The organism is Caulobacter sp., assembly GCF_965279145.1.
Classification (GTDB): domain Bacteria; phylum Pseudomonadota; class Alphaproteobacteria; order Caulobacterales; family Caulobacteraceae; genus Caulobacter.
Genome location: NZ_OZ257139.1, coordinates 2,555,653 through 2,613,323 on the forward strand (window position 1 = coordinate 2,555,653; position 57,671 = coordinate 2,613,323).

At 67.8% G+C, this 57,671-nt stretch carries 46 protein-coding genes and 3 pseudogenes (1 of these 49 running past the window's edge); 15 read left to right on the forward strand and 34 right to left on the reverse strand.

Annotated elements, in window-relative coordinates; translation table 11 throughout:
* Nucleotides 1–941 carry the 5' portion of a tryptophan halogenase family protein gene (locus ACQY9P_RS12040; RefSeq protein WP_421739023.1) on the reverse strand. It extends 601 nt beyond the left edge of the window, so only the first 941 of its 1,542 coding nucleotides appear in the window; it begins with the start codon at nt 939–941; its stop codon lies beyond the left edge, outside the window.
* A gap of 422 nt (nt 942–1,363) precedes the next feature.
* Between ACQY9P_RS12040 and ACQY9P_RS12045 the strand changes: the two genes are divergently transcribed.
* From ACQY9P_RS12045 to ACQY9P_RS12055, 3 genes are all read left to right on the forward strand, one after another.
* Nucleotides 1,364–4,540, forward strand: a complete 3,177-nt coding sequence (locus ACQY9P_RS12045; RefSeq protein ID WP_428150106.1) for a TonB-dependent receptor — start codon at nt 1,364–1,366, stop codon at nt 4,538–4,540.
* Nucleotides 4,541–4,682: 142 nt separating this feature from the next.
* Nucleotides 4,683–5,837 carry an endo-1,4-beta-xylanase gene (locus ACQY9P_RS12050; RefSeq protein ID WP_421739021.1) on the forward strand — a complete coding sequence of 385 codons (1,155 nt, stop codon included), beginning with the start codon at nt 4,683–4,685 and terminating at the stop codon, nt 5,835–5,837.
* A gap of 109 nt (nt 5,838–5,946) precedes the next feature.
* A complete protein-coding gene (locus ACQY9P_RS12055; RefSeq protein WP_421739020.1) occupies nt 5,947–7,623 on the forward strand; it encodes a glycoside hydrolase family 43 protein in 1,677 nt (558 codons plus the stop codon).
* Nucleotides 7,624–7,656: 33 nt separating this feature from the next.
* Here ACQY9P_RS12055 and ACQY9P_RS12060 read toward each other — a convergent pair whose 3' ends face one another.
* On the reverse strand, nt 7,657–9,228 hold the full coding sequence (locus tag ACQY9P_RS12060; RefSeq protein WP_421739019.1) for a DUF5597 domain-containing protein: 1,572 nt from the start codon (nt 9,226–9,228) through the stop codon (nt 7,657–7,659).
* Nucleotides 9,229–9,353: 125 nt separating this feature from the next.
* On the opposite strand from ACQY9P_RS12060, the gene ACQY9P_RS12065 reads away from it, so the two are divergent.
* Nucleotides 9,354–10,370 (forward strand): cupin-like domain-containing protein, encoded by a 1,017-nt coding sequence (locus ACQY9P_RS12065; protein ID WP_421739018.1) that lies wholly within the window; start codon nt 9,354–9,356, stop codon nt 10,368–10,370.
* Between the two features lie 33 nt (nt 10,371–10,403).
* On the opposite strand, the gene ACQY9P_RS12070 is transcribed toward ACQY9P_RS12065, so the two are convergent.
* From ACQY9P_RS12070 to trxB, 3 genes are all read right to left on the reverse strand, one after another.
* Nucleotides 10,404–13,016, reverse strand: a complete 2,613-nt coding sequence (locus ACQY9P_RS12070; RefSeq protein ID WP_421739017.1) for a TonB-dependent receptor — start codon at nt 13,014–13,016, stop codon at nt 10,404–10,406.
* A gap of 138 nt (nt 13,017–13,154) precedes the next feature.
* Nucleotides 13,155–13,886 carry a DUF1353 domain-containing protein gene (locus ACQY9P_RS12075; protein ID WP_421739016.1) on the reverse strand — a complete coding sequence of 244 codons (732 nt, stop codon included), beginning with the start codon at nt 13,884–13,886 and terminating at the stop codon, nt 13,155–13,157.
* Nucleotides 13,887–14,049: 163 nt separating this feature from the next.
* The gene (gene trxB / locus ACQY9P_RS12080) at nt 14,050–15,060 is read right to left on the reverse strand and encodes a thioredoxin-disulfide reductase (protein ID WP_421739015.1); all 1,011 of its coding nucleotides are present in this window, start codon (nt 15,058–15,060) and stop codon (nt 14,050–14,052) included.
* 58 nt (nt 15,061–15,118) lie between these two features.
* Between trxB and ACQY9P_RS12085 the strand changes: the two genes are divergently transcribed.
* The 3 genes from ACQY9P_RS12085 (at nt 15,119) to pseI (ending at nt 16,804) form a co-directional block, all read left to right on the forward strand.
* Entirely contained in the window at nt 15,119–15,394 is a 276-nt protein-coding gene (locus ACQY9P_RS12085; RefSeq protein ID WP_421739014.1) for a hypothetical protein, read from the forward strand.
* Between the two features lie 99 nt (nt 15,395–15,493).
* Nucleotides 15,494–15,709 (forward strand): hypothetical protein, encoded by a 216-nt coding sequence (locus tag ACQY9P_RS12090; protein WP_421739013.1) that lies wholly within the window; start codon nt 15,494–15,496, stop codon nt 15,707–15,709.
* Nucleotides 15,710–15,748: 39 nt separating this feature from the next.
* Nucleotides 15,749–16,804: a pseudaminic acid synthase gene (gene pseI, locus ACQY9P_RS12095; RefSeq protein WP_421739012.1), complete on the forward strand. Its 1,056-nt coding sequence runs from the start codon at nt 15,749–15,751 to the stop codon at nt 16,802–16,804.
* Nucleotides 16,805–16,843: 39 nt separating this feature from the next.
* Here the strand turns inward: pseI and ACQY9P_RS12100 are convergent, their stop codons facing one another.
* The 13 genes and pseudogenes from ACQY9P_RS12100 to ACQY9P_RS12160 form a co-directional block, all read right to left on the reverse strand.
* Nucleotides 16,844–17,818: a beta-1,6-N-acetylglucosaminyltransferase gene (locus tag ACQY9P_RS12100; protein WP_421740109.1), complete on the reverse strand. Its 975-nt coding sequence runs from the start codon at nt 17,816–17,818 to the stop codon at nt 16,844–16,846.
* Nucleotides 17,819–17,823: 5 nt separating this feature from the next.
* Nucleotides 17,824–17,949 (reverse strand): hypothetical protein, encoded by a 126-nt coding sequence (locus ACQY9P_RS12105; RefSeq protein WP_421739011.1) that lies wholly within the window; start codon nt 17,947–17,949, stop codon nt 17,824–17,826.
* 434 nt (nt 17,950–18,383) lie between these two features.
* Nucleotides 18,384–19,238 (reverse strand): SDR family oxidoreductase, encoded by an 855-nt coding sequence (locus tag ACQY9P_RS12110; protein WP_421739010.1) that lies wholly within the window; start codon nt 19,236–19,238, stop codon nt 18,384–18,386.
* Nucleotides 19,239–19,298: 60 nt separating this feature from the next.
* Nucleotides 19,299–19,796: pseudogene (locus ACQY9P_RS12115) on the reverse strand (WbqC family protein); the annotation flags it as partial.
* A gap of 4 nt (nt 19,797–19,800) precedes the next feature.
* Nucleotides 19,801–19,899: pseudogene (locus ACQY9P_RS12120) on the reverse strand (class I SAM-dependent methyltransferase); the annotation flags it as partial.
* A 62-nt stretch (nt 19,900–19,961) separates the two neighbouring features.
* A complete protein-coding gene (gene pseG, locus ACQY9P_RS12125) occupies nt 19,962–21,011 on the reverse strand; it encodes a UDP-2,4-diacetamido-2,4,6-trideoxy-beta-L-altropyranose hydrolase (protein WP_421739009.1) in 1,050 nt (349 codons plus the stop codon).
* A complete protein-coding gene (locus ACQY9P_RS12130; RefSeq protein WP_421739008.1) occupies nt 21,008–21,724 on the reverse strand; it encodes a cytidylyltransferase domain-containing protein in 717 nt (238 codons plus the stop codon). Before ACQY9P_RS12130 ends, pseG begins: the two co-directional genes overlap by 4 nt.
* 44 nt (nt 21,725–21,768) lie before the next feature.
* Nucleotides 21,769–23,019, reverse strand: a complete 1,251-nt coding sequence (locus ACQY9P_RS12135) for a mitochondrial fission ELM1 family protein (protein ID WP_421739007.1) — start codon at nt 23,017–23,019, stop codon at nt 21,769–21,771.
* Nucleotides 23,020–23,196: 177 nt separating this feature from the next.
* Nucleotides 23,197–23,670 (reverse strand): transcription elongation factor GreA, encoded by a 474-nt coding sequence (greA, locus tag ACQY9P_RS12140; protein ID WP_419320175.1) that lies wholly within the window; start codon nt 23,668–23,670, stop codon nt 23,197–23,199.
* Between the two features lie 175 nt (nt 23,671–23,845).
* Nucleotides 23,846–25,528, reverse strand: coding sequence for a methyl-accepting chemotaxis protein (locus ACQY9P_RS12145; protein WP_421739006.1), 1,683 nt, complete (start codon nt 25,526–25,528; stop codon nt 23,846–23,848).
* Entirely contained in the window at nt 25,525–25,872 is a 348-nt protein-coding gene (locus ACQY9P_RS12150) for a hypothetical protein (RefSeq protein WP_421739005.1), read from the reverse strand. Before ACQY9P_RS12150 ends, ACQY9P_RS12145 begins: the two co-directional genes overlap by 4 nt.
* Before the next feature lie 124 nt (nt 25,873–25,996).
* Nucleotides 25,997–26,662 (reverse strand): glutathione S-transferase family protein, encoded by a 666-nt coding sequence (locus tag ACQY9P_RS12155; protein ID WP_421739004.1) that lies wholly within the window; start codon nt 26,660–26,662, stop codon nt 25,997–25,999.
* Nucleotides 26,663–26,735: 73 nt separating this feature from the next.
* Nucleotides 26,736–27,830 carry an HPP family protein gene (locus tag ACQY9P_RS12160; protein ID WP_421739003.1) on the reverse strand — a complete coding sequence of 365 codons (1,095 nt, stop codon included), beginning with the start codon at nt 27,828–27,830 and terminating at the stop codon, nt 26,736–26,738.
* A 252-nt stretch (nt 27,831–28,082) separates the two neighbouring features.
* On the opposite strand from ACQY9P_RS12160, the gene ACQY9P_RS12165 reads away from it, so the two are divergent.
* Nucleotides 28,083–29,087 (forward strand): aldo/keto reductase, encoded by a 1,005-nt coding sequence (locus ACQY9P_RS12165; RefSeq protein WP_421739002.1) that lies wholly within the window; start codon nt 28,083–28,085, stop codon nt 29,085–29,087.
* 76 nt (nt 29,088–29,163) lie between these two features.
* Entirely contained in the window at nt 29,164–29,970 is an 807-nt protein-coding gene (locus tag ACQY9P_RS12170) for a DUF1295 domain-containing protein (protein WP_421739001.1), read from the forward strand.
* Nucleotides 29,971–29,975: 5 nt separating this feature from the next.
* Here the strand turns inward: ACQY9P_RS12170 and ACQY9P_RS12175 are convergent, their stop codons facing one another.
* From ACQY9P_RS12175 to ACQY9P_RS12185, 3 genes are all read right to left on the reverse strand, one after another.
* On the reverse strand, nt 29,976–31,301 hold the full coding sequence (locus ACQY9P_RS12175) for a PQQ-dependent sugar dehydrogenase (RefSeq protein WP_421739000.1): 1,326 nt from the start codon (nt 31,299–31,301) through the stop codon (nt 29,976–29,978).
* Nucleotides 31,302–31,415: 114 nt separating this feature from the next.
* Entirely contained in the window at nt 31,416–33,926 is a 2,511-nt protein-coding gene (locus ACQY9P_RS12180) for an ABC transporter permease (protein ID WP_421738999.1), read from the reverse strand.
* On the reverse strand, nt 33,923–34,615 hold the full coding sequence (locus ACQY9P_RS12185) for an ABC transporter ATP-binding protein (RefSeq protein WP_421738998.1): 693 nt from the start codon (nt 34,613–34,615) through the stop codon (nt 33,923–33,925). Before ACQY9P_RS12185 ends, ACQY9P_RS12180 begins: the two co-directional genes overlap by 4 nt.
* A gap of 57 nt (nt 34,616–34,672) precedes the next feature.
* Here ACQY9P_RS12185 and ACQY9P_RS12190 point away from each other — a divergent pair, with 57 nt between their 5' ends.
* Entirely contained in the window at nt 34,673–35,326 is a 654-nt protein-coding gene (locus ACQY9P_RS12190; protein ID WP_421738997.1) for an arylesterase, read from the forward strand.
* Nucleotides 35,327–35,432: 106 nt separating this feature from the next.
* Here the strand turns inward: ACQY9P_RS12190 and ACQY9P_RS12195 are convergent, their stop codons facing one another.
* The 13 genes and pseudogenes from ACQY9P_RS12195 to ACQY9P_RS12255 form a co-directional block, all read right to left on the reverse strand.
* Nucleotides 35,433–38,525: an efflux RND transporter permease subunit gene (locus ACQY9P_RS12195; RefSeq protein ID WP_421738996.1), complete on the reverse strand. Its 3,093-nt coding sequence runs from the start codon at nt 38,523–38,525 to the stop codon at nt 35,433–35,435.
* Nucleotides 38,526–38,537: 12 nt separating this feature from the next.
* Nucleotides 38,538–39,659, reverse strand: a complete 1,122-nt coding sequence (locus tag ACQY9P_RS12200) for an efflux RND transporter periplasmic adaptor subunit (RefSeq protein ID WP_421738995.1) — start codon at nt 39,657–39,659, stop codon at nt 38,538–38,540.
* A gap of 124 nt (nt 39,660–39,783) precedes the next feature.
* The gene (locus ACQY9P_RS12205; protein WP_421738994.1) at nt 39,784–40,416 is read right to left on the reverse strand and encodes a glutathione S-transferase family protein; all 633 of its coding nucleotides are present in this window, start codon (nt 40,414–40,416) and stop codon (nt 39,784–39,786) included.
* Nucleotides 40,413–41,585, reverse strand: a complete 1,173-nt coding sequence (locus tag ACQY9P_RS12210; protein WP_421738993.1) for an acetyl-CoA C-acetyltransferase — start codon at nt 41,583–41,585, stop codon at nt 40,413–40,415. Before ACQY9P_RS12210 ends, ACQY9P_RS12205 begins: the two co-directional genes overlap by 4 nt.
* A gap of 65 nt (nt 41,586–41,650) precedes the next feature.
* Nucleotides 41,651–42,115: a hypothetical protein gene (locus ACQY9P_RS12215; protein WP_421738992.1), complete on the reverse strand. Its 465-nt coding sequence runs from the start codon at nt 42,113–42,115 to the stop codon at nt 41,651–41,653.
* 64 nt (nt 42,116–42,179) lie between these two features.
* Nucleotides 42,180–42,536, reverse strand: coding sequence for a hypothetical protein (locus ACQY9P_RS12220; RefSeq protein ID WP_421738991.1), 357 nt, complete (start codon nt 42,534–42,536; stop codon nt 42,180–42,182).
* A gap of 185 nt (nt 42,537–42,721) precedes the next feature.
* Nucleotides 42,722–43,075 (reverse strand): hypothetical protein, encoded by a 354-nt coding sequence (locus tag ACQY9P_RS12225; RefSeq protein ID WP_421738990.1) that lies wholly within the window; start codon nt 43,073–43,075, stop codon nt 42,722–42,724.
* Between the two features lie 184 nt (nt 43,076–43,259).
* Nucleotides 43,260–43,415 (reverse strand): annotated as a pseudogene (locus ACQY9P_RS12230) (helix-turn-helix domain-containing protein); the annotation flags it as partial.
* 56 nt (nt 43,416–43,471) lie between these two features.
* A complete protein-coding gene (gene mgrA, locus ACQY9P_RS12235; protein ID WP_421738989.1) occupies nt 43,472–44,530 on the reverse strand; it encodes an L-glyceraldehyde 3-phosphate reductase in 1,059 nt (352 codons plus the stop codon).
* Nucleotides 44,531–44,672: 142 nt separating this feature from the next.
* Complete coding sequence (locus ACQY9P_RS12240; protein WP_421738988.1) at nt 44,673–45,401, reverse strand: FadR/GntR family transcriptional regulator; 729 nt, start codon at nt 45,399–45,401, stop codon at nt 44,673–44,675.
* 175 nt (nt 45,402–45,576) lie between these two features.
* Nucleotides 45,577–46,233: a 2-dehydro-3-deoxy-6-phosphogalactonate aldolase gene (locus ACQY9P_RS12245; protein WP_421738987.1), complete on the reverse strand. Its 657-nt coding sequence runs from the start codon at nt 46,231–46,233 to the stop codon at nt 45,577–45,579.
* Nucleotides 46,220–47,152, reverse strand: coding sequence for a 2-dehydro-3-deoxygalactonokinase (locus ACQY9P_RS12250; protein ID WP_421738986.1), 933 nt, complete (start codon nt 47,150–47,152; stop codon nt 46,220–46,222). Before ACQY9P_RS12250 ends, ACQY9P_RS12245 begins: the two co-directional genes overlap by 14 nt.
* The gene (locus ACQY9P_RS12255) at nt 47,152–47,274 is read right to left on the reverse strand and encodes a hypothetical protein (protein ID WP_421738985.1); all 123 of its coding nucleotides are present in this window, start codon (nt 47,272–47,274) and stop codon (nt 47,152–47,154) included. Before ACQY9P_RS12255 ends, ACQY9P_RS12250 begins: the two co-directional genes overlap by 1 nt.
* A 394-nt stretch (nt 47,275–47,668) precedes the next feature.
* Between ACQY9P_RS12255 and ACQY9P_RS12260 the strand changes: the two genes are divergently transcribed.
* The 5 genes from ACQY9P_RS12260 to ACQY9P_RS12280 all read left to right on the forward strand — a co-directional run bounded on the left by ACQY9P_RS12260 (nt 47,669) and on the right by ACQY9P_RS12280 (nt 57,480).
* Complete coding sequence (locus tag ACQY9P_RS12260; RefSeq protein ID WP_421738984.1) at nt 47,669–50,617, forward strand: TonB-dependent receptor; 2,949 nt, start codon at nt 47,669–47,671, stop codon at nt 50,615–50,617.
* A 94-nt stretch (nt 50,618–50,711) separates the two neighbouring features.
* Nucleotides 50,712–52,235, forward strand: a complete 1,524-nt coding sequence (locus ACQY9P_RS12265; protein WP_421738983.1) for a tryptophan halogenase family protein — start codon at nt 50,712–50,714, stop codon at nt 52,233–52,235.
* Between the two features lie 389 nt (nt 52,236–52,624).
* A complete protein-coding gene (locus tag ACQY9P_RS12270; protein ID WP_421738982.1) occupies nt 52,625–54,262 on the forward strand; it encodes a DUF5597 domain-containing protein in 1,638 nt (545 codons plus the stop codon).
* Between the two features lie 44 nt (nt 54,263–54,306).
* Nucleotides 54,307–57,150 carry a TIM-barrel domain-containing protein gene (locus ACQY9P_RS12275; RefSeq protein WP_421738981.1) on the forward strand — a complete coding sequence of 948 codons (2,844 nt, stop codon included), beginning with the start codon at nt 54,307–54,309 and terminating at the stop codon, nt 57,148–57,150.
* Between the two features lie 93 nt (nt 57,151–57,243).
* On the forward strand, nt 57,244–57,480 hold the full coding sequence (locus tag ACQY9P_RS12280; protein ID WP_428151654.1) for a tryptophan 7-halogenase: 237 nt from the start codon (nt 57,244–57,246) through the stop codon (nt 57,478–57,480).
* Nucleotides 57,481–57,671: the final 191 nt, after the last annotated feature.

Here is a 57,671-nt window from a genome sequence, read left to right on the forward strand (position 1 = left end):
TCCAGCTTGTCGACCAGGGTGCGCGCGGCCTCGTCGTCGCTGACATAGCTGCTGCAATAGACATAGCCGTTGCCGACCCGGTGCTGCAGCGGAATGCGCCAGCGCCAGCCGGCGTCATCGGCGGTGGCGCGGGTATAGGGCGTGGGCGGCCCGACCGACTCGCACGGCACGGCCGCGGCGCGGTCGCAGGGCAGCCAGTGCGTCCAGTCCTCATATCCGGTTTTCATCGCCTGCTCGATCAGCAGGCCCCGGAAGCCGGAGCAGTCGATGAACAGGTCGCCCTCGATCCGCTGGCCGCTTTCCAGGGTCACGGCCTCCACGAAGCCGTCCTCGCCGCGCAAGGACACGTCCAGGATCTTGCCCTCGGTGCGCGCGACCCCGCGCGTCTCCGAATAGGCGCGCAGGTACTGGGCGTAGAGGGCCGCGTCGAACTGATAGGCGTAGGAAAAGGTCGAGCCCAGAGAGCGCGGGTCCGTCGACGGCGGGGCGAACCGGTTCAGCCGCGCGGCGACGATCGGCAGGCTGTAGGCCTCGACGCCGTCGGCCTCGCCGCCCATTCTTTCCGCGAGTTGGCGCGCCCGCAGCCAATGCTGGTGAAAGGCCACCCCGCCGATCGGCTGACCAAAGGCGCCGAAGGGGTGGATGTAGCTTTCGCCCTTGCGTCCCCAGTCGCGAAACTCGATGCCCAGCTTGTAGGTCGCCTGGGTCTTGCGCATGAAATCGGCCTCGTCGAGGCCCAGCCTGGCGTTGAAATTCCGGATGTGCGGAACGGTCGCCTCGCCGACCCCCACGATGCCGATCTCGGCCGATTCCACCAGCGCGATGGTCACCCTTGAATCGGCCAGGACGGCGCTCAGCCCCGCAGCCGTCATCCAGCCGGCGGTTCCGCCGCCGACGATGACGATCTTCCTGATTTCCCTCGAGTCCGCCGGGTTTTCCATCACGTCGCTTCCTCCGATCCCCATTTGTCGCGTGACCGTTTTTGGATGAATGGCCTTGGCGACAAACTGTAAATTGACAACGCTGTCTCACGTTGTCATCGTCACGTCATCCGGACGTCAAGATCCGGCCTCGTGGTTTGACCACGAAGGGGGAGGCAAGCGGCGGGAAAAGACTCCAGCGCGGCTCGGGCAGGACCGAGTAGCGCCGAAAACTCTCATTCCGATCGATCCCCCTTCATGGCTACGTGAGCCGGACCCGCGTGGCAACGCTTGACGAGCCGGTGCAGATCATATGATCTGACCAATAATGGTCGCGGTAACATGACCAATGGTAGCGCTACCGGCGCTAACCAAAAATGGGGAGGTGAAAAATCATGGGCTCAGTTCCAGGGGCATACGCATCGCGTGGCCGAAATTCCTTTATGTCTGGCTTGAAACACGGCGCGTCGGCCGTGGCGCTTGGCGCCGCGATCTTCGCGGTCCCGGCTTTCGCCCAGGCGCAGACGGCCAAGAAGGCCGATGACGCGCAGACGGTGGACGAGGTTATCGTCACCAGCATCCGCCAGAGCCTGAAAAGCTCGCAACAGCTGAAGCAATCGTCGGAAATCATCGGCGACTCGATCACCGCCGAAGACATCGGCGCCTTGCCGGACCGCTCGGTGACCGAGGCCCTGTCGCGCGTACCCGGCGTGTCGATCAACCGCTTCGCCGCGGGCGTCGACCCCGACCACTTCTCGGTCGAAGGTTCGGGCGTGGTCGTGCGCGGTCTGAACTTCGTGCGTTCGGAGCTGAATGGCCGCGACACCTTCTCGGCCAATAACGGCCGGGCCCTGAGCTTCGCCGACGTTCCGTCCGAACTGATGGGCGGCGTCGACGTGTTCAAAAGCCCCTCGGCCGACCAGATCGAAGGCGGCATCTCGGGCACCGTCAACCTGCGCACCCGCCTGCCCTTCGACAGCAACAAGCGCCTGCTGTCGATGTCGGTCGAAAGCAGCTGGGGCGACCTGTCCAAGGACTCGCAGCCGACCTATTCGTTCCTCTACAGCGACCGCTTCGACACCGCCGCCGGCGAGTTCGGCCTGCTGCTGAGCTATGTCGACTCCAAGCTGACCACCCGCGGCGACGCCATCCAGGTGTCGAACTTCGGCTGCCGCACCAATCTGGGCGTGGCGACCGCGGACTGCGGCAATGGGACGAAGGGCGTGTGGTTCCCGCGCGGCGCGGCGTTCCGCTCCACCACCACCCAGCGCGAACGCGAAGGCCAGGCGGTCGCCGTGCAGTGGAAGAGCAATGACGGCACCATGCAGGCCGCGCTGCAATATCTGCGCTCGGACTCGCGCCAGCAGTGGACCGAGCACGCGATGGAAATCGCCACGGACAACGTCGCCGGCAACGGTGACTCGCGTCCGATCGACGGCACCAGCTTCACCTATGACAGCAATGGCGTCTTCACCAACGGCATCATCACCGGCGTTACCGGATGGCGCGCCGACCAGAACGGCGCCGATCCGCGCACGCCGACCTATGGTCTGCAGTCCAACAACGTCCGCCGCGACGTCGATCAGACCTACACCACCAGCGACTTCGGCTTTAACTTCAAGTGGACGCCGAACGCCCACTGGGGCGTGCTGTTCGACGCCCAGCACGTGGACTCCAAGGTCCGCAACGTCGATGTGGGTCTGTGGGGTTCGACCTTCCAGAACGCCGCGATCAAGCTGAACGGCAACGGCCTGCCTTCGGTCAGCTTCATCGCACCGGCCACCGGCGCGGCGATCTCGAACTGCCTGCCCTACGACGCCAACTGCAGCTCGTATGATCGCGGGACGCACAACAACCTGAGCGACCCGTACAACTCGTTCTGGCGCTCGGCGATGGACCACATCGAGCTGTCGGACGGCAAGGAAGACGCGGTCAAGGTCGACGTCGAATACAAGTTCGACAACGACACCTGGTTCGACTCCGTGAAGGCGGGCGTACGCTGGTCCGAGCGCGACCAGACCACCCGCTTCTCGTCTTATAACTGGGGCGTGCTCAGCGAGATCTGGGGCGAAGGCGGCCCCGTCTGGATGAGCGACAAGATCAACGGCGTTCCCGACGCCAACGGTCTGCCCGGCACGGTCGGTACGGACAGCACCGGCAAGATCGAGCTGGTCGATTTCGCCAACTTCATGCACGGTCAGGTTTCGCTGCCGACCGGCACCGAAGGCCGCCCGTACTACGCGAGCAACATCACCGACAACTATTCGGCGTTCTCGGCCTTCGCGCTGAGCATCGGCGACGAGTGGCGGGCGCGTAACGGCGCCGACGGTTGTCCGCAGAACTGGGTGCCTTTGGCCCAGCGCTGCGATGTCGTGAAGGGCACGCCGTTCCGGCCGGGTGAAATCAACCCGATCCTCGAAACCAACAAAGCCTTCTACGGCATGATGAAGTTCGCGGGCGACCTGGACGGCGGCATCCGTGTGACCGGCAATGTCGGCCTGCGCTACACCGCCACCGATCGCGAGGCCTCCGGCTATCGCGTGTTCCCGCGCAGCACCTTCCAGACCGACGCCGACTGCAGCGCCATCCCGGCCGGCCAGCCGATCCCGTCGTTCTGTTCGCTGTCGCCGGCGGTTCGCGCCCAGGCGCGTCTGTGGGCCAACGGCGCCAGCTCGGCCAACACAGCCAAGGCCAGCTTCAACTACTGGCTGCCCAGCTTCAACGTGAAGGTCGCTCTGCCCAACAAGGTGCAGTTGCGCTTTGCCGCGTCGCAGGGGATCACCCCGCCGGAAGTGGGCCTGACCCGCAACTATTATAACCTGTCGCTGAACACCAATAATGACGGCATCAGCAACGGCCGCCCCAGCGGTAACGTCACGGTGGGCAACCCCTATCTGAAGCCGACCCGCTCGAAGAACCTCGACGCCTCGGCCGAGTGGTACTTCGCCCCCGTCGGTTCGCTGACCCTGGCGCTGTTCTACAAGGAACTGACCAACGTCGCCTTCAACTCGACGGCCCGCATCCCGTTCACCAACAACGGCGCGACCTTCGACGTTCTGGTGACCACGCCGGGCAACTCGGCGACGAAGGCCAAGGTCAAGGGCTTCGAGATCGGCTACCAGCAGTTCTATGACTTCCTGCCCAAGCCCCTCGACGGTTTCGGCATCAACGCCAACTACAGCTACATCGACAGCTCGGGCGTGCCGCAAAGCACGCTGTCGGCGACCGACCCCGACGTGGCCGCCGGCCGCGTGACGACGGTCGACACCAGCAAGCTGCCGCTGCAGGGCCTGTCCAAACACAACGCCAACTTCGCGGCCATCTATGAGAAGGGCCCGATCTCGGCCCGTCTGGCCTACAACTGGCGTTCGGACTTCCTGCTGACCGTCCGCGACGTGATCGTGCCGTATGCCCCGATCATGAACGAGGCCACCGGCCAGCTGGACGGCTCGCTGTTCATCACCGTCAATCCGAAGGTGAAGGTCGGCATCCAGGGCGTGAACCTGCTGAACGAGACCACCAAGACCACGCAGGTGCTCAACGACAGCCTGCTGAAGACCGGCCGCTCATGGTTCATGAGCGACCGCCGCTACACGTTCGTGCTCCGCGCGAGCTTCTAGGTTCCTGGCGGCCGCGCTGGCCCAGACCCTCGGGTCGGCGCGGTTGCCCGGAAACGGGCTTCCACCTCGGGTGCTCGACTCCTGCCAACTTCCTCCGCGCATCGTCCCTGGCGGTGCGCGTTTTTTCTGGAGAGGTCCGCCGATGTCTTCCTTTCAGCCGGTCCTATCCCGCAGACAGGCCCTGACCCTTGGCGCGACCGCCGCGACCCTGGCGGCTGTTCCGGCGCTGGCCGCCCCGACCTCGCTGGCCGCTCTGGCCCGCGACAAGGGCCTCTATTTCGGCAGCGCCGTGGGCGCCGGCCCGGTGGGGTCGCTGACCGGTTCGTTCGAGGACGCGGCCTATCGCAAGATCCTCGCGGACGAGTGCGGCGTCCTGGTCCCCGAGAATGAGCTCAAGTGGTACGTGGTTCGCGCCGCGGGGCCCCAGAGCTTTGCCTTCGAACGCGCGGACCGCATCGCGGCGTTCGCCAAGGCCAACGGCCAGGCCCTGCGTGGCCACACCCTGCTGTGGCACCATCCCCAGTGGTTCCCGGCCTGGATCAAGACCTACGACTTCGGCGCCGGTCCGGCCCGGACGGCCAATGCCCAGGCCATGCTGGTCCAGCACATCGACACGGTCTGCAAGCGCTACCCGCAGATGATCTCTTGGGATGTCGTCAACGAGACCGTTGATCCGGCCGACGGCGCGATCCGCCGCACGGTCTTTTCCGACATTCTCGGCCAGCACGAGACCCTGGACCTGGCGTTCCACACGGCCCGCGCCGCCGCGCCCAAGGCCCGCCTCGTCTATAACGACTACATGAGCTGGGAGGTCGGCAACGAGAAGCACCGCTACGGCGTGCTCAAGTTGCTGGAAGGCTTCAGGAAGCGCGGAACCCCGGTCGATGCGCTTGGCGTACAAAGCCACATTGGGGCCGAGAACGCCGACAGCTTCACCGGCTTTGGCCGACCCCAGGAGAAGGAATGGCGGGCCTTCGTCGATGAGGCCACCGGCATGGGCTACGACCTGCTGATCACCGAGTTCGACGTCCACGACAAGGGCCTGCCTTATGACTTCGCCCCGCGCGACGCGGCGGTGGCGGCCTATGCCAAGGGCTATCTGGACCTGATGCTGTCCTATCGTCAGACTAAGGAGGTTCTGGCCTGGGGCATGGTCGACAAATATTCCTGGCTGCAGAACCAGTGGCTGCGCGAGGACAAGAAGCCCAAGCGCCCGACGCTCTATGACGACGCCTATCAACCCAAGCCGCTGCGCGAGGCCGTGGCGGCTGCGCTGCGGGCGGCGCCGGTTCGGTAAGTCTCTGTCATCCCGGCGAAAGCCGGGACCTCGGCAAACGCCGGCGTTTCCGGCGGTCCCGGCTTGGCGCGCGTCGCGCTTGGCCGGGATGACAATGGAAGGATGCGTAATGATCCGCTCAGCCCTGATCGCCCTGGCCCTGCTGGCGTCGACGGCCCACGCCGCGCCCAACACGGCCACCTTCACGCACTTTACCTACGAGGGCGCCGACCCGGTCGATGCGCGGATCAAGCTGGGGCCCGGCCAGTACCGCAACCCGATCCTGAACGGCTTCTATCCCGACCCCAGCGTCACGCGGGTGGGCAAGGACTACTATCTGGTCAACTCAACCTTCGCCTATTTCCCCGGTATCCCGGTCTGGCATTCGACCGACCTCGTCCACTGGACCCAGATCGGCAACGCCATCGATCGTCCCGGCATGCTGGACTTCAAGCGCCTGGGGCTGTCGCGCGCCGTGTTCGCGCCATCGATCGACGAGCACGACGGCACGTTCTACATTCTCAACACCTGCGTCGACTGCGGCGGCAATTTCCTGATCACGGCCCGGGACCCCAAGGGGCCATGGTCCGATCCCGTCTGGCTGCCCAGCGTCGGCGGCATCGACGCCTCCATCTTCTTCGATGACGACGGACGGACCTGGATTCTCAACAACGACGAGCCGCCGGGGCCAGCCGAATATCAGGGCCACCGCGCCATCTGGATCCAGCAATACGATCCCAAGGCCAAGGTGATGATCGGCCCGCGCACGGTGCTTCTGGACAAGGGCGTCGACCCGTCGACCAAGCCGATCTGGCCCGAGGGTCCGCACATTCTCAAGAAGGACGGCTTCTACTACCTGACCGCCGCGGAGGGCGGCACGGCCGAGGGCCACAGCCAGGTGGTGCTGCGCGCCGACACGGTGCTGGGGCCCTACAAGCCCTATGAGAACAACCCCATCCTGACCCAGCGCGGCCTGCCCAAGGATCGTCCGCTGCCGATCACCTCGGCCGGCCACGGCGATCTGGTCGACACGCCGGATGGCAAGTGGTGGGCCACCTTCCTGGCCGTCCGCCCCTATGGCGACGACCTCTACAACACCGGCCGCGAGACCTTCCTGCTGCCGGTGGAGTGGAAGGACGGCTGGCCGGTGATCCTGGAGAACGGCAAGACGATCCCGTATGTCGCCGCCGCGCCCAAGCTGCCGGCGCCGGCCGTCATCCCGCCGCCGACCAGCGGCGCGTTCAAGGCGGTCGAGACCTTTGCCGGCCCCGAGCTGCCGCTGAACTGGATGACGATGCGCATCCCGCAAAGCCGCTGGTGGGCCGTCAAGAACGGGGCGCTGACCCTGGAAGCCCGTCCCGACAAGCTGGGCGAAAACGCGCAACCCTCGTTCTGGGGGCGTCGCCAGCAGCACACCCACGCCAGCGCCCAGACCACGCTGCGTTTCACGCCCAAGGCCGACGGAGACAAGGCCGGGCTGGTGGTCATCCAGAACGACGACTTCTACTACTTCGTCGGACTGGTGCGTGACCATGGCCGGACGATGATGCGGGTCGAGCAGCGCAAGGGACCAAAGGATCCGACGGACGGCGTGGTCGTGGCTGAAAAGCCGATTTCCCTCGTTTCCAGCCAGGCGGTCAATCTGCGCATCACCGCGCGCGGCGGCGCCTATGACTTCGCCTATTCGCTGAAGCCCGGGGCGTGGACGACCCTTAAGGCCGACGCCGATGGCACGGTGCTGAGCACGAAGACGGCGGGCGGCTTCGTGGGGGCGCTGTTCGGAGTGTATGCCCACGGGGGCCGCTAGGCGCCGCTGCCCCGTCAGCGGCGGCGGCGGGTTCTAGCGATACCGATACAGCTTCACCCGCTGCACGCCGAACTGGTCGGGCTCCAGCCGCACGTGTCGGCCCTGGTGCGTCTGGTCGCCATTCAGCCAGCGGCCTTCGATCCATTGGCCATCCACATAGCGGCCCTCGCGCACGCTCTCCAGGCCGACGCCTTCGCCGAAGGTGAGAGTGAGGCCCGAGCCCGCCACCAGAAATTCGTCGGCCGACAGCTGGATCACCAGCCCGCCATGGGCCGCGACGGTCTGCTTGTCTCGCGGCGTCCAGGGATCGACGAAGGACACCGTCATCGTCCAGTCGCCCAGGGTCGCGCTCTGGGCCTTCTCGTCCACCGTCCCGTCGAAGGCGACGGGTGGGCGGAAGCCGCGCATCGTGCCCTGGCCCTGATGCGCCAGGATCAGCGGCGACAGGCTGTCGATCAGGGCATAGGCCTTCGACAGCGGGTTGCCGGCCGGCGCATCGACATTTTCGATCGAGAACGGCGAGAAGCCGATCGCGTCATGCTCGCCAAACGCCCACAGGGCGTTGGCGGGGGCCTCGACCTTGCCGGCCCGATCGGCTTCGGGAATGAACAGCGGATTGCCCGGCCGATCGTACTGCGCCGCCCAGTGGGTGAAGTCGGGATAGTAGATGTCCGGGCTTTGGGTCACCGACGGCGCCGCCGCGCGCCAGATGTCGTACAGGTGGGGCAGGGGTCCAGCGCTGGGATAGCCGCCTGGCGCGACGCCGGCCTTGTTGAGCGCGGCGTTGACGTACATCGGCAGCGGATAGGCCTTCTGGCCGGCCAAGGCGACGGCCTCGACGAAGCGCCCGAACGACCAGGCCTGCCACAGCTCGTCGGTGGCGGCGCTCTTGCCGAACACAGTCTCCCAATTTCCCGTCCCCGTCTTGCCCAGGGCCTTCAGCGCCGCCGCCGGCACGGGCTTTCTGAAGTCCGCCTCGGCGTCGGCCGAGTGGTCGCGGGCCGAGGGCAGCATGCCGATCTCGTTCTCGACCTGGATCATCAGGACGGTGCGCCTGTCGCCGTCGACGGCCTTCAGGTGGGTCATCAGGGCCGCGAAGGCCTTGGCGTCCGCCGCCGTCGTGGCGGGACTGGCCGGCGAGAGGATTTCCTGGACCTTGCCGTCGGCCGAGCGGGCCAGGGGAAAGCGTTTGCCGTCCCGCTTCACCCAGGCCGGAACATAGGTTGACATGCTGTTCTTCCAGCTGCCGAACCACAGCAGGACCAGACGGGTGTCATGGGCGCGGGCCTGGGCGATGACGCCGTCGAGGACGGTGAAGTCGAACTTGCCCTCGACCGGCTCGATCTGGTCCCACTGGACCGGCGCCAGCACGGTGTTGAGGTTCAGGGCCTTCAGGGTCGGCCACTGCCGGTCCAGATAGGGCAGGCTTGAGGCCGTGGAATTGCCCAGTTCTCCGCCGAGGATCAGGAAGGGCTTTCCGTCGACCAGAAGCTGGGTCGCGTCGCCGTGACGGGCCAGGCGGGGGATCGCCTCGGCATGGGCGGACGTGGCCAGCAGGCCGGCTGACAGCGCGACGGCGCCGAGGGTCTGGAACAGGATGCGCATGGAGGTCAGATGACCCTATGGAATTTGTAAGATCAATGTCGAACATCGTCCTGACCAGCCGGTCCTGATCCTGTTCTGACTCTTGGTTGCGGCTTTCGTTGGCGTGACGGTTTAGTAGAGCGTTCATGACCCTGACCTTCCCGCCCATACCCGAGCGTTCAGCCGTCACGCCCGGAGTGTTCCGCGACGAGATCCTTCCGGCCTATCGCCCGGTGGTGCTGCGCGGCTTCGCGGCCGATTGGCCGGCGGTCGTGGCGGGGCGCGACACGCCTCAGGTCATGGCAGGCTATCTGAAGGGCTTCGATCGCGGCGCGCCGGTCCAGGCCTTTGTCGGTCCGCCCGAAATCCGCGGTCGGTTCTTCTATGCGCCGCAGGGCCGGGCGGTGAACTTCGAGCGGCGGCCGATGACGATGTCGGCGGCGATCGACGAGATCCTGGCCGGCGCGGGTCGCGACGACGCGCCGTCGATCTATGTCGGCTCGGCGCCCGCCTCACAGATCCTGCCGGGCTTCGAGACCGCCAACCGCAACCCCCTGCTGGCCTCCGACATCGAGGCCCGCGTCTGGGTGGGCGGCGAGACCAGCATCCAGACCCACTACGACCTGTCCGACAACATCGCCGTGGTCGTGGCCGGCCGCCGGCGCTTCACCCTGTTTCCCCCCGAGCAGACCGCCAATCTCTATGTCGGACCGCTGGACTTCACCCCGGCCGGTCAGCCGGTGAGCCTGGTGTCGCTGGATGAGCCGGACCTGACCCGCCACCCCCGCTTCGCAGACGCCCTGCCGCACGGGATGAGCGCCGAGCTGGAGCCGGGCGACGCCATCTATATCCCGACCCTCTGGTGGCACCACGTGCGCTCGACCGGACCGCTGAACGTGCTGGTGAATTTCTGGTGGAGCGATCTGGGGGGCCTGACGGGCTCGCCGTTCGAGGTGCTGATCCACGCCCTGATGTCGCTGCGCCATCTGCCCGAGCCCCAGCGCAGGGCCTGGCGAGCGATCTTCGACCACTATGTCTTCGAGGGCGAGACGGCGGGCGACCACCTGCCGCCTGACATGCGCGGTGTGCTGGGGCCGCTATCGCCGCAGCTGACCCGCAACGTCAGGGCGTTCCTGCTGCATGGTCTCGGCAAGGGCGGCTGAGGGGGCGACGCGTGAGCGCCGCCCCTTGCCGGTCTATCGGGTCGGACGCGGCGCGCCCGCCGGGGGAACCGGGAACGACGGGAAGAACACCTTGCGGAAGCTGAGCCGGATCGTGCGGCCGCGCGGGTCCAGATAGTCTTCCTGATAGGTGATCGGCGTCGTGCCGTCCGGGGCGCGGACCTTCTGCTTGGCGTCGAACAGGTTGTCGACCGAAGCGCTGACACGCGCGCCACGGAAGAAGGTGGAGCGGCGCAGGGCCGGTTGCGCGCCGAGGTCGGCGAACAGGCGCAGGTTGACGGTGGTCAGGGCCGAGAAGTCCAGGTCCTGGCTGCCGGTCGCGCCAGAGCCGCGCACGGTGGTGCCCTCCTGCCAGCGTGCGTTCATGCTGGCGCCCAGGCCGCTGCGCGAGACGTTGGCCTGCAGGTCCAGCTGGTTCTTGGGCGTGCCGCCGCCCGAGCCGATCGAGGCGCCGTTCAGCAGGTCCAGAGGCGCGAGGCCTGGGCGGATGGTGATCTCGTCGGTGAACTTGACGGTGTGATAGAGGCCGATCTGGAAGGTGCCGCTGCCGGGCGGGCCGCCGCCGAAGCCGCCGGGGCCGCCACGGAAGCCGCCGCCGCCGGGGCCGGGGCCCCCGAAGCCGCCGCCGGGGCCCCCGAAATTGCCGCCCCCGCCGCCGGCTGCCGCCGCGCGCCGCGCGTCGGTCGCCGACGTGTTTGAGTCCAGGCCGGGGGGCGGGGGAGCGGCCTCGGTCGCGGGTTGACCCGCGGTCTGTCCTGTCGCCGGGGCGCCGCCCTGGCCGGTGGTGGAGGCGACCCTCGCCGCGCCGCCCTGGCCCTGACCCTGCCGGAACTGGCCGGGCTGGGGTTGCGGGCCGAATGACTTGCGGAAGGTGAAGCCCGTACGCAGCTCGTCGGTCTGGCGCCGGTCGAAGTTGATCGGTCGCGCGTCGATCTGGACCAGCCTGCCCGAGGCGTCGCGCACGAAGCGGGTGGGGAAGGCGTCCTCGATCTGGCTGGTGGCCGTCGGGAAGCTGGAGATCAGGTTGTCGGTGCGCGAATTGGTGTAGCTGGTGGTCAGCGTCAGGTCGGTGGTCGGCTTCAGGGTCAGGCCCAGCTTGATCACCCGGCCTTCCTCCTCGAGCAGGTTGCGATTGCCGCCCGTCAGCCGCGAAATCACCGCCGCTTCGCCGCGCTTGAAGTCATAGACCTGGGTTCCCGGGGTCAGCTGCTCGGGATCGCCGATCTGCTGCAGGGTGGGGGCGCCCTGGTCGCGGGTGACCGAGGCGATGACCTGCAGCTTGTCGATCGGGGACCAGTTGGCGCCGTAGCCGATGGTGGTCAGGGTCCCGAAGTCGGACAGCTTGTCGGCGGCCAGGTTGAGGTTCAGCGACAGGTTGCCGATCCCGGCCAGAACGTCATTGCGGACGCTGGACAGCGGCAGGTCGAAATTGAGCTTGGCGCTGCCGGTGTCGCGCGACAGCTCGCCCGAACGCGCCACGCCGGCCCGGACGGAGTCGCTCTCCAGCTTCACGGTCTCGAATCCGCCGGTGACGGTGGTGGTGACCGCGCCGGCCGGAATGCGGAACAGCGTGCCGTTGACGGTCAGTTCGCCATCGGCCGAGGTCGAGACCGAGTTGGAGATGTCGCGATAGCCGAGGCCGGAGATCACGCGATCAGTGGTGCTGTCGGATTTGCCGCGCTCGGCATTGGCGGTCAGTGCCCAGCGCCAGCCCTGGATCGCGCCCAGCAGGCCGCCGCCGAGGTGGGCCGTGGTGCTGTCGGACTCGCGCCGCAGGGGGCCGCCGGCCAGGGTGTTGCGGCCCAGCCAGCTGGTGCTGTCGGTGGAGTCGACACTGGCGTTGATCGTGCCCGAGACGCCATTCTTGATCGGGCGGCTGTAGACGGTGTTCAGCGACCAGGTCTTCTGCTCGGGCAGCAGGCTGCGATAGGCCGCGTCGGACCGCGGCTGGGCGATGTGGCGCTCGGTCTCGTAAAGGGCGGTCTGGCCGCTGGCCTTGAGGTCGACCAGGAAGCGGTTGTCGCGCAGGATGTTCAGCACGTTGGCGCGGATGTCGCTGGCGTCGCCGCCGCCCGCCTCGGTCGGGATCCGGAAGCCACCCTCGGCCGTGAACGCCCGGAAGCGCCGCCGCAGCACCAGGTTCACCACCTTCTGGTCGGCGCGATAGCCGTATTTCAGGGCGACTTCCTCGGGCAGGATCTCGACGCGGGCGATGGCCTCGGTGGGGATGTCGCGAACCTCGGCGAAGCTCGAGATCCGCCCGCCGTTGACCAACATGACCGGCCGGCCGCCGGCCGCTCCGCCCCGGGCCGACGAGGTCTGGGGCTCAAGCGCCGTGATCAGCTCGGACACGGTCGAGACCCCGTATGCGCGGATGTCGCGCGGCGAAAGCGACACCTCGGGCGGAATGTCGCCGACCACGGCGCCGGGCAGCGAGCGCGCGGCGGTGACCGTCAGGGCGTCGACCTCGTTGTCGTCTTCCACAGCGACGGGTGCGGGTGTCGGCTTGGCTGTCTGGCGCGCGAAGGCCGGAGCCGCCAGCAGGGCGATCGAAACGCCCAGCATCAGCGAGGCCCGCAGAGGACGGGTCGCGACGCCGCGCCGCGTCGAGGTTTCACCAGCGTTCAAGATATCGATCTCCCAACCAAACCCGGCGCGCGAAGCGGCGCTGCCGGGAACGGTCTTCTTACGGCTTTGTTGCGCTGCAATTTCGGCGAAGCGGGGAAGTGTTTCGGCTCCGCCATTTTTGCGGGCCGCATGGCTGCGTCATTTCTTGTCGCCGCCCCAGGGCAGCTTCTTCTTGATCTCGTCCAGCGGCGTCTTGGTCACCACCACCGGCGGGGGCACATAGACCGTCGGGGCCTTGACCGGATAGGCGCGCCAGCCCGACTGGATCAGGGCGCCGAAGCCCTGGCACTTGGGCAGGTAGCGCACGGCGCCGGTGCGCGGCTTGGGGAAGGGCGGCGGCTGGCGCAGCTCCTGGCGCTTGGGATCGATGAACCACCAGTCCGTCGCCAGGCCATAGCCCTTCTCGCCCCCGGCCCGCACGGCCTGATAGGCGATGTTGGCCTGAAAGGTCGGAACGCCGTACTTGATCATGGCGCGGTAGAAGATGGCGTCGGCCTCCTCGCGCTTGCCCGGCTCGCCGATGGCGTAGAGCCAGTCGTGGACGATGGCGGCGCGCGCGGTCGGGCCCTGCGGATCGACGAAGCCCTGGCCGTACCAGGGCACGCTGGCGAAGTCGGTGACGTACCAGCGCGGCACGACGATCACCTTGCCGGTCTCGACGTCGCAATAGGGGAACTCGGCGTCCAGGGTGAACAGCTTGCGGCCGCTCTTGGTCTGGTTGAACAGCACCACCGGCTGCGGCGTCAGCGAACTGGGCGGAGTCGGCGCGACGACGGGGATATAGACCGTCTCATGTGTTTCGGTGGCGCAGCCTGTCAGCAGCAGGGCCAGCGCCAGCAGGGCGGGAAGTTTCGAAGAGCGCGGGGCCATGGTCTCTGGGCAAGCGGGGAGAGGTCGGCCGGACGTATAGCACTCTTCGCGTGGCGTGTTTGAGGCCAAGGTCAAGCTTCGCCCGTTTCGCCTGCTTGGGTGTGGCGGGCCGGTGGGGCGACCGCGTGGATCATGGGCTGATCCTTCGCGGTCGCCCGTCTGATCACCAGACGCCGATCTTTTCGGCCTCGTGATGGCTGATCGGGTGATGAGCCTTGAGGTGGTCTTCCTCGGCCAGAAAGCGCACCGCCTCCAGGGCGGCCATGCAACCCATGCCCGCGGCGGTGACGGCCTGGCGATAGATGTCGTCGGTGACGTCGCCGGCGGCATAGACGCCCGGAACGGCGGTCGAGGTGGTTCCCGGCTTGACGGTCAGATAGCCGTTCGAGTGGGTTTCCAGCTGGTCCTTGAACAGCTCCGACGACGGAGCGTGGCCGATGGCGATGAACACGCCGTCGCACTTCAGCTCGGTGGCCTGACCGGTCTTGACGTTCTTCAGCCGCACGCCGGTGACGCCCATCGGATCGGTGTCGCCGATCACCTCGTCGACCGCGCTGTCCCAGACCACCTCGATCTTCGGATGGGCCAGCAGGCGCTCCTGCAGGATCATTTCGGCCCGCAGCTCATCCTTGCGGTGCACCAGCGTCACCTTGCTGGCGAAGCTGGTCAGGAACAGGGCCTCTTCGACGGCCGTATTGCCGCCGCCCACCACCACGACCTCCTTGTTGCGATAGAAGAACCCGTCGCAGGTGGCGCAGGCGCTGACGCCGAAACCCTGGAACCGGCTCTCGCTCTCCAGGCCCAGCCACTTGGCCTGCGCGCCGGTGGCGATGATCAGCGTCTCGGCCAGCCAGTCCTGACCGCTGTCGGTGGTGATGTGGAACGGGCGCTTGGAAAGATCGGCCGACAGCACGATGTCGCTGACGAACTCCGTGCCCATGTGCTCGGCCTGGGCCTTCATCTGGTCCATCAGCCAGGGGCCCTGGACGACATCGGCGAAGCCCGGATAGTTCTCCACGTCGGTCGTGATCGTCAGCTGGCCGCCGGGCTGGATGCCGGCGATCAGCACGGGCTTGAGCAGGGCGCGCGCGGCATAGATGGCGGCGGTGTAGCCGGCGGGACCCGATCCAATGATCAGGCAGCGCGTGTGGCGGGGTTCTGAGGAGGTCGACATGTGCGCAGATATAGTGTCGATTCCGCTTTAGCGCGATGGCCGCTGCGGGGGGGAAATCATGAAAGCAGGACTTCCGATCGGCATGGGCGTGGGTGTCGCGCTAGGCGTCGCCCTAGGGCTGGCCTTCGACGACCTGGCCCTGGGGCTTGGCCTCGGCGTGGCCATCGGCGCTGGATCCGGCGCCGCGATGCAGGCTTCGGGCGCCGCCAAGGCGAAGACGTCCGAGGATAGGGGTGGCGACGGCGGAATGGTGTTCGACGCTTCGGGGTCTTCGGCGGACTGTGACGCTTCGGCCGGTGGCGGCTGTGATGCCGGCGGCGGCGGCGGCGACTGACGGCCTTTTCACCCGGCCGCGCGCAGGTGGGTCTGGACAAGACCCCAGATCCGTTGTGCACTTGCCTCAGTGGCGAAAACAGCCACGGGAGGAAACAACATGAAACGCGCGATCCTGCTGAGTGCGGGTCTGCTTGTTCTGTTCGCCGGACTGGCCAATTTCTGGATTGGCAATCTGGCGCTGGGCGCGGCGCTGATCGCCCTTTTCGCGGGTCTGGTCGCGGTCTCCGCGGCGGTGACCCGGCGCGAACGCGAGGCTGCGGGACGCGACCGACCGGCCAGCCTGGATGTGGTTGACGGCTCGTCCATGATTTAAAGGTTACAGTGGCGGAAACCACGTTGCTCAGGTTCCGCCATGACCGCTTCGCCCTTCATCGAGATCGCTGGACGCCGGATCGGCGCGGACCAGTCGCCGTATGTCATCTGTGAGCTGTCGGGCAATCACAACGGCAGCCTCGAGCGCTGCCTGACCATGGTGGACGCCGCCGCCGCCACCGGCTGCGACGCGATCAAGATCCAGACCTATACCGCCGACACCATTACGCTGGACGTCGACCGGCCCGAGTTCAGGATCCATGGCGGCCTGTGGGACGGGCGCACCCTGTACGAGCTCTACGAGGAAGCCCACACGCCGTTCGAATGGCACGCGGCGATCTTCGAGCGCGCCAGGCAGCGCGGCGTGACGATCTTCTCCAGCCCGTTCGACGAGACGGCCGTGGACCTGCTCGACAGCCTGGGCGCGCCGGCCTTCAAGATCGCCTCGTTCGAGGCCATCGACATTCCGCTGATCCAGTACGCGGCCGGCAAGGGCAAGCCGCTGATCATCTCGACCGGCATGGCCAACCTGCGGGAGATCGAGGCGGCCCGCGACGCGGCTCTGAGCGCGGGCGCCGCCGGCGTCCTGCTGCTGCACTGCGTCTCCAGCTATCCCGCCACCTTCGCCGACGCCAATGTGCGGACGGTCGCCGACATGGCCGCGCGCTTCGGCTGCCCCGTCGGCCTGTCTGACCACACGCCGGGCACGGCGGCCTCGGTGGCGGCGGTTTCGGTCGGGGCCTGCGCGGTGGAGAAGCACTTCACCCTGGCCCGCGCCGATGGCGGCCCGGACGCGGCGTTCAGCCTGGAGCCCGTCGAGTTCAAGGCCCTGGTGGATGACTGCAAGAACGCCTGGGCCTCGCTGGGCGCGGTGAACTACGACCTGCTGGGCTCGGAGCGCGGCAGTCTCCTGTTCAGGCGCTCGCTCTATGTCACCGCCGACGTGAAGGCTGGCGAGCCCCTGACCCGCGCCAATGTCCGCTCGGTGCGCCCCGGCAACGGCCTGCCGCCCGCCGACCTTGAAAAGGTTCTGACCGGCAAGGCGTCACGCGACCTGACGCGCGGCGAGCCGCTGGACTGGTCTATGGTGGGTTAGGGCCGTCCGCGCCAACCATCGGCCGACGCGGAGTCTTGCCTAAGCTCCGACGAGCAAACGCTCTTCGATCAAGGGCGGCGGCTCATCGACATTGGCCACGTCCTGCGTCCGCAGGTGCGCTTCCAGGATGTCGAGGATCTCGCTGTCCTCATCGGCGTCGAACTTGCGGGCGAAAAGGTCGGCGCTGGTGGTCAGTTGCACGGCGTCCGAGGCCCTGAAGGTGCGCGGGCGCAGCTTGATGTCGCCGTCGGGCACCCAGTCGATCATCCGCTTGTCGTCATTGACGATCTCGCCGTGGGCCGAGGTGTTCATCATGACGGTCTGGAAGAAGCCCTCATCAGCGATGAAGGTGTTGCGATAGAAGGCCTTGTAGCGATCCACCGACGGGTCGTGGCAGACGAACTCGCAGAAGGCGCGGCTGACGATCTTCCACTGGTTGCCGATATAGGGGGTCGCGCCGTCCAGGAAGATGCGCGTGGCTAGGGTGTCGACGATCCGGTCCTTCAGCTCCACCACGTGCTTCAGCACCCGGCCCATGGTGTCGGGGCGCATCTTGGCCTGATCCAGCACCTTGATGAACTCCTGCCCGCGATGTTGCGCGAGGAACGCCTTGATCCGCTTCTGGGTCACCAGCGGGAAGTCCTGGCCCGACAGGTTGATGAAGAACTCCCAGTCCGCGCCCATCTCCAGCAGCTTTTCCATGCCGCGCAGCTCGGCGTCGACCAGGCTGTACCCGCCCCACAGCGCCTTCTTGCTCTCCAGCACGGCGGCGTTGGGATAGGCCGACAGGAAGGCGCGGATGTCGGCCTCGAGGGCCGGGCCGGAGTTCTTGTCGACATGGATCAGATAGTGATTTTCCGGATCGTGGATGGCCTTGAACAGCCGCTTGAACTGCTCGGGATAGCGGTGGACCAGGACCAGGTATGCAATCACGCTGTCGCTCCGGGAGGACGGGTTTGGCGCGCCGGGGAGGCGCGCGCCGGTAGGTTTTCGGGTCGTGTCGAGCGGCGCCAGGCCGCTCAAGTCTTGGTGCCGCGCAGGGCGTCAGGGTCGATGGGGCGCGGCCTGGTGGGCTGACCGCCGGTGGACCGGGGGTCGTTGAAGCCCTTGGGGCCCGAGGGGCGCGTGCCGGGATAGGTTTTCATGTCGGGCTGCTTTCTTCGGACACGCCGGACTGCGGCGTTCAGTCGTCGAAGGGCGCTGGTCCCTACTTCTTGCGGTTCACCGGCAGGGAGGTCAGCACCGACGGCGCGGCCGCGGCGATGGTCTTGGGCTTTTCCGCCTTGGGCTTGCGGGTTTCGCGATTGCCTTTGGACAAGGTCTCATCCTTTTCAGGTTGGGATATCCGGCGAGTCCGGCGGCAGGCGCGCGCGATCAGGCGCGGACCAAGAGGCCTGGCGAGACGAAAGCGCGTCCTGCGACGGAACGACGGGATCGATTGTACGGTAGAGACGAAGCGCTCCCTTCTATGGGGAGCCTTGGCGGCGTTCCGCGATAAGAGCCAAACGCGCCAGGCGGCGTTTCGTAACGCTCGCCACAAACCATACCACGTCGAGCCGTCAGACGGTGTGAAATCGCCCTAGGCGCCGGGCAGCAGGCCCAGGCGCTTGCCGACGATCCGGTCCAGGGTGCGCTTGGGCAGGGTCTGGCCCAGGAAGACCTGCAGCGGATCGGGCGAGACCACGTAGCGCGTCCTGGGTCTGGGCGCGGTCAGGGCCACATGCACCGCGTTGCCGATGGCTTCCGGCGGCAGGCCCGACTTGCCGATCGACAGCATGAAGGCCTTCATCTTCGCCAGGGCCGGCGCGTAGACTGTGTTGGCGTAGCGGCTGATATCGACGCTGTCGGCCTTGTCCCAGATCGGCGTGGCCACCGCGCCGGGGGCGACGATCACAACGTCGACTCCGAAGGGCAGAAGTTCGCGGCGGAGGGATTCCGACAGGCCTTCCAGCCCGAACTTGGTCGCGCAGTAGGGGCCCATGAATGGGTTGGCGTTCTTGCCGCCGACCGACGAGATGTTGACGATGCGGCCCGGATCCTGGCGGACGGGACTTTCGGCCCCTAGCAGCGGAGCGAAGGCCTGGGTGGCGATGACCACGCCGGTGAGGTTGACCTCAAGCTGCTGGCGAAACTCCTCGACCGGCAGGTGCAGCAGGGGTCCGGCCACGGCGATGCCGGCATTGTTGACCAGTCCGGCCAGGGTCTGGCCGTTCAGGGCCGCCTCGACCTGGCGGGCCGCTGTTCGCACCGCCGCCTCGTCGGTGACGTCGAAGACCAGCGGCGTGAAGGCTTCACCGAGCTCGGCCTGCAGTCGCTGGGCGTCGGCGGGTTTGCGCACGCTGCCAAACACCCGGAAGCCGTTGCCGATCAGGGTCTTGGTGATGGCCCAGCCGATGCCGGTGGACACGCCGGTGACGACGACGGATTGGCGCATGTGTCTGCTCCCCCTGTTTGGGGAGAGGATGGGGTAAGTGAACGGCGTTATCCAGAGGGATTACGCCCCCGGCGAAACCAGTTCGCGCATCCCGTCCCAGCCCACGTTCATCAGCGCGTCCACGAACCCCATGAACGGCTCGAAGACGCCGCGACCCTGTGGATAACTTACCGTCGAGAAGGCCTGGAAGCGCGCGGGGAAGCCCGCCGCCGCGAACACGCCGTCCTCTTCCATGTAGTCGGACGAGCCCATGGGCGACACATACTCGCTCGCGCCCACCGCCTGGCAGATCGCCAGCAGATGTTCTGACCGAGCGCCTGGTGCGTCGAGTTCGGAAGCCCGCACGAAGCGCCGGGACAGCCCCATCCGGTCCGCCGCCGCCTGAACCACGCCGCAGGTCAGGTCGGCCAGCCTGCCGTCACGGTGCGTGGCCAACTGCTCGGAGACGAAGGCCCAGCCTTCCTCGAAGCCCGGCCGCTTGCCATAGGCATGGCGTATGGCGGCCAGGTGCTTGTCGCGCCACGCCTGGCTGTCGTCGATCTCGATGGCGCTGATCGGCCGCGATCAGACCGGTCTGCTGGTGCAGGCCGCGCTTGAAGAAGTGCCGGGCGACGAACTCTTCTGGATACTTAAGGCCGCGAATGCCGGGCAGGGTGGGCATGCGCAGGGAATCCGGCGAGGAAGGCGTCGGCGGAGAATCCGGTCAAAGCGCCAAACGTTTGGTTAACGGCCGTTAGGCGATGCGGCGCCGTTTGTCGCAGGTGGAGGAGCTTCTTCGCCGGAGGGATGGATCCGCGCCAGGAATGCGGCCGCCACACGCGCGCCGCCGCCGCCATCACAGATCCTGGCGCTGGCCGCCGACAGTGAGGCGCGCAGCTCGGGGTTCGCGATCAGCGAGTCGATCCTCGCGGCAAAGGCCAGGTCGAAATCCGCCGACGCCACGTCCAGCATTGGGCTTGCCCCCGCCGCCGCCAGCGCCGTCGCGGCGGAGATCTGGTTGTCGGCCAGGATCAGGGTCAGGGTCGGCAGGGCCAGGATGCAGCGCTCCCAGCTGGTCGAACCGCCGGCCCCGACGGCGAGGTCTGCTTCCAGCGTCAGGCGGGGCATGTCCTGGGTGTTGACATGCAGGGTCAGTCGCGGATCCGCCAGCGCCCGCAGGCGCGGCAGGCTGGGCGCGCCGCCGCCCAGAACGACATCCAGCGTGATGTCGTCGCCGATCCGGGGCAGCAGCAGATCGACCACGCGACCGGTGATCCCGCCCACGTCGGTCAGGCCCAGCGAGACCAGGATGCGCCGCACCGGTCCGCCTGCCGCTCTTCGGGTCAGGGCCTGTTGGCGCAGGGCCGGAAAGGCCGGTCGCACCGGCGCGTGGTTGGGGCCCAGCAGCAGCATCGCGCCCGGCGGCGTCAGGCCGGCATAGTCCTCGGCGCGTCTGGCCGGACCGGCGTCCAGCACCAGGTCGGCCTCCAGTGGGCGGTTGGCCAGGTCGTCGATGACCAGGGTCGGCCGGCCCCTGGCGAGCGCGCGGTGATCGGGCGCGGCCAGGCCGTAGTGATCGAAGACCAGCGCGTCGAAGGGCTCGGAGGCCGTCGCTCGGGCCATATCCGGCGCGAAGGCGTCCAGCACGGCCTCGACCGCCGGCCGGGCCAGGAAGGCGCAGTCGGCCCCGGCGTCCATCAGCGCGTGGGCCAGGGTCAAGGACCGCATCACGTGGCCGCCGCCCACGCTGGGGCCGGCGTCACAGACCAGCAGGATCCTTGGCCCGTCCGTCATCCGCGCCGGTCGCCGCCGTAGTTGGCCAGATCCGGCCGCTTGGCGACGAAGGCCTTGATGTCGGCCGATGTGAAGTACCGATTTACGGGATAGAGCGCGTCATAGACGGTGGCGACAAAGGCGTAGTCGTCGGGTCGGTCAACCGTCCAGCGGATGGCGTGCTCGCCGGGGGCGGCGGGCAGCCAGGCGATCTTCCACCGGTCAGGATGGTTCCAGACATCCCAGGTGACATGCTCGCGGGCTTCGGGGCTGTCGGCTTCGCGGGCGGCGCGGCGCAGGCCCTCGGCGGTGATCACCTCGACGTCCAGTCCCTTGGGCCAGGCCGCGCCCTGGGGGCTGTTGCTGGCATAGTCGGCGCCGGTCGACAGGCAGAGGTCGATGGTCGCGTCGATCAGCTCGGGATCGGCCAGGGGGCAGTCGGCGGTCAGCCGCACCACGTGGTCGGCGGGGTATGCGTCCAGCGCGCCGATGAACCGCTGCAGCACATTGTCGAGCGGCCCGCGATGCACGGCGACGCCCTCGCGGCGGACGGCGGCTTCGATGGCGTCGTCAGCGGGCTGGTCGCTGGTGGCCACCACCAGCTTGTCGATGCGCCGCGACCGCGCCACCCGCTCGATCTGCCGCACGATCATCGGCTCGCGCAGGATCGGCATCAGCACCTTGCCCGGCAGGCGAGTGGAACTCATGCGGGCCTGGAGGATGGCGAGGATCATGGACGTATTCCACACCGTTTCGGTGTGCGACGCCAGCCGCCGGATCAGGCCTTCGGCTTGGCCTTCGCGCGCGGCCTTGGCTTGGTTTTCGCCGCCGCGTCGGCCGCGGCTTTCGGGGAGGTCTTGGGCTTCGGCGAGGGCGCGGCGGCAGACGTCGCCGCAGTCTTGGCCCTCGGTTTGCGCGGAGGCTTCGGCGTCACGGCGGGTTCTGGCTCGACCGTCGTTTCAGGCGCCGGTTCTGGCGCCGGCTCGGCGGGGGGCTCGATGACCGGCTCGATCGCGACGGGCGCCTCTTCGCCCCCCTGTCCGGACATCCGCGCCAGCACCTCGCGCGCCGCGCGGCCTGTCTCGTCGACCGGCTCGTAGGTCCAGCCGTGGAACGCGCCGCCATAGGGCCGCGCCGCGCCCTGGCGTTCCAGCTCTTCGTGGAAGAGACGGAACTTCAGGCTGGAGCCTTCCATCTTCAGGATGAAGACGGGCTTGCCCGTCGAGGCGGCCTCGGTGGCCATGTTGGTCGAGTCCTCGGTGACGAGGATGTAGTCGGCCGCCGCCAGGAAAGCGAAATAGGGATTGGGGCCCTCGCCGTCCCAGATCATCCCGGGCAGGTGGCGCAGACGGGCGTTCAGCAGGGCGCGGGCCGGCTCGGGCGTGCGACGCGAGAAGGTCATCAGCAGGCTGCCGCCGTCCTGTTCCAGCGGGATCTGGATCTGGTGGGCCATCTGGGCGGCGCGTTCGACAGGCAGGTCAAAGGCCTTGGACTTGCCGCCCAGCAGCACCGCCACGCGCGGATGCGGCATGGCTTCCAGCTGGTCCCTGAATTTCCCGTATTCGCTGGCCAGGCGCGCGGCCGTGACCCGGTGCGGGGAACCGGTGATCGGCAGGATGTTGTCGCCCGACAGCCGGTCGTGCTTGGGCGGGATCACCAGATCGAACATCTGGGGCGGGACGCGCGGATCCTGGATCTGGACCACGAAGGTCTTGCCGCCCGACCAGCGCCTGGCGCGGATCGAAAGGGGCAGGGTGGCGCGGCCGGCGGCGATCCACAGATCGGGCCAGGGGGGGCTGATCTGGCTCTCGGGCGTCAGCCAGCGACGCGGGAACCAGTTCAGCCACCAGGGCAGGCGGCCGATCCGGCCGATCCAGCCCACGCGCTTGATCTCGATCTGGACCTCGATGTCCTGGGCTCGCGCCTCGCGCGCGACCGCCTCGGCCAGGCCCACGGCCTGGGCCTCGATGCCGGCGCGTCCGTCCGAGATGGCCCAGACAACGACGGGAGGTTTCGCGGGTTTCTTCAAGACGTCATCCCGACGAGCACGGTCATGCAAACACGGCCGCTCCCGAAGGAGCGGCCTTGCTCATGGTCTCGCTTTATGGCGCGGGTTTGGCGGGCGAGCCAATCCGAAAGCGTGGCTCTGAACTAAAGTTGGAGCGAGACGGGCGCCGCTTTCGGCTGTCGCGCTCCCGCTATGTCCCTACAGCCATTCCACCTTGAGGATTTCATAGGCCTTCACGCCGCCGGGCGTGTAGACCTCGACGACTTCGCCCACTTCCTTGCCGATCATGGCGCGCGACAGCGGGGAGGACAGCGAGATGCGGCCCTCCTTCACGTCGGCTTCGTGATCGCCAACGATCTGGTAGCGAGCCTCTTCCTCGGTGTCCTCGTCGACGACGCTGACCGTCGCCCCGAACTTCACCTGCTTGCCCGACAGTTTGGAGACGTCAATCACCTGCGCGCGGGCGATCTTGTCCTCGATCTCGGCGATACGGCCTTCGATCCAGCCCTGACGTTCCTTGGCCGCGTGATACTCGGCGTTTTCCGAGAGGTCGCCATGCTGGCGCGCCTCGGAGATCGCGGCGATCACCGCCGGACGCTCGATCGTCTTCAAACGCTTCAGTTCATCGTCGAGGGTTTGATAACCCCCGGCGGTCATCGGCACTTTTTCCATTGCGGATTTTAGCTCGGTTCGCCTTGGGAGGAGTATTCGTCCCGTCGCTGGCGCTCGCGACCGGGGGCTGAAAGGATAAGAGGCGCGTTCAGGATAAGCAAGAGCCCGGGAAAATCCGTTGCGCTCGCCGAGGGACTGGTCATCGCCTTCGGTCCTCTGCCCCGGGGCGGGCGAATCAGAACTCCTGCCAGTCTTCCTTGACCGCTACGGCGGCCGAGCTTCGGCCCGGACGCACGGCGGTGTTGGGTCGCGCGCGGGGCGGCGGAGCTGAAATCGCGACGGCGGCTCCCTCCGAAACCTTGAACCTCCCGACCAGCGCCGCCAGTTCGGCCGCCTCGCCTTTCAGCGCGTGGGTGGCGGCGGTGGCCTGCTCGACCATGGCGGCGTTCTGCTGAACCACCTGGTCCATCTGGTTCACGGCCTGGTTGACCTCGTGCAGGCCGGTGGACTGCTCGTTGGCCGAGGCGGCGATCGCGTTGACCAGGGTGTCGATCGAGGCGACCTGCTCGACGATGCGGCGCAGCGCCTCGCCGGTCTGGCCCACCAGATCGACCCCGGCGCCGACCTGGGCGGTCGAGGTCGAGATCAGGGTCTTGATCTCCTTGGCCGCGTCGGCCGAGCGCTGGGCCAGGGCCCGCACTTCCTGGGCGACCACCGCGAAGCCGCGACCGGCCTCGCCCGCCCGCGCCGCTTCGACGCCGGCGTTCAGGGCCAGCAGGTTGGTCTGGAAGGCGATCTCGTCGATCACGCCGATGATGTTGCCGACCTGTTGCGAGGAGCCCTCGATCTGGGTCATGGCCGCGACGGCCTGGCTGACGATCTCGCCCGAGCGCTGGGCGTCGCCGCGCGCGGTGGCGACCACCTGCGAGGCTTCCTTGGCGCCCGAGGCGGTGCGGCGGACTGTGGAGGTGATCTCGTCCAGGGCGGCGGCGGTCTCTTCCAGGCTGGCGGCCTGCTGCTCGGTGCGGCGCGACAGGTCGTCGGAGGCGCGAGCGATCTCGTCGGCGCCGGCGCTGACGCCGTCGGTGGTGGCGGCGATGCTCTTCATCGCGTCTTGCACCCGCTCGGCGGCGGCGTTGAAGTCGGCGCGCAGAGCCTCGTAGGCCTCGGCGAATCGCGCCGTCAGGCGGATGGTCAGGTCGCCTCTGGCCAGATGCGACAGACCGCCGGCGATGGCCTCGACGGCCTCCGCGCGCTGCCGTTCGGCGATCGCCTCGGCCTGGCTGCTCTGAGCGCGGCTGGTCTCCTCCGAGCGCCTCGCGCCCTCGGCGACGTCATTGGCGGCGCGCGCGGCTTCAACGGCCTGCTCGGCCTCGGCGCGAGCGTTGTTGGCGGTGGCGAACATGCTGTTGACGCTGAAGGTGGTGGCGATCAGGGCTCCGGCCTCGACGATCAGGATCACGGCGTGGACGATCACCCGCCCCAGGCTGGCCGAACCGGGGAACACGGCCTGGGGCAACAGGAAGCTGAGGCCCAGATGGTGCACGGCGACCGTTGCGGCGGCGGCGGCGATGACCTTCCAGTCGCAATAGACGACCAGCAGGGCCAGGGCGGCGAAATAGGCCATGTGCATGTCGATCTGCCAGCCATGGCCGTTCAGGGCGGCGACCAGCAAGGACACCTGGGCCATCAAGGCCACCCCGGTCATGGCCCGACCCGTCGAGCCGGCGCCGGCTGTCTTTTGCGCCAGGGTGGCGACGGCGGCCGTGGCCACGGCGGCGATCGCCAGGCCCAGCAGAGGTCCATGCACCGCGAGACGCGCCGCCACCACGATGCCGGCCAGCAGCCACGTGAGGGCCACCACCAGCTTGCCGCCGAGCTGGCGTTGGCTGTCGAGGCTGGAAAGGGCGACGGTCATGACAGGGCTTCCTTGGGGGCGCAGACGCCGGCGAGATCTGGATCGAGGACCAGCAGGGCGCCGGCCGAGCGGGCGCGCTGCGCCAGATCGATCGGGTCGCCCCGCAGAATGACAATGAAAGGCGCGCCGCCGACGGCGGCGATCCTGCCGGCGGAACCGGCGGCGCTTACGCTCTGGGCCACGCTCCACCACGGCGGAAAGACAGCCGCGACGCGCGACGGATCGCGCGGCTGGGCGTTCACGGATACGGCCGCCAACAGCCCGGCCAGGATCGCGCCAGCGGTCGCGAGCATGCCGCCGACGGCCGAGGGGCTTTTGCCCGATGTGATCAGGGATTCCGGCATGCGACGGCTCGACTGTGTCCAGCCGGAGGATACGGGCCGGACACTCAAACCCATGCGTGAGGTGAGGTTACCTTCACCTTAATTCTGTTCCTGGCGCGACATTCTGTCAGCCGCTCCAGGCGCTCTATGAGGCGTAGTCGTAGGGCCCGCCGCGCTTCAACGCCGCGCGATAGGCGGGGCGGGCATGGATGGCCTCAAGGAAGGCCTTGACGCGTGGCCGCGACGCCGCCCCGGCCCGCGCCGCGGCCGCCTCCAGAGGGAAGCTCATCATGATGTCGGCCGCCGTGAACTGCGGGCCGGCGAACCAGGCGGACTTGCCGAGCTCGGCGTCCCAGTAGTCCAGATGCGCCTTGATCTGTGGGTCGATGAAGCTGCTCTGGGCCTTGTTGGCGACAGCCTTGATCAGGCCTTTCAACAGTCCCGGAGCCCGGGTCGGCAGGGCGGTGAAGACCAGCTTCAGCAGCAGGGGCGTCATGGCCGAGCCTTCGGCATAGTGCAGCCAGTAGGTGTAGCGCAGACGCTCGGCGGTTCCGGCGGCGGGGATCAACCGGCCCTGGCCATAGGTCTCGATCAGATACTCGACGATGGCGCCGGTCTCGGCGACGGTCTTGTCGCCGTCGGTGATCACCGGCGACTTGCCCAGCGGGTGGATGGCCTTCAGTTCGGGCGGGGCCAGCATGGTCGTCGCGTCGCGCTCGTAGCGCTTGACCTCGTATGGAACGCCCAGTTCTTCCAGCAGCCAAAGCACCCGCTGGCTGCGGGAATTGTTCAGGTGATGGACGATGATCATGGGGCGGCTCCGGGTTTGTCGCAGGCTGGCACGGCCCCCCCGCCAGTCAAGAGAGGATCTGGCGGGCTTCGGATCAGCTGGCCGTCACCGCCTCGACGATATGGGCGCGATAGAGAACGGCGATCAGATCGGTCTGGGTGATGACCCCGACCAGCCTGTGGTCGGGATCGACGATCATGGCCTCATGGGTATGCCCGCTGGACAGGATGGGCAGCAGGGCGGTGATCGGAGCCGAGTCCAGGACACGATGCACGACAGGATCCAGCGCCGCGATCACGTCCCGATGGCGACTGGCCTGCAACTCCGCGCGGCGAACCATGCCAAGGACCCGCCGGTCGGCGTCGATCACGGGCGCGGCGCGCATTTCATGCTGTTGAAGCAAAGCCAGGGCGCTCTCCGCCGACTGGTGCGGATCCAGATGTATGACGTCGCGAGACATGACGTCGCCACAGCGGATCTGTGAATGCAGGCGCTGGTGCGCCTGCAGTTCGACCTGGCGGAACAGGGCGTCGAGGTCGTCGCGGCTCACGTCCAGCAGCTCGCCGTAGCGGGCCAGGGCCTTGTCGAGGTCGGCGGGGGTGAAGCCGACGCGGAGCCCCGGCGCGGGGTCGCGGGTGTGGTGGGGGCTGGGCGCGGGCGGAGCAGCCCTGTGCGGGTAAGAGTGCTTCGTCAGTCGGCCGTAGGCCATGCCCGCCACGACCAGCAGGATGGAGTCCAGGGCCACGGGGTTGAAGGCGAACAGATAGCCGGCCTTGGCCACGGCCGGCCCGCCGATCACCGTGATCAGCGCCACCGCGCCGCCGGGCGGATGCAGGCAGCCCAGCAACATCATCACCGCGATGGCCAGCCCGACCGCCAGCGGCGCGGCGATCATCGCATTGGGGATTAGCAGGGCGCAGCTGACGCCGACCAGACCGGAGATCACATTGCCGCCAATCACCGAACGCGGCTGGGCCAGCGGGCTGGCGGGAACGGCGAAGACCAGCACCGCAGAGGCGCCGATCGGAGCGACCAGCAGCGGATGGGCGAGACTCTCGCCGCCGATGGCCAGGCGTCCCAGCAGTCCCGCGAACAGCAGGCCCAGCAGAGCGCCGGCCCCGCCGCGCAGGGCGGCGAGCGGCGGAGCGGGGGTCTTGCCGCGCATCAACGCGAGGATCTGTTCGGTCATCCCAGAGGCATAGCCGAGCGCATCGACTCGCGGGCCCTGATTTTTGTGCGACCGCAGCCAGAAAAGCTTGGAGGGCCGGTGGTTTCGGCCGGTGGCGACCGTGCATCGTCGAAGGCTCGCCGCGGTCGTCGTTTTTCTGGGTGAGGCAAGCCCTTGGGTGGTTACGCGCCGCGCCCGCCGACCCCATCTTGGCGGTGTCGCCAGGCCTGCCAAGGCATGCGATCCTTCTATCCCTGCACCAGGAGCTCACCCATGAAGACGCGGAAACTCGGCGACGGTCTGGAAGTCTCGGCCCTGGGGCTGGGCTGCATGGGGATGAGCTGGGCCTATGGGCCCGCGCCGGACAAGACCGAGACCTTCAAGGTTCTGGCCCGGGCGGTCGAACTGGGCGTCACCTTCTTCGACACCGCCGAGGTGTATGGCCCGTTCGTCAACGAGGAACTGGTCGGCGAGGGCCTGAAGCCCTTCCGGGACAAGGTCGTCATCGCCACCAAGTTCGGCTTCAAGATCGCGCCGCCCGCCGAGGCCAATGGCACGAGCCGCATGGTGGGCGTGGACAGCCGCCCCGAGCATATCCGTGAGGTCGCCGAGGCCTCGCTCAAGCGTCTTGGCGTCGAGGTCATCGACCTCCTGTACCAGCATCGTGTCGACCCCAACGTGCCGATCGAGGACGTCGCCGGGACGGTCAAGGACCTGATCGCCGAGGGCAAGGTCAAGCATTTCGGCCTCTCGGAAGCCGGCGCCGACACCATCCGCCGCGCTCACGCGGTGCAGCCCGTGGCGGCCCTGCAGAGCGAATACTCGCTGTGGACCCGCGACGTCGAAGCCAAGATCCTGCCCACCATCCGCGAGCTGGGCATCGGCCTGGTGCCCTACAGCCCACTTGGTCGGGGCTTTCTGACCGGCGCCCTGACCAGCGACGCGGGCCTGGCCAAGGACGATTTCCGCCGTGGCCTGCCGCGCTTCCAGGGCGAGGCCCTGAGCAAGAACCTCTCCTTGGTCGAGGCCCTGACCCAGATCGCCGCCGAAAAGGGGATCACCGCCGCCCAACTGGCCCTGGCCTGGATCCTTCACCAGGGGCCCGACATCGCGCCGATCCCCGGCACCACCAAGATCAGCCGGCTGGAAGAGAATGTCGGCGCGGTGGATGTCGCGCTATCGGCCGAGGACCTGACCCGCATCGCCGCCGCTGTCCCCGAGGCTGCGGTCGAAGGCGCGCGCTACAGCGAGGCGGGTCTGGCGATGACGGGCCGCTAGCCTTTATTTCCGAACGCCTGCGGCCATCGGGGACGTTCGCGCGTAACTGCGAAGATTCCAATTCGTGGGGCCCCGCGTGACGTCTCTGACCGCCTTTCTTCTGACCAACGCCGCTGTGTCGGCCGCCGCCTTCGTCGTGTTGTGGCTGATCAGCCTGCGGCTGAAGGACGTCAGCTTCATCGACGGCTGGTGGGGTCTGGGCATGGCGCTGATCGCCTTTACGGCGGCGGCGCAGACCGGCCCGACGCCGCACGGAACGCTGCTGACCGTCCTCTGCGCCGTCTGGGGACTGCGGCTTGGCGGCTATCTGCTGTGGCGCTGGCGCCGGCATGGTCCCGACAAGCGCTATGTCGAGATGCTCACCCACGCCCGGGAGGTGCGCGGCTGGAGTTTCGGCGTCTCGTCCCTGCTGCTGGTGTTCTCTCTGCAATGGGCGCTGCAGCTGATCGTCGCCCTGCCGGTTCAGCTGGGCCAGGGCGTGGCCGCGCCGCTCGGCCCCTTCGCCTGGGCGGGCGCGAGCCTGGCCATGATCGGCATCCTGTTCGAGACCATCGGCGACGCCCAGCTCGTCGCCTTCAAGGCCAGACCTGAAAACGCCGGCAAGGTGATGGACAGGGGTCTGTGGCGCTATACCCGCCACCCGAACTATTTCGGCGACGCCTGCGTCTGGTGGGGCCTCTACCTGATCTCGGCAGAGACCGGCCTGGGACTCTGGTCGCTGCCCGGCCCGGTGCTGATCACCTTCCTGCTGACCAAGGGCAGCGGCGTGCCGACCGTAGAGGGCTCGATGCGCAAGAAGCGACCCGACTACGAGGCCTATGTCGCGCGGACGTCGGGGTTTGTGCCCTGGTTTCCCAAGGCGACGGGCAAGTCCGGCGACTAGGGCGGCTACCGCGCCGGGGTGACCCGCCAGATGACGTTGCCGACATCGTCCGCCACCAGCAGCGCCCCGGCCTTGTCGACCGTGACGCCCACGGGACGGCCCTGGGCCTCGCCCTTGGCGTTCAGGAAGCCCGTGAGGAAATCCTCGGTCTGGCCGGCGGGCTTGCCGTCCGCGAAGGGCACGAACACCACCTTGTAGCCGACCTGCGGCTTGCGGTTCCACGAGCCGTGCTGGCCGATGAACACGCCGTTCCTGTAGTGCTGCGGGAAGGTCGCGCCCTCGTAGAAGGTCAGGCCCAACGACGCGGTGTGGCTGCCCAGGGCGTAGTCGGGGATGATGGCCTTGGCCACTAGGTCGGGACGCTGCGGCTTGACCCGGCTGTCGACGTGCTGGCCGTAGTAGCTGTAGGGCCAGCCATAGAAGCCGCCGTCCTTCACCGAGGTCATGTAGTCGGGAACCAGGTCGTTGCCGATCTCGTCGCGCTCGTTGACCGCCGTCCACAGCTGACCGGTGACCGGGTTCCAGCCCATGCCGTTGGGATTGCGGATGCCCGAGGCGAACACGCGGCTGGCGCCGGTGGCGATGTCGATCTCCAGGATGCCGGCGCGGCGTTCCTCGGCGGCGATGCCGTTCTCGCCGACATTGCTGTTGGAGCCGACGGTTGCGTACAGCTTCTGGCCGTCCTTGCTGGCGATCAGGCTCTTGGTCCAGTGGTGGTTGATCGGGCCGGCGGGCAGGTCGGCCACCTTGCGGCCCGGACCCTGCAGGCGGATCGCGTCGGCCGCATAGGGGAAGGCCAGCACGGCGTCGGTGTTGGCGACGTACAGGGTGTCTCCGACCAGGGCCATGCCGAAGGGCGAGTGCAGATCGGTGAGGAACGGCGTCTTGATCTCGGCCACGCCGTCGCCGTTGGCGTCGCGCAGCAGGGTGATCCGGTCGGCGCTGGGCACGGTCGCGCCGGCCTTGCTCATGATCTGCTTCTCGAACCAGGCCCGGATGTCGAAGCCCTTCTTCTTTTCCTTGGCCGGGCCGTTGGTCTCGGCGACCAGCACATCGCCATTGGGCAGCACCAGCAGCCAGCGGGGATGGTCCAGGCCCGAGGCGAAGGCCTTCACCTGGAAGCCCTCGGCTGCCTTGGGCGTCGCGCCATCGGCCCAACGGTTGACCGGCGAGACCTTCACGGTCGGCAGCAGGGTCTTGTTGGGCGCGGGCAGGGCGGGGTTGTAGCCGTAGCCCACCGGGCTGCTGGTCTGGGACTGGCTCCGGCCGCAGGCGGCCAGCGCGAGCAGCGCCATCACGGTCAAGGCGGCGGGGTGGCGAAGATACGGCATGGAGTTCTCCCTGGAGCCTGGCTGTAACGCGTGGAAGCGCTCCGCGTTCTGTGGCGGGGCCATGTTCGGTCGAAAGGCTAGACTATTGGGCGGCGACGTCGAGTTTCCCCACCGTCAGTCCGCCCGCAAAACCGGCGCTGGCCGCTGCGACAGCGCCTGGGCCGCCGCCAGCAAGCCGCCGACCGCCGACAGGCCCGCCGCGCCGGCCAGCAGGATGATAACGCCGGCCCAGTCGATGCTCCACTTGGCCTTGAACACCAGCACCACCACGGGCCAGGCCGAGGCTACGCCCAGCAGCACGCCCGCCGCGCCGGCGATCAGTCCCACAGCGCCGTACTCGACCAGATAGGCCGTGAGGATCTGCGCGCGGGTGCCGCCCAGCACCTTCAGGGTCGCCGCCTCGCGCGCCCGGGCCCGCGCCCCGGCGGCGATGGCGCCGGCCAGCACCAGCAGGCCCGCAAGACCCGCCACCGCCGCCGCGCCCCGGATCGCCAGCGCCAGGCGGTCGAACAGGCCGGCGGCCGCTTCGAGTTGCTCGCGCACGCTGATCACGTTGACGGCGGGAAAGCTCTTGCCCAGCGCGCGGGTCAGGCGGGCCTCGGCGGCCTTGTCCACCTTGGCGATGGCGATGTTGCGCAGCACCGCGCCTTCCAGGCTCTTCGGGTTCAGGACGATCGCGAAGTTGGGGCCAAAGCCGCCGAACTCGATCTTGCGCAGCGCCGCGACCCTGACCTCCAGGTCGCGCCCCAGCACCGACAGCGTGATCGTGTCGCCGACCTTCAGGCCCGCGCCGCGCGCCAGGTCAGCCTCCAGGGCCACCTGAGGCGGCCCGCCGTCGTTGGCCGGCCACCAGCGGCCCTCGACCACGCCTGAGGCCTTGGGCTCTGGGCCCAGAACCGACAGGCTGATGTCGTTGTCGAAGGCCCAGCGTTCGGACGGCTTGATGGCTTTCACGTCCACCGGCTTGCCCTTCAGGGCGACGATGCGGCCCGTGGCGAAGGGGACGCGCAGATAGGTCTCGGACGTCATCGGGCCGGCGGCGCGCGCCACCTCGGCGTCGAAAGCGGCGGTCTGGTCGCCGGGGATTTCGGTGAAGACCATGGCCGGGGCGCTCTTGGGCGCCACGTCGCGCACCTGGGCCAGCAGGGCCGACTGGATCAGCACCACACAGGCCAGCAGCGCCACGCCGAGGCCGATGGCGGGGGTCGCCGTGCGCGCGGCCGAGCGGGGGCCGGCCAGGTTGGCCAGGCCTATCCGCACCGATCCTCGCGCCAGGCCTCGTATCCGGCCTGCCAGCCAGGCGGCCAGCAGGCCCAGCGCCCACAGCGCGACGAAGGCCACGGCGACGCCGGCGATCATGATCGCGGCCGCGATCGGCGTTGGGGCGGTCGCGATGGCCAGGGCCCCCAGGCCCAGGCCGCTGATCGTCGCGCCGATCATTTCCAGTCCGAACGGCGGTCGCACGCCCAGGGCGCGACGGAACAGGGCCGAGGGCGGTGTGGCGCGGGCGCGGGCCAGAGGGATCAGCGAGAAGGCCGCCGCCGCCAGCAGGCCAAAGGCGCCGGCCTTCAACAGAGGCCGGGGATAGACGGCGAACAGCGCGGGGATCGGCAGGGCGTCGCCCGCGATCTGGCCCAGGATCAGCGGCACGATGGCGCCGATGACCAGGCCGATGACCACGCCCAGGCCGGCCAGCAGGCCGATCTGGATCAGATAGGTGTTGCGGATCAAGGCCCCGTCGGCGCCCAGCGCCTTGAGCACCGCGATAGAGGGCTCGCGCGTCGCCAGATAGGCCGATACCGCGCCCGCCACGCCCAGGCCGCCGGCGACCAGCGAGGCCAGGCCGATGAAGCCCAGGAAATATTCCAGCTGGTCGATCAGCTTGCGCGCGCCGGGCGCGGCGTCGGAGCGGTCTCGGATATAGAGATCGCCGAACCGCGCCTTCAGAGCCTTGCCCGCCGCGACCGGGTCCTGATTTCCCGTGAACGCGATGCGCGCCGACTGGCCCGAGGGCAGGCCCGGCGCCAGCAGGCCGGTGGGGTCCAGCAGTTCGCGGCGGACCAGCACGCGCGGGCCCAGCACGAAGCCGCGCGCCACGCTGTCGGGCTGGCGGATCATCCTGGCGCGGACGACCAGGGTCAGCGGCCCCGCCTCGAAGCGGTCGCCGATCTTCAGCCCCAGCCGGTCCAGCAGGGCCGGTTCGACCGCCGCGCCGGGCAGGCCGTCGCGGGTGGCCAGGGCCTGAGCCAGCGACGCCGCGCCCTCCAGTTCAACCTTGCCGGCCATGGGATAGAGCGCATCGGCGCCGCGCAGGTCGACCAGACGGCGGTCGCCTGACGGCGCCTGCGCCATGACGCGTACGCGGGCGGTGTAGGAGACCTTGCCCAGCTTGGCGAAGGCGGCGCGCTCCTGGGGCGTGAAGTCGCGGTTCTCGACCGAGGCCGAGAGGTCGCCGCCCAGGATCTCGCGCGCCTGCGAGGCCAGGCCCCGGCGGAAAGCCTCGGCGGTCGAGCTGGCCGAAGCGATCGCGGCCACGCCCAGGGCCAGACAGGCCAGGAAGATGCCAAAGCCCCGGACGCCCGAGCGCAGTTCGCGGGCCGCGAAGCGGAACGAGAGGGCGCTCACGCGGCGACCTTGTCTTCGACGACCTTGCCGTCGGCCATGCGCACGATGCGGTCGGCGCGCTGCGCCAGCACCGGATCATGGGTCACCATCACCAGCGCCGCGCCGCATTCGGCCAGCAGGTCGAACATCAGGTCGACCACCGATCCGGCGTTGCGGCTGTCGAGGTTGCCCGTGGGTTCGTCGGCGAACAGCAGGGTGGGGCGCGCCGCCAGGGCGCGGGCCAGGGCCACGCGTTGCTGCTCGCCGCCCGACAGCTGATGCGGATAGTGGGTGAGGCGCGAGGACAGGCCCACCTTGGCCAGCCAGTCGCGCGCGGTGAGGAGGGCGTTGGGAAGGCGGGCGATCTCCAGCGGCGCCGAGACGTTCTCCTCGGCGGTCATGTTGGGCAGAAGGTGGAAGCTCTGGAACACCAGCGCCGCGCGACCCCGGCGCAGCCGCGCGCGGCCGTCCTCGTCGAGTTTGGAGAGGTCCTGGCCAAACAGGCTGACGGTTCCGGAGGTGGGACGCTCGAGGCCCGCCGCCACCGAGATCAGCGAAGACTTGCCCGAACCCGACGGCCCGATGATCGCCACGCGCTCGCCGGCCGCCACATGCAGGTCGACGCCGCGCAGGATGTTTACGGGCCCGGCCGTCGAGGGCAGCGTCAGGGTCACCGACGACAGGGCGAGCGGCGCGAGTTCGTCGGACATGAAGTTTCCTTGTTTCGTGCGTTAAACTTAAGAGGCCCCAACCCCACATAGGGATTCATGAAGACCATCACACGTCCCAGTCACACGCGCCGTGGAGCCATTCTGGGTTTTGGCGCCGTGTGCGCCCTGTCGACCAGCGCCCGGGCGGCGCAGAAGCCTCCGGTCGTCACCGTTCTGGGCGACTCGATCACGGCCGGCCTGGGCCTGCCCGCGCGCGACGCCTTGCCGGCGCAGCTGCAGGGCGCGCTGGAACGCCTGGGCGTCAAGGCGGCGGTGCGCGGCGCCGGCGTCTCGGGCGACACCAGCGGCGGCGGCCTGGCGCGGGTCGATTTCAGCGTCGCGCCCGACACGACCGTCTGCGTCGTGGCCCTGGGCGGCAACGACCTGTTGCAGGGCGCTGACCCGAAGACCACCAAGGCCAATCTGCGCCGGATCATCGAGAAGCTGAAGGCGCGCGGGATCCGCGTGGTGCTGGCAGGCGTGCGCGCCCCGCCCCTGATCGGCGCTTCCTACGCCCGCGAGTTCACCAACCTTTATGCGGAACTCGCGCGTGAGACGCGGGTGATCTATCAGCCCGATTTCGTCACCGGCGTGGTCGGGGTGGCGCGGCTGATGCAGCGCGACGGCATCCACCCCAATGCGGCGGGGGCCCGGATCGTCGCCGAGCGCCTGGCGCCGACGGTCGTCACGGCGCTGCGGACCACGGCCTAGCATCCGTTCAAACATTGTGATCCCGGGCGGAGCGCAGCGAAGACCCGGGACCATGGCAAGCTCTGAGCTTCCTGCGGTCCCGGGTCTTCGCCCGGGATGACATTGTTCAACCGTCGATCACCGGCGACTGTTGAGCCGGCGGGTGCGCGTGATGACGCCCGCCGAACACGCGGCCCATCAGCCGTTCGGCGCGGGTCTTCAGCCCGTCCATCAGGACGAACACCACCGGCACATACAGCAGCGACAGCAGGGTCGAGGTGATCAGGCCGCCGATGACGGCGATCGCCATCGGAGCCCGGAACTCGACGTCGGCGCCGAAGCCCAGGGCCACGGGGGCCATGCCCGCGCCCATGGCGACGGTGGTCATCAGGATCGGCCGGGCCCGCTTGTGGGCGGCGTCGACGATCGCCTCCCGCTTGCTCATGCCGTGTTCCTTCATCGCCATGATCGCGTACTCGACCAGCAGGATCGAGTTCTTGGCCGCGATGCCCATCAGCATCAGGATGCCGATCAGGGTCGAGATCGAGAAGCTGGACCGCGCCAGCACCAGCAGGGCGAAGGCGCCGCCGATGGCCAGAGGCAAGGCCACCATGATGGTGATCGGGTGGGCGAAGCTGCGGAACAGCAGCACCAGCACGACATACATCAGCAAGATGCCGGTGATCAGGGCCGCGGCGAAGCCGGTGACCATCTCCTGGATGAACTCGACGTCGCCGGCGGCCACTTCCTTGACGCCGTTTGGCAGGTTCTTGACCGACGACAGGGCGTGGACGCGCTTGCTGGCCTCGCCGACCACCACGCCGTTCAGTTCGGCGGTGATGGTGGCGACGCGCGAGCGGTCCTGGCGGCTGATCTGCGAGGGGCCGGCGCCGAAGCGCACGTCCGCCACCGAGTTCAGCGGGACCGGGCCGCTGGCGCTGGGCACCTGCAGGGTCTGCAGGACGGCCATGTCCTCGCGGGCGTTCTGGGTCAGGCGCAGGCGGATCGGCACCTGGCGGTCGCCCAGATTGTACTTGGGCAGGTTCTGATCGACATCGCCGATGGTGGCCACGCGGACCGCCTGCGAGATCGCGCCGGCCGAGACGCCCGCGCGGGCGGCCTGGTCGGGGCGGGGCGCCACGACGATCTCGGGACGGGCGATCGCGGCGGTGTTGACCACGTGGGCCAGGCCCGGAACGTCACGCATCTGGGCCTCGACCGCGCGGGCGGCCGCTTCGAGCTTGGGCCCGTTGTCGCTGAGCAGGCGCAGGGTGAAGCTGGTGCCGTCGCTGGGGCCGCCGCCGCTGTTGGAGCCGGCGCCGATCCGCGCGCCCGGAATGGCCGCGAACTGGTCGACCATGGTCCGGCTGAATTCCTGCTGGCCCATGCGCTGACCCTTGTCGACCAGGTCGGCGTTCAGGGTAGCGGTGTTGACGGCCCCGTTGCCGCCGATCGAGGCGTAGACGCCGACCACTTCGGGGCGGGCCAGCAGCTCCTTGGTCATGCGCTGGACGATGGCGTCGGTTTCGTCGAGCGTCGCGCCCGGCGGCAGGTCGACCGAGAACGGCGCGCGGCCGCGGTCGGCCGCCGGTTGGAACTCGAACGGCAGGCGCGTGGCCAGCAGGCCCGAGATCAGGATCATCGGAATGCCCATCAGCAGGACCTTCCAGCGGTTGTTCAGGCCCCAGTTCAGGCTCTTCAGGTAAGGACCCATCCACGGCGGATCCTTGTCCTCATGCTTGTGGTTGGGCTTGAGCATGTAGGCGCCCATCAGCGGCGTCAGCAGGCGGGCCACGACCAGCGAGAACAGCACCGAGACACAGGCCGCCAGGGCGAAGGCCTTGAAGAACTGCCCGATGATGCCCGGCATGAAGCCGACCGGTGCGAACACCGCCACGATGGTGAAGGTGGTGGCCACGACCGCCAGGCCGATCTCGTCGGCCGCCTCCATCGCCGCTGCATAGGGCGTCTTTCCGCCCCGCATGTGGCGGACCATGTTCTCGATCTCGACGATGGCGTCATCCACGAGGATGCCGACGGTCAGTGACAGGGCCAGCAGGGTGATGCTGTTCAGCGACTGGTTCATCGGCGCCATCACCGCGAAGGTCGGGAACAGCGACATCGGGATGGCGATGGCGGCCAGGAACGTGGCGCGCCAGTCGCGCAGGAACAGCAACACCACCAGCACGGCCAGGACCGCGCCCAGGATCAGGGCTTCCATCGAGGCGATGTAGCTGTCCTCGATGTATTTCACGTTCGAGGTGATCTCGTTGATCTCGAGCTCGGGATGTTCCTTGTCGAGCTTTTCGACGGCCTTGCGGACCTTCTCGGCGGTCTGCACCTCGCTGGCGCCGCGCGAGCGGACCATGTTGAAGGTCACCACTTCCTGGCCGTCATAGCGGGCGCGCGAGCGCGGCTCGGCCCAGCGGTCCTCGATCGTGCCCAGGTCGGCCAGGCGCACGGTTCCGCCGCTGCTCAGGGGGATGCGCTTTTCACGCAGCTGCTCGATGGAGTCCGCCGCGCCCAGAGTGCGGATGGCGCGCTCGGATCCCGAGATGGTCACGCGACCGCCGGGCAGGTCGGCGTTGGACGACACCAGGGCCTGGCTGACGGCGGCGGCGGTGACGCCGCGCGCGGCCAGTCGGTCGGGGTCCAGGGCCACTTCGATCTCGCGATCGACGCCGCCCCGACGATTGACCTCGCCCACGCCCTTTAGCGCCAGCAGGGCGCGGCTGACGTCGTTGTCGACGAACCAGCTGCGCTGCTCGGGCGTCAGGGTCGGAGCCTTGACCACATAGGTGATCAGCGGATCGCCGGAGATATCGATCCGTGTGACCGTCGGTTCCTGCATGTCCTGCGGCAGGGATCCGCGCAGGTTCGACATGGCGTTGCGCACGTCGTTGGTCACGCGCTCGTGGTCGACGCCCAGCTCGAACTCGATGAAGGTGGTCGAGGCGCCGTCGACGACGGTCGAGTTGATGTGACGCACCTGGCCCAGGCCGGCGATCGAGTCCTCGATCAGGCGCGTGACCTGGGTCTCCAGCTCGCTGGGCGCGGCGCCGGGGCGCACGGCCGTGACGACCACGAAGGGCAGGTCGACGTCGGGGTTGTTGTTGATCCGCATGCTGCGGAAGCCGGAAATGCCGGCGATGGTCAGCAGCAGGAACAGCAGGATGACGGGGATCGGGTTCTTGATCGCCCAGGATGAGATGTTGTTCATCGCGCCAGGCTCCTAGCGGGCCGACTTGATGGCGGGCGGCGTGGTCGGCGTGGTCGCCGTGCCGATGCGAACCGCGTCGCCTTCACCCAGGAAGCCCGCGCCTTCGACCACCACCGTCTCACCGACGGTCAGGCCCGTGGCGGCGATGCGGTCGGCCGTCGTCGCCAGGATGGCGATGCGGCGGAAATGCACGCGGCGCTTGGCGTCGACCACGAACACGCCGGGGCGGTTCTCGCGATACAGCACCGAGGCGCTGGGGATGGTCAGCGCGGCCTGGTCGCCGGCCTGGATTGTGGTCCGGGCGAACATGCCGGGGCGGAAGCCGCCCATGGCCGACAGCGCCACGCGGGCGACGCCCAGGCGGGTGGTGGTGTTGACCTCGGAGGTGACCAGGCGCACCCGGCCCGACACCTGCCCGACCCGGTCGGAGACGATCGTGGCGGGCATGCCGGCCTTGACCAGCATCAGGTCGGTCTCGGGAATCTCGGCGTCCAGTTCCAGGCGGCTGTCGCGCACGATGCGGAAGACTTCCGCGCCCGTGCTGACCATCTGGCCCTTGGTGACGTTGCGGCGGCTGATCAGGCCGCCGACGGGCGCGCGGATGGCGGTCTGGGCCAGGCGGGCGGCGGTCTCGCCGCGTCCGGCCTGGGCGGCGGCGAGCTGGGCGCTGGCGGTCTGTTGGCGGGCCAGGCTGCTGTCCAGCGAGGCTTGCGAGAGATAGCCCTTGGACTGCAGTTCGCGCGAGCGGCGCAGGGCGGCCTCGGCCTCGGCCAGGGACGCGCGGGCGCTGGCGACGCTGGCGTCCTGCTGGCGCAGTTGCGCCGACAGCAGGGTGTCGTTGAGCTTGACCAGCACCTGGCCGGCGCGGACGGTCTGGCCTTCCTCGGCCTCGACCGACACGGCGCTCAGGCCGCCGGTCTCGGCGCCGACGACGACTTCTTCCCAGGGCGAGATGGTGCCCGTGGCGTTGATCTCGCGCGGCACGGCCTGCGAGGTCACGGTGGCCACCCCCACGGTCTGGGTCGCCGCGGCGCCGACCGGAGGCTTGGCCTTCTTGGGCTTCTTGTCGCCGCCGCATCCGGCCAGCGCGATCGCGCCCATGCTCAGGATCACAACCAAAGCGCCCGAGCGCATGGCGCGCTCTCTGATCCCGTATTGCACGATGGTCCCCGATGTCCTGAAAGCCTAGAGGGCCTTCTAGACGACAAACCTTCGGTCGCTGAGTTAAATCATCGTAAGACGATAAGGCGCCGCTGGCTCAGATCGACGGCGCGGCGCCCGACTGGGCGGCCAGCGCGCGCTTGAAGCCATCGCGTTCCCGCATCCGCGACCAGTAGGCCGCGACGGCCGGGGGAAAGTCGCCGGAAAGCTCCAGGGATGTCGCCAGCAGCAGCGCGTAGGCGATCGAGATGTCGGCGCCGGTAAAGCGGTCGGCGGCGACGTGTTCATGGTCCTTCAGGATCAGGTCCAGTCCCTTCAGGCGCGCCAGGAACCATCGGGCATAGTCGGCGGCGACCTGCGGATTGCGACGCTCTTCCGGCTCCAGGCGGGAATAGCGCAGCACCAGGGTCTGGGGAAAGGTCAGGGTGGCTTCGCCGAAGTGCAGGCCGTTCAGATAGGCGCCGTAGCCGGGCTCGTCGGGGCCAACCGACAGGCGGCCCTGGCCATGGCGGACCGACAGATACTCGATCATCGCCGCCGACTCGGTCATCCGCGTCTGGCCGTCGACCAGCAGCGGGATGGTGCCCAGCGGGTTCTCTTCCAGGAATTCCCGCGCCAGAAAACGGGGCGGGAAGGGCAGCAGCTTGAGATCGTAGTCGATCCCAAGCTCCTCCAGCGCCCACAGCGGTCGGAACGAGCGGGCGTCCCGACAGTGATAGAGGGTGATCATAGGCGCTCGATGATGGTCACATTGGCCAGGCCGCCGCCCTCGCACATGGTCTGCAGGCCGTAGCGGCCGCCGGAGGCGCGCAGGGCGTGAACCAGGGTGGTCATCAGCTTGGCGCCCGAGCCGCCCAGCGGATGGCCCAGGGCGATGGCGCCGCCATTGACGTTCAGGCGGGCCGGGTCGGCGCCCAGGGCCTGCAGCCAGGCGGTCGGCACCGAGGCGAAGGCTTCGTTGACCTCATACAGATCGATGTCGTCGATCTTCATGCCGGCCTTCTTCAGCGCCTTTTCGGTGGCCGGGATCGGGGCTTCCAGCATGACCACCGGGTCATGGCCGATCACGGTCATGTGGTGGACACGCGCCAGCGGTTCGACGCCCAGGGCCTTGAGGCCGCGCTCATTGACCACCAGCAGGCCGGCCGCGCCGTCGCAGATCTGGCTGGAGGTGGCGGCGGTCAGGCGGCCGTTTTCCTGCAGCAGCTTCACGCCGCCGATCGACTCCAGGGTGGCGTCATAGCGGATGCCTTCGTCGGTGGTGTGCTGCTCGATCGCGCCGTCGGCCAGGGCGATTTCCAGCGGCACGATCTCGGCGGCGAACTTGCCGGCTTTCGTCGCCGCGATGGCGCGCTGGTGGCTGGACAGGGCGAAGGCGTCCAGCGCCTCGCGGCTCAGGTCATATTTGCGGGCGATCATCTCGGCGCCGGCGAACTGGCTGAACTGGATGTCGGGATACCGGTCCTGGATGCGCGGGCTCATATAGGTCCCGAAGCCGTTCTTGTAGGGCAGGGCCGAGGACAGGCCCATCGGCACGCGGGTCATGCTCTCGACCCCGGCGGCGATCACCACGTCCATGGCGCCCGACATCACGGTGGCGGCGGCGAAGTGCAGGGCCTGCTGGGAAGAGCCGCACTGGCGATCGACCGACGTGGCCGGCACGCTCTCGGGCAGCTTTGAGGCCAGCACCGCGTTGCGGGCGATGTTGATGCCCTGCTCGCCGACCTGGCCCACGCAGCCCATGATCACGTCCTCGATCAGGGCCGGATCGACGCCCGCGCGATCGACCAGCGCGTCGAGAACCGCGCCGGCCAGATCGGCCGGATGCCAGCCGGCCAGTCGCCCGCCCTTGCGTCCGCCGGCGGTGCGCGCGGCGGCGACGATGTAGGCTTCGCCCATGTTGTTTCTCCCTGTTTTTCCGGAACGGATCAGAAATCCGGCGAGCTGTCTTCCGTGACGCGGCGTCAGTCGGCGGCGGGTTTTTCCGGACGGGGGCATGACAGCGCGCCGACGAACAGGGCGATCATCGTCAGATAGCTGAACACCGACCCCGCGACGAAATAGGCCCAGCCCCAGATCCTGGCGTCGGCCATCACCGCGAGGTGCAGCACCACATTCATGGCCTGGAACCCCGTCGCCCACATCGGCCACCACCGGCTGGACTTCAGGGCGATGGTCAGCAGGGCGACCAGCAGCAGGGTGTCGATGATCATCACCCCGGTCTTCACGCCCCAGCGCTGCAGGCTGCTCTGGAAGAGGGCGGTCGCGACCCAGGCCGCGACCATGGCGATCGCGCCCGCGCGCTCGGGCCAGCCGCCGCGCCAAAGGGCGGTGATCACGGCGATCGCGAGCGCGGCCAAGCTGGCCCACTGATAGAGGAAGTGGAAGAACATCGGCGATGATGGCGCCGCGATCGGCGCCGAATGCAACGGTTTCCCTCCGGCGCCGATCAGGACGCCGGAGGGGACGGTTCCGCGCCGCCGGCTTCCCGGGCTAGGCGGCGTTGTGGGCCATGGCGGCCAGGGTCAGTCGGCCGGTTCTTTCGGGCGGCGGCTTTTCGCCGCCGTCGCCGAACGAGACGGCGGCCAGACCGATGTCGCGCTGGGCGGTGGTCAGATGCTTGTGCGTATCGACAATGCCTTCGCGGGCGTGGCCCAGGGACTGCATGGTCTGGATCGCGGCCATCAGGGCGTCCTGGCCGATCATGGCCGACAGCCGCGCGTCCTGGCGCGTGGCGGGCATTAGGCCCGCCAGGGCGGCGGTGCGGGTGATCGCCGCGTCAATGGCTCTTTCGGCGGCGAACAGGGCTTCGGCCACCGTCTCGGCGGCCAGACGACGTTCCTTGAGCATCAGGTCTCTCCCCGCGCCGACGGCGCCGGCGCGCGATAAGGGGTTTGATTGTCGGATAGGGCCCCGGCTTTGGGGCTAGCGGCGAGCCAAGTCTTCCAGGGCGTGGAGCCCCGCCAGGATCGAGCCGAATGCGAAGGCGGTCACGATCATCACGGCGGCGATGAAGACCAGTCGGTGGGGGAGGCTCAGGTCATTGGCGCGCCCTCCCCGGCGTCCGAACAGGAGGCTTCCGAGTCCGACGGGAATGTCTCGTCCATCACCGCGCTGGCGATGCACAGGATCTCCCGCAACACCATTTCCGCCGGCTTGTAGGACGCCTGCTTGCGCGTGGCGCTCACCAAGTCGTGGATCAGCGTCGCGCTTTCCGGGGTCGCCGAAAGGCTTGAGAGCTGACGTTCCAGCTGGCTCCAGGTGAACGGCGGCGCCGTGTCGTGGATCGAATTCAGCGCCGGCCAGGTCCGCTGGAAACGCTGGATGTCGCCGTAGAGGCGGGCCGCCTGGCCAATCGCGTCTTTCTGGTATGGGTTCAACTCGGTCACGGAACGCTCCTTGATCAACAGGATCAGCTGACCGTGTTGGGGGGGCGTCGCCTAGCCGGGCCGGATCGGACCCTGATCCGATCGGAGGGGGGGTATGGGTGTGCGCGGGGGCTTCCCGGTCGAACGCGATGCGGGCGGCGGCATAGCGATCGGCGGCGCCGAGACGCCGCCGGGCCTTGTCCAGATGCCAGTCGACGGTGTGCTTGGAGAGGCCCAGTTCGCGGGCGATCTCCTTCGAGCTCAGGTGGCGATCGACAAGGCGCAGACACTCGCGCTCACGGTCCGTGAGTCGATCAAGGCCGCTGGACGTCTCGGCCACGGAACTCGCCCCCTTGTCCATGCTTTGATCTTAGGCGAGGCGCGGCTTTGAGCAAGCGCGCCCAACCAGGCGATCCGCTATTTGCGCGGCATGTCACCGGACTCGAGGCCGGACGAGACCTTCCAGAGGTCAATGCCGCCTTCCGAGGCATGGCGATCGATCTGGGCCAGCTCCTCGGTCGAGAAGGCCAGGGCGTTCAGCGCCGCCAGCGAGTCTTCCAGCTGCGCCACCGTGCGGGCGCCGATCAGGGCCGAGGTGACGCGCGGATCGCGCAGCACCCAGGCGATGGCCATCTGCGCCAGGGTCTGGCCGCGCGCCTGGGCGATGGCGTTCAGCGCTCGGATCCGCTCCAGATTGTCGGCGGTCAGCAGATGGCCGCCGAACGAGCCGTCCTTGGCGACGCGCGAGTCGGCCGGGACGCCATTCAGGTACTTGTTGCTCAGCAGGCCCTGGGCCAGGGGGGAGAAGGCGATGCAGCCGACGCCGAGGGTCTCAAGTTCGTCCAGCAGCGCATCCTCGATCCAGCGGTTGAGCATCGAATAGGACGGCTGGTGGATCAGCAGCGGCACGCCTTCGGCCTTGAGGATGGCGTGGGCCTTGCGGGTCAGTTCGGGCGAGTAGGACGAGATGCCGACATACAGCGCCTTGCCCGTGCGATGCAGATGGGCCAGCGCGCCCATGGTTTCTTCCAGCGGCGTCGTGGGGTCGACCCGGTGCGAGTAGAAGATGTCGACATAGTCCAGGCCCATGCGCTTGAGGCTCTGGTCGCAGCTGGCGATCAGGTACTTTCGCGAGCCGCCGATCTTGCCATAGGGGCCCGGCCACATGTCCCAGCCGGCCTTGGTGGAGATCACCAGTTCATCGCGATGGGCCTTGAAGTCGGTCGCCATCACGCGGCCGAAGTTCTCCTCGGCCGAGCCGTAGGGCGGACCGTAATTGTTGGCCAGGTCGAAGTGGGTGACGCCCAGGTCGAAGGCCCGGCGCAGGATGGCGCGACCGGTCTCGAACACGTCCTCGCCGCCGAAGTTCTGCCATAGCCCCAGCGAGATCGCCGGCAGGTCCAGGCCGCTGCGGCCCGTGCGGCGATAGGGCATGGCGTCATAGCGGGTGTCGGCGGCGGCGTAGGGCTTCTGCATGGGGTGTCCTTCGTTCGTGATCCTCTCCCCAGAGGGAGAGGTGGCGGCCCGAAGGGACGACGGAGAGGGAAGTCGGCTGAACGGCAGCGCTCCCCCCTCCGGTCGCTTCGCGACCACCTCCCCCGCTAGGGGGAGGATTTATCTAAGCCTCGCGGCGCGCGGCTTCCGACTCGGTGGAAGGCGACGCGGCGCGGATCAGTTCCAGCACGTCGACGATGATCTCGCGCATGGCCTTGGAGGCCTTGTCGGCATCGCGAGCGATGATCGCCTCGGCCACGTCCTCGTGCGAGGGAATCGAGGCGGTGCGGCCCTTGATGCGGTTGGTGAAGCGGATCGAGATGCGCAGGGCGGTGTTCACCAGCTCGTGCAGCTCGCGATAGAACGGGTTCTTGGTCGCGTTCAGGATCGAGATATGGAAGGCGATGTCGGCTGACAGGGCGTCGTCCTCGCCCTGGGCGGCGGCCTTCATCCGGCGCAGGCCCTTGCGGATCTCCTCCAGGCCCGCCTCATCGGCGTTGCGGGCGGCCAGGGCGGCGGCGGCGGGCTCGATGCCCAGGCGCATCTCGGTGAACTCGGCCAGCAGCCGCAGGCTGAACTTGCGCTCCAGCAGCCAGCGCAGGACATCGGGATCCAGCAGGTTCCACTCGGCTTCGGGCTCGACCACGGTGCCGTGGCGCGGGCGGGCGCTGAGCAGGCCCTTGGCCGTCAGCATCTTGACCGCCTCGCGGGTGACCGTGCGGCTGGCCCCGAACTGCTTGGACAGTTCGCCTTCGGTCGGAAAACCGACCACGGCGTATTCACCGGTGACAATGGCCTGACCAAGCGCCTCTACAAGACCATAGGTCAAACTGAGGCCAGGCTGGGTGCGCATTGTCTGTTCTGCTTTCCTGCAAGGTCGGCGCGATCTGAATCGCCCCTGTGTAGCGTGGTTCGGTCAGGCCCGGAACGGTTACCCTACATGCGAATACAGTCCCGGCGGACAGTTATCAGACCAATTTATTCGGCTGCCCCCTTCAGCGGGACGGCGATGGCGAAATCGCACGGCGTCATCGGGCCTCTCGGGGATTTGCGAGCTCGGTCTGGGCGTTCCAGGCGGCGAGCAGGGCGGAGGCCTTCTGGCCGACCACTTCGGGCGCGTCGCCGGGACGATACAGCTCGCCGCCGACGCCGATTCCGGCCACGCCGGCCGTCAGCCAGGGTTCCAGATTGGCCGCGCCGACGCCGCCCACGGCATAGACTAGGATGTCCTTGGGCAGGACGTCCCTGACGGCCTTGATGTGGCTGGGACCAAAGCTGCTGGCCGGATAGAGCTTCAGCGCCCGGGCTCCGGCCTTGACCGCCGCGAAGGCCTCTGACGGCGTCGCGAACCCGGGCATGACGGTCAGGCCCAGGGCGACCGCGCGGGTGATCACGTCGGGATCGGTGTTGGGCGTGACGATCAGCTTGCCGCCGGCCGCGGCGACGTCATCGACGGCCGCGGGGGTCAGCACGGTGCCCGCGCCGCACAGCGCGACCTCGCCATAGGCTTCGCAGAGCCGGCGAATGCTTTCCAGCGGCTCGGGCGAGTTCAGCGGCACCTCGATGGCGCGGATGCCGGCGTCCACGAGCGCCTTGGCGACCGCCACGACTTCGTCGGGCTTGACCCCGCGCAGGATGGCCACGATGGGCGGCGGACGGGTGGCGACGGGCTCAGGCGAGGACATGGAAATCACTGTTCTTTGTTTGCGACAACGTCGTGAGTCCGGCCAGGACCGCCGAGTCTCCGTCGATGGCGGCTGTTTCGCCGCCCGCGCTGGAGATGGCCTGGCCATAAAGAGTGTTCAGGGCCGGGGCGCCGATCAGGGTCACCCTGCCCAGTTCGCCGAACCAGCGCCGGGCGGCCGCCGCGTCGGCGCCGATCAGCAGGCCCGACAGGAAGCCCATGGCGTCGCCGCCCGACAGGCCGTTCAGCAATTGCCGCGCACGGGTCTCGAACAGGAGGTGCGGCAGCAGGGCGGGGCCCTGCTCGCCGATGCGCGCCAGGCCCATCGCGTAACCCGCGTCCGAACCCACGACGTCCGGACCCAAGCCGGCGGCCAGGGTCGAGTGCTGGCGCAGCAGGGCGAAGGTCTCGCCAACGGGCGCGGTCAGGAAGCCCGTGATCGCGCCGTCCTCGACAACGGTCCACTTGCTGTGGGTGCCCGGCAGGACCAGCAGGTGGCGGCCGCGCTTCAGGGCCGGATCCAGCTCCAGCGCGCCCAGGATCTGTGTCTCCTCGCCGCGCATCACGTCGGGGCCGCCCAGCGGATTGACGCACGACAGGCCCGGGATGATCGACACCGGCAGGCCGTCGGCCTCGATCTTCAGCACGCGCTCGCGCAGGTCGGCGGCGGACGCCGGGCAGGGGGCGTAGGGCGCCTCGACCCAGCCGATGCGCGAGCCGACCATGCCGCACAGGATGGCGCCGGACGGGCCGGCTTCGCGCCAGTCGCCCACAAGGTCGAGGAAGGTCTGCTCAGGCGAGGTCGTCAGGGCGCTGACGCCGGGACCGTCGCGGCGATCCAGAACGCTCTTGCCCTGGCGCAGGTAAAGTCGGAGCCGCGAAGTGCCCCAGTCGCCGAAGATCGAGATCGAAGGATCCATCAGGGCGCGCCTCGGCCGCGGCGCGGCCCTTCGCGCGTGATCGCGCCGCCGATACGGACTATGTCCTTCACGCCATTCTCCAGGATCTCGCGGGCGATGGGCATGTTGCCGATTTCGGCCATCCCCGGATAGCCCTCGGGGGCGTGGCCCTGGAGGGCCCTTCGCCGAGCGGCTGCTTGCCCGGTCTATCCTTGCTCATGGCCCATCCCTGTCGTCGGGCGCCTGCCCAGCAAAAACGATCGGCTCATTTATAATATTATATCGGACGCCGCAAACCTCCGCTCGGCGTGTGGAGGGCGGCCGCGCCCTGAATATGGCCGCCTCCCGGCGAAGCCCCCCCCCCTGTGGCCGGAAAAACGCGCTCATGAGTGAAATGATAGCGCTATCAAATTCGGCTTGAAGGTCTCAATTATACGATTATACATCACGCTAGATCGTGCGAACCCAGACGGGGAAGCGCACGTCACCGGCGCCTAGAAGGCCGGGGCGGATCGAAAACGGGGGAAGGGAACAGGCATGAACAGCCTCAATCAATCACATCGTAAACTCATGCTGGCGGGCGCTTCGGCGTTGGTCCTGTGCGTGGCCGCGCCGTCGGTCGTGTTCGCTCAGGACGCCGGCAAGGACACCGCCGTCGAAGAGGTGGTGGTCACCGGCCAGCGCGCGGCCATTCAGTCGGCGCAGAAGATCAAGCAGAACGCCCTCGAGATCGTCGACGGCGTCAGCGCCGACGACATCGGCAAGCTGCCGGATCGCTCGGTCACCGAAGTGCTGCAGCGCATTGTCGGCGTCACCATCGACCACACCATGTCGCGCGGCGATCCCGAGCACTTCTCGGTCGAGGGCTCGGGCGTCAATATCCGCGGCCTGACCTATGTGCGGTCCGAGCTGAACGGACGCGATAGCTTCACCGCCAACGGCGGCCGCTCGCTGAGCTTTGAAGATGTGCCGCCCGAATTGATGGCCGGCGTCGACATCTACAAGAACCCCTCGGCCGAGCAGATCGAAGGCGCCATCGGCGGCCTGGTCAATCTGCGCACCCAGATGCCGTTCAACCACTCGGGCCTGAAGCTGGCCGGCTCGGTCGCGGCCGGCTGGGGCGAGTTGTCCAAGGGCAAGGCCAAGCCGTCGGCGTCGTTCCTGTTCAGTAACCGCTGGGACACCCCGATCGGCGAGATCGGCGCCCTGTTCGACGTGGCCTATTCCAAGAGCCACACCCGCACCGACGCCATCCAGCAGGAGCCCTATTTCCCGCAGGCGGCAGATGCGTCCAATCCGTGGAACACGACGGGCAAGACCGTCTGGGCGCCCAACGGCCTGCAATGGCGGACCCTCGATTTCGACCGCAAGCGCGTGGGGGCCTACGGCGCCCTGCAATGGCGTCCCAATGACAAGGTCGAGACAGCGCTTACCTGGTTCAATTCGCAGTACGACATGAACTGGGGCGAGTACGCGATCTTCTCGCAGATCGGCTCTCCCGGGAACGTGGTCGTCACCAATGGCCAGTATGACGCCAAAGGCGTGCTGACCAAGGGCACGCTGAGCGATCCGTCCGATGGCGGCATGCCGTTCAACGACGACGTCCGCGCCGCCAACCGCAAGTCGCGCACCACCGACTGGGCTTGGAGCACCACCTGGACGCCCGACGATCACCTGTCGATCAAGACCGACCTGCAATATGTGCGCGGCACGACCAAGGGCTTCGACTCGACGGTCGCCACCGGTCTGTTGATCCCCAGCGAGACCATCGACCTGACGGGCAAGCTGCCGAAGATCGGCGTCGACACCACCTATATGTCCAATCCCAGCAACTACTACTGGGCGTTCACCATGGATCACTTCGACGAGAGCGTCGGCAAGGAGTGGGCCTGGCGCGGGGACGTGGACTACAAGTTCGACGACGGCGTGATCAAGTCGCTGCGCTTCGGCGCCCGCTACACCGATCGCCAGGCGGAAAACAAGAACACGCCCTATAACTGGCAGGCCCTCAGCCAGACCTGGATGCTGGGCTGGTATATGCCGGATCTGGCCTATCTGAGCGACTACAAGGCCAGCAACACGCTGTATTCATTCCCGAACTTCTTCAACGGCCAGGCCAGCCTGCCGTCGGCGGTGGTGTTCCCGGGCCTGGATCTGGCCAACGGCTGGCCGGCCAGCTACGCCAAGCTGCACGCTTTCCGGGCCGACAACAGCTTCAGCGACAAGGGTTACACCTTCGCACCGGCCAGCTATGGCGCCGGCGCCATCAACCTGCAGGGCGAGAACACCTGGGCCGGTTACGTCCAGGCCCGCTTTGGCTGGGATCAGCTGACCTGGCCGGTGGACGGCTCCGTTGGCGTGCGGGTGGTCAAGACCCGCGCCGAGGCCACGGGCTCCTTCGTCGGCGCCCAGACCCCGACCCTGGACACCACCATCCCCGCCGGCGTGATCCCGACCTTCGTTCGGACGTCGACCGAGGGGACCTACGCCAACGACTACACCAATGTTCTGCCCAGCCTGAACGTGCGGGTGAAGATCCGCGACAACCTGCAGGCCCGCTTCGCCGCGGCCCGGGCCCTGGCCCGTCCCGACTTCAGCCAGCTTCAGGCCTATACGACCCTGGATGTCTCGGTCTCCGGCACGGGCAGCGCCGCGCGCGCCAACCTGACCGGCACCGGCAGCGGCAACCCCTATCTGGAACCGACCAAATCGGACCAGTTCGACGCCACGCTGGAATGGTACTTCGCCCCGACCGGTTCGCTGACGGCGGCGGTGTTCCACAAGAAGTTGAGCGATGTGGTCACCAACACGCTCTACAACGTGCCCTATGCGGCCTCGAACGGTACGGTGTACCAGTTCTCGACCACGGCTCCGGTCAACGGCGCCAAGGGCAAGGCCGACGGTATCGAAGTGGCCTACAGCCAGTTCTTCGACTTCCTGCCCGGTCCGCTGTCGGGCTTTGGCTTGCAGGCCAACTACACCTATGTCGACAGCAGCCAGGAGCTCTACAAGCTGCCGACCAACGTGACGGCCGGCCAGCAGGCCACCCTGGCCCTGAACCAGCTGGGCATCGACACCGACGGCTCGAGCTATGGCGAGCTGCCGCTGACCAACCTTTCCAAGCACACCTACAACGTCGCCCTGATGTACGAGAAAGGCCCGATCTCGGCCCGCCTCGCCTACAACTGGCGTTCGAAGTACCTGCAGGCGGTCAACGTCAACGGCACGCGCGGCAGCAACGGCTACAACAAGGCCACCGGCAACTACGACCAGAACTGGGCCCTGCCCACCTGGGCCGATGACTACGGTCAGCTGGACGCGTCGTTCTTCTACAAGTTCAACGAGCAGGTCAGCCTGGGCGTCGAGGCGCAAAACCTCACCGACGCCCAGTACAAGCAGCTGATGCAGCAGAACATCGGCATGAAGGGTCGCGCCTGGTTCGTCACCGGTCGCCGCTACAACGCCCAACTGCGCCTGACCTTCTAGGGATCGGGACAGCCAGGATGAGGGGCCCGCGTCTCCAGCCGAGACGCGGGCCTTTCGGCGCCGATAAGCTCGGGCGTTCTTCCGGGGGAGCCGCATGACCGACAACCGCATCCGCAAGATCGTCATCGTGGGCGGCGGTACGGCCGGCTGGATCGCCGCCGCCGGAATCTCGCGTTTCTTCGAAGCGCGCCCCATCGAGATCGAACTGATCGAGAGCGACCAGATCGCCACCGTCGGGGTGGGCGAGGCGACCATTCCGCCGATCCGCCAGTTCAACGCGGTGCTGGGCATCGACGAGATCGAGTTCATCAAGGCCACCCAGGCCACGTTCAAGCTGGGCATCGAGTTCAAGGACTGGCGCACGGTCGGTTCGCGCTATTTTCATGGCTTCGGCGACTACGGCCCGGCGATCGACGGGGTTTCGCCGCATCACCACTGGCGCAAGCTGCGAGAGGCCGGCGATCCGACCAGTCACGAGGCCTATTCCCTGGCCACGATGATGGCCAGGGCGGGGCGCTTCCGGCCGCCGGCCACCGATCCGCGTTCGATCTATTCCACCTATTCCTACGCCTTTCAGTTCGACGCCGGCCTGTATGCCAGGTTCCTGCGCGGCTATTCGGAAAAGCGCGGCGTGGTCCGCACCGAGGGCAAGGTCGTCGATGTCGCGCTGCGCCCCGAGGACGGCTTCATCCGGTCGGTGCGGCTTGAGGGCGGGCGTGAGGTCGAGGGCGACCTCTTCATCGACTGCTCGGGCTTCCGGGGGCTGCTGATCGAGGGGGCGCTGAAGACCGGCTACGACGACTGGTCGCGCTGGCTGCCGGTCAATCGCGCCCTGGCCGTGCCGTGCGACGGCGACGGCGCGCTGGAGCCCTACACCACGGCCACCGCCCGCGCGGCGGGCTGGCAGTGGAAGATCCCGCTGCAGCACCGCACGGGCAACGGCTACGTCTTCTGTGACGGCTTCATCAGCGAGGATGAGGCGGCCAGCACCCTGATGGTCAATCTGGGCGGCAAGGCCCGGGCGGGCCTGAATTCCCTCCGCTTCGTCACCGGCCGTCGGCGCAAGGTGTGGAACAGGAACTGCGTTGCCATAGGCCTGTCGTCGGGCTTTCTTGAGCCGCTGGAGAGCACCAGCATCCACCTGATCCAGAATGGCGTCGGCCGGCTGCTGGAATATTTCCCCGATCGCGATTTCGACCCCGACCTGGCCGAGACCTTCAACCGCCTGAGCGCCGACGAGGTCGAGTACATCCGCGATTTCCTGGTGCTGCACTATCGCACCAACCAGCGCGAGGATTCCGAGTTCTGGCGCTACTTCCGCTCCATCGATCTGCCCGACACGCTGAAAGGTCAGATCGAGCTGTTCCGCGAGGCCGGCAAGGTGGCGCTGCATACCGAGACCTCGTTCATGGAGCCCAGCTGGCTGGCGGTCTATCTGGGGCAGGGCGTTGTGCCCGCCAGCCACGATCCGCGCGCTGATCTGATCCCCGAGGCCGAACTGTCCCAAGGCATGCGCCGGCGGCGCGAGGCGGTGAGCCAGGCGGTTAACGCCGCCCCCCGCCAGGCCGAGTTCATAGCTCGCTACTGCAAGGCGCCGGCGCTCGAGGGGGCGGCATGACACGCCTTGAGGCTCATCTAGGCATGATTGATAGCGCTATCATTTCGCTTGCCGCTCCTATTTGTATGACTATAGTCCAATGCAGCGGCGCGGGGGGATCCTGCCTTTTCCCTCGGCTGCGGCGAGCGGGCCAACCGGCTCCGACACGCGTCGCGCGGCTTCATTCTCCCCGAAACCGTGCGGCATTCTCCCCGCGCATCGTCTCCTGCGGCGATGCGCGGCCTTTTTCGAGCGCGGACGGCGCGCTTCCCATCAAACGTGATTGCTTTGCGCGACAGCTCGGGCAATCATCTGACAAATAAAGCTGGTAGCGGTAACAAATTCGCGGCTCTCGGCCTCGTGGGCGAGCGGCCACCAGAAGCCAAGGCCAGAAGCCAAGGGAAGAAACGATGACCGGGTTGATCCCCTTCAAAACTTTGCGTGTCGCGCTGATCGCCGCGTCGGCGATGGCCTTGGCCGGCGGCGTGGCCATGGCGGCCGAAACGCCCCGGCTGGTCGAGAAGAATGGTCGTCACGCCCTGATGGTGGACGGCGCGCCGTTCCTGATGCTGGGCGTCCAGGTCAACAACTCCAGCAACTATCCCTCGCAGATGCCCAAGGTGTGGCCGGCCGTGAAGGCGCTGCAGGCCAACACCGTCGAGGTTCCGATCGCCTGGGAGCAGATCGAGCCGACCGAGGGCAAGTTCGATTTCTCGTATCTCGACCTGCTGATCAAGCAGGCCCGCGACCATGACGTGAAGCTGGTCATCCTGTGGTTCGGGACCTGGAAGAACAACGGGCCCAACTACGCCCCTGAATGGGTCAAGCTGGACAACAAGCGCTTCCCCCGGGTGATTACCGCCAAGGGCGAGACCCGCAACTCGCTGTCGCCGCACTTCCCCGCCACGCTGGAGGCCGACAAGAAGGCCTTCGTCCAGCTGATGCGCCACATCAAGGCGGCCGATCCCGACCACACCGTGATCATGATCCAGCCCGAGAACGAGACCGGCACCTACAGCGCCGTCCGGGATTTCTCACCCACCGCCCAGAAGCTGTTCGACGCGCCCGTGCCGGCCGAACTAATCAAGGCGCTGGGCAAGACGCCGGGAACCTGGCGCCAGGTGTTCGGCAAGGACGCCGACGAATATTTCCACGCCTGGTCGATCGGGCGCTACGTCGATCAGGTCGCCGCAGCCGGCAAGCGCGAGCTGGACCTGCCGATGTACGTCAACGCCGCCCTGCGCGACCCGTTCAACGACCAGGATCCCTACACCTACTCGTCGGGCGGCCCGACCTGGAACGTGCTGGACGTCTGGAAGGCGGCCGCGCCGTCGATCGACGCCATCGCCCCAGACATCTACATGCGCGAAAGCGCCAATGTCCGGAAAACGCTGGACCAGTACCGCCGCCCCGACAACGCGTTGTTCGTGCCCGAGATCGGCAGCGACAAGGGCTATGCGCGCCACATCTACGACGTGCTCGGCCATCAAGGCATCGGCTTCGCGCCGTTCGGCCTCGATTACACCGGCTATTCCAACTATCCGCTCGGCGCCAAGACTGTCGATGCTCAGGCGCTCGAGAACTTTGGCGTCCACTACCGTCTGCTGGCGCCCATGGCTCGCGAGTGGGCCAAGCTGTCCTTCACGAGCGACGTTTGGGGCGCGGGCGAAGCCGATGATCGCAAAGCCGAAACCCTGAAGCTGGGGGATCGGTGGACGGCCACCGTATCGTACGGCGAATGGCAGATGGGCACGCTCGACTCCTCGTGGATGGCCAAGGCCGACAAGCCGTCCAATCGCGAGATTCCGGACGGCGGCGCCCTGATCGCCCGACTGTCGCCAAACGAATTCCTGGTCACCGGCTACCGCGCCCGCGTCAGCTTCGGCTCGGCCAAGGGCGAACGGTTCCTGATGGCCCGGGTCGAGGAAGGCCACTTCGAGAACGGCCAGTGGGTCTTTGATCGCCTGTGGAACGGCGACCAGACCGACCACGGCCTGAACCTGACGACCGTGCCGCAGGTGCTGAAGGTCAAGCTGGCCGCCTACTGAACATGTCCCAGAACACGTCCAAGACCCACATGGGGGAACCCAAGATGCGCGCCTTCCACAAGCCGATGGCCCTGGCCTTCGCCCTGGCCCTGACGGCCTCGACCTCCGCCCTGGCGCTGGAGGCCGGCTTCGAAAAGACCGCCGACGGCGTGGTGGTGACGCCCGCCTCGGGACCGGCCAAGAAGGTGCGGCTGCAGGTGATGAGCGATCGCGTCATCCACGTGACCGCGACGCCGACCGACAGCCTGGACATGCCAGCCAGCCTGATGGTCACGGCCACGCCCAGGACCTCGGGCTTCACCGTCGAGAGCGTCGGCGGCAAGGTCGTCGTCAAGGCCGGCAAGGCCACGGCGGAAGTGATGCTCAGCGACGGCGCGGTGTCGTTCAAGGACGCCGCGGGCAAGACGGTGCTGGCCGAGCAGGGCCGCCAGGCCTTCAAGCCGCTGACCATCGACGACAAGGGCTTCTACGCCGTCAGCCAGCGGTTCAATCCGGGCACGGACGAGGCCTTCTATGGCCTGGGCCAGCACCAGAACGGCCAGATGAACTACAATGGCCAGGACGTCGAACTGGCCCAGTATAACCGCGACATCGCCGTGCCGTTCGTGCTGTCCAGCCGCAACTACGGCGTCCTCTGGGAGAATAACGGCATCACCCGCTTCGGCGACCCGACGCCGTATGACGTGGCCTCGCGCGACCTGAAGATCTTCGACGCCAGCGGCAAGGCCGGCGGTTTCACCGCCAAGTATTACGTCAAGGGCGAGCTGAAGCTGACCCGCGTCGAGACCGACATCGACTACCGCTACCTGAAGGACCTGGCCAAGTGGCCGGCCGAGCTGACGGGTCCCGACAAGAAGCCGGTGCGCGGCGCCACCGTGGTCTGGGAAGGCTCGGTCGAGCCGTCGGTTTCGGGCGTCCAGAAGTTCAAGCTCTACTCGTCCAGCTACGCCAAGCTCTATGTCGACGGAAAGCTGACGATCGACCGCTGGCGGCAGAACTGGAACCCCTGGTTCCACAACTTCACGGCCCCCATGGCGGCCGGGACCCGGCACAAGATCCGCGTCGAGTGGGATCCCAATGACGGCTATATCGGCCTGGTCCACAACAACCCGATCCCGGCGGCCCAGCAGAAGTCGCTGACCCTGACCTCCGACGTCGCCCACGCCATCGACTACTATTTCGTCGGCGGCGACAATCTCGACCAGGTGGTCGGCGGCTATCGCGAACTGACCGGCAAGGCCGTGGCCATGCCGCGCTGGGCCTACGGCTTCTGGCAGAGCCGCCAGCGCTACGAGACCCAGGACCAGATCGTTGGGGTGCTGAAGGAATATCGCGACCGCAAGCTGCCGATCGACAACGTCGTGATGGACTGGCGCTACTGGAAGGACGACAGCTGGGGCAGCCACAAGTTCGACGAGACCCGCTTCCCCGATCCCAAGAAGATGCTGGACGACATCCACGGGATGAACGGCCACTTCATGATCTCGATCTGGGCCAAGTTCTATCCGACGACCGAGCACTACAAGGAGCTCGACGCCAAGGGTCACATGTATCACCGCAATATCGAGCAGGGCGCGCTCGACTGGGTGGGGCCGGGCTATCTGAACTCGTTCTACGACCCCTATTCCAAGGAGGCGCGCGACATCTACTGGCGCCAGGTCAAGGACAGCCTGAAGGGCTATGGCGTCGACGCCTGGTGGATGGACAGCGACGAGCCGGACATGCACTCCAACCTCGACATTCCCGAGCGCACGCTGCGCATGGGGCCGACGGCTATGGGCCCGGGGGCCGAGTTCTTCAACTCCTACCCGCTGATCCACACCACCGGCGTGTTCGAGGGCGAGCATGAGCTGAACCCCGACAAGCGCAGCTTCATCCTGTCGCGCTCGGGCTTCGGCGGCATCCAGCGCAACGGCGTCGCCCTGTGGAGCGGCGATGTCGTGGCCCGCTGGGACGACCTGAAGGACCAGATCTCGGCCGGCGTGAACCTGTCGATGTCGGGCGTGCCCAACTGGACCACCGACATCGGCGGCTTCTCGGTCGAGGATCGCTACACCAACAAGGATCCCGCCCACTGGGCCGAATGGCAGGAGCTGAACCTGCGCTGGTTCCAGTTCGGAGCCTTCTCGCCCCTGTTCCGCAGTCACGGCGAGGAGCCGTTCCGTGAGATCTTCAATCTCGCGGACGCCGGGACCGAGGTCTACAAGTCGCTCACCTGGTACGACGAACTTCGCTACCGCCTGATGCCCTACACCCTGACCCTGGCGGGCGACATCTATCACCGCGACGGCAGCATCATGCGCGGCCTGGTCATGGACTTCCCGAGCGACCTCAAGGCGCGGGACGTCAATGACGAGTACCTCTATGGCTCGGCCTTCCTGGTCGCTCCGGTGACGGCGTTCAAGGCCCGCTCGCGTCAGGTCTATCTGCCGGCCGGCGCCACCTGGTACGACTTCGAGACCGGCAAGGCCCATGCCGGCGGCCATACGATCAAGGCCGCCGCGCCGCTCAACCGCATGCCGCTGTTCGTGAAGGCCGGCTCGATCGTGCCGACCACGGGGGTGCAGCAATATGTCGGCGAAAAGCCCGACGCGCCGATCACCCTGGTGATCTACACCGGCAAGAGCGGGACCTTCGAACTCTATGAGGACGACGGTCTCAGCAACGGCTACACGCGCGGCGCCTATAGCCGCATCCCGGTCTCGTACGACGAAGCCTCGGGCCGCGTGACCATCGGCGCCCGCTCGGGGTCGTTCAACGGCATGGTCGACAAGCGGGTGTTCAAGGTGCGCTTCATCGGCGACGGCGCGAAGCCCGTCGACTTCGATGGCGTCGACGCCACGGTCGACTATGCGGGCCAGCCGGTGGTGGTGACGCGGAAGAAATAGCCTGTTGGTCTTCTTGCCACGCCGCGTGGGGCGCGTCCTCATGCGGCGGGGCTTGAAGGGCCTATTCCAGCGCCCACCTCGACGACGAGGCCGCTGCACGGCGATGATCCCGTCGCCCGCGATGAGTATAGCCGGCTCTCCCTTCGGGACATGAAGCACATCCGGGATTTCATCACCCTGCATTACTTCAGCCACGGCCGATCAGGGCCGCTCTGGGAAGCCTGCCGGGCGAGGCCGGTTCCCGACGGCCTGCACCACAAGATCGACGTCCTCCGGTCGCGCGGGCGGCCTGTGCGGCTTGATGACGAACTGTTCGCCGAGGCCAGCTAGGGCCTGTCCTGCTGGGCCAAGGTGTTGTTCCACAAGGCTATGAGCCTTCGGCGGATGCTCGCGATCCGGCCGATGTCGCCCGGCGTCTTGCGGGCATGCGCGGTCAGATCGTCAAGGTGGTCGATCGCTGCCGACCCATGCGGCGTTCATTTCTGAGCGCCGCCGCGCGCCGACCTGAGCCCGCGATTCCG

Bases quoted from the DNA above. Each gene is read 5' to 3' on its own strand.
- ACQY9P_RS12045 (WP_428150106.1), top strand. From the start codon at position 1,364: ATGTCTGGCTTGAAACACGGCGCGTCGGCCGTGGCGCTTGGCGCCGCG.
- ACQY9P_RS12050 (WP_421739021.1), top strand. From the start codon at position 4,683: ATGTCTTCCTTTCAGCCGGTCCTATCCCGCAGACAGGCCCTGACCCTT.
- ACQY9P_RS12055 (WP_421739020.1), top strand. From the start codon at position 5,947: ATGATCCGCTCAGCCCTGATCGCCCTGGCCCTGCTGGCGTCGACGGCC.
- ACQY9P_RS12060 (WP_421739019.1), bottom strand. From the start codon at position 9,228: ATGCGCATCCTGTTCCAGACCCTCGGCGCCGTCGCGCTGTCAGCCGGC.
- ACQY9P_RS12065 (WP_421739018.1), top strand. From the start codon at position 9,354: ATGACCCTGACCTTCCCGCCCATACCCGAGCGTTCAGCCGTCACGCCC.
- ACQY9P_RS12075 (WP_421739016.1), bottom strand. From the start codon at position 13,886: ATGGCCCCGCGCTCTTCGAAACTTCCCGCCCTGCTGGCGCTGGCCCTG.
- trxB (WP_421739015.1), bottom strand. From the start codon at position 15,060: ATGTCGACCTCCTCAGAACCCCGCCACACGCGCTGCCTGATCATTGGA.
- ACQY9P_RS12085 (WP_421739014.1), top strand. From the start codon at position 15,119: ATGAAAGCAGGACTTCCGATCGGCATGGGCGTGGGTGTCGCGCTAGGC.
- ACQY9P_RS12090 (WP_421739013.1), top strand. From the start codon at position 15,494: ATGAAACGCGCGATCCTGCTGAGTGCGGGTCTGCTTGTTCTGTTCGCC.
- pseI (WP_421739012.1), top strand. From the start codon at position 15,749: ATGACCGCTTCGCCCTTCATCGAGATCGCTGGACGCCGGATCGGCGCG.
- ACQY9P_RS12105 (WP_421739011.1), bottom strand. From the start codon at position 17,949: ATGAAAACCTATCCCGGCACGCGCCCCTCGGGCCCCAAGGGCTTCAAC.
- ACQY9P_RS12110 (WP_421739010.1), bottom strand. From the start codon at position 19,238: ATGCGCCAATCCGTCGTCGTCACCGGCGTGTCCACCGGCATCGGCTGG.
- pseG (WP_421739009.1), bottom strand. From the start codon at position 21,011: ATGACGGACGGGCCAAGGATCCTGCTGGTCTGTGACGCCGGCCCCAGC.
- ACQY9P_RS12130 (WP_421739008.1), bottom strand. From the start codon at position 21,724: ATGATCCTCGCCATCCTCCAGGCCCGCATGAGTTCCACTCGCCTGCCG.
- greA (WP_419320175.1), bottom strand. From the start codon at position 23,670: ATGGAAAAAGTGCCGATGACCGCCGGGGGTTATCAAACCCTCGACGAT.
- ACQY9P_RS12145 (WP_421739006.1), bottom strand. From the start codon at position 25,528: ATGACCGTCGCCCTTTCCAGCCTCGACAGCCAACGCCAGCTCGGCGGC.
- ACQY9P_RS12150 (WP_421739005.1), bottom strand. From the start codon at position 25,872: ATGCCGGAATCCCTGATCACATCGGGCAAAAGCCCCTCGGCCGTCGGC.
- ACQY9P_RS12155 (WP_421739004.1), bottom strand. From the start codon at position 26,662: ATGATCATCGTCCATCACCTGAACAATTCCCGCAGCCAGCGGGTGCTT.
- ACQY9P_RS12160 (WP_421739003.1), bottom strand. From the start codon at position 27,830: ATGACCGAACAGATCCTCGCGTTGATGCGCGGCAAGACCCCCGCTCCG.
- ACQY9P_RS12165 (WP_421739002.1), top strand. From the start codon at position 28,083: ATGAAGACGCGGAAACTCGGCGACGGTCTGGAAGTCTCGGCCCTGGGG.
- ACQY9P_RS12175 (WP_421739000.1), bottom strand. From the start codon at position 31,301: ATGCCGTATCTTCGCCACCCCGCCGCCTTGACCGTGATGGCGCTGCTC.
- ACQY9P_RS12185 (WP_421738998.1), bottom strand. From the start codon at position 34,615: ATGTCCGACGAACTCGCGCCGCTCGCCCTGTCGTCGGTGACCCTGACG.
- ACQY9P_RS12190 (WP_421738997.1), top strand. From the start codon at position 34,673: ATGAAGACCATCACACGTCCCAGTCACACGCGCCGTGGAGCCATTCTG.
- ACQY9P_RS12195 (WP_421738996.1), bottom strand. From the start codon at position 38,525: ATGAACAACATCTCATCCTGGGCGATCAAGAACCCGATCCCCGTCATC.
- ACQY9P_RS12200 (WP_421738995.1), bottom strand. From the start codon at position 39,659: ATGCGCTCGGGCGCTTTGGTTGTGATCCTGAGCATGGGCGCGATCGCG.
- ACQY9P_RS12205 (WP_421738994.1), bottom strand. From the start codon at position 40,416: ATGATCACCCTCTATCACTGTCGGGACGCCCGCTCGTTCCGACCGCTG.
- ACQY9P_RS12210 (WP_421738993.1), bottom strand. From the start codon at position 41,585: ATGGGCGAAGCCTACATCGTCGCCGCCGCGCGCACCGCCGGCGGACGC.
- ACQY9P_RS12220 (WP_421738991.1), bottom strand. From the start codon at position 42,536: ATGCTCAAGGAACGTCGTCTGGCCGCCGAGACGGTGGCCGAAGCCCTG.
- mgrA (WP_421738989.1), bottom strand. From the start codon at position 44,530: ATGCAGAAGCCCTACGCCGCCGCCGACACCCGCTATGACGCCATGCCC.
- ACQY9P_RS12240 (WP_421738988.1), bottom strand. From the start codon at position 45,401: ATGCGCACCCAGCCTGGCCTCAGTTTGACCTATGGTCTTGTAGAGGCG.
- ACQY9P_RS12245 (WP_421738987.1), bottom strand. From the start codon at position 46,233: ATGTCCTCGCCTGAGCCCGTCGCCACCCGTCCGCCGCCCATCGTGGCC.
- ACQY9P_RS12250 (WP_421738986.1), bottom strand. From the start codon at position 47,152: ATGGATCCTTCGATCTCGATCTTCGGCGACTGGGGCACTTCGCGGCTC.
- ACQY9P_RS12255 (WP_421738985.1), bottom strand. From the start codon at position 47,274: ATGGCCGAAATCGGCAACATGCCCATCGCCCGCGAGATCCTGGAGAAT.
- ACQY9P_RS12260 (WP_421738984.1), top strand. From the start codon at position 47,669: ATGAACAGCCTCAATCAATCACATCGTAAACTCATGCTGGCGGGCGCT.
- ACQY9P_RS12265 (WP_421738983.1), top strand. From the start codon at position 50,712: ATGACCGACAACCGCATCCGCAAGATCGTCATCGTGGGCGGCGGTACG.
- ACQY9P_RS12270 (WP_421738982.1), top strand. From the start codon at position 52,625: ATGACCGGGTTGATCCCCTTCAAAACTTTGCGTGTCGCGCTGATCGCC.
- ACQY9P_RS12275 (WP_421738981.1), top strand. From the start codon at position 54,307: ATGCGCGCCTTCCACAAGCCGATGGCCCTGGCCTTCGCCCTGGCCCTG.